Origin of the sequence: Streptomyces sp. Edi4 (assembly GCF_040253615.1) — a bacterium.
Taxonomy (GTDB): Bacteria; Actinomycetota; Actinomycetes; order Streptomycetales; family Streptomycetaceae; genus Streptomyces.
Genome location: NZ_JBEJGY010000004.1, coordinates 5,309,810 through 5,367,480, shown reverse-complemented (window position 1 = coordinate 5,367,480; position 57,671 = coordinate 5,309,810). Strand labels below are relative to the sequence as shown.

The following is a 57,671-nucleotide window of genomic DNA, read 5'->3' as shown; positions in this document are numbered from 1 at the left end:
GCCGGGAGGCTGGGCCGGCAGGCCGAGCGGCTTGAGGACCGCCTCTGCGATCTCCTTGCGGTTCAGGGCTCTGGCCACCGCGCGCCTGACCCGCTCATCGGCGAGCGGACCCGAGGCGCCGTTCAGGGCGAGCTGGGTGTAGGCGGGCTCCAGGGACTTGCGGACTGCGAGGCCGCGCAGGCCGGCCTGCTCGGCGGCGTACCTCTCCACGGCGGCCTCGGTCTCCTTGCGGGCCTGGCGCTCCGCCTCGGCCCTCTCCTCCTCGCCGCTGTGGGCGATGGCCCAGGAGCGCAGGGCGGAGGCCGGGGTGATGGCGGCGCCGGGGCCGTGGTTGAGGGCCTGGCCCTTGTCGCGTTCGGCGAGCGCGATGCGGTCGGCGTCGGCGCGGTCGATCTCGGCCACATCCACGGTGCCGCCCGCCAGCGCGGCGGCCCGCTTGTCGCGCGCCACAGCCGTCAGGACGAGGCTGTCGAGCTTGGCGGGCCGGCCCCACCAGCGCGGATTGCGCTCCAGGGTGATGGTGCCGCGCGCGCGGTCGGCCTCTTTCAGGCCGAAGGGACCCGCCGTCGCCTTGAGCTTGGTGCGGGCGCCGTCGTTGAAGGCGTCGGGGGTGCCGGTGACGTCCTTGGGGTAGAGCGGGCTGAACAGGGAGCGCCAGTCGGCGTAGGGCTTGGCGAAGGTGACCTTGACCTCCAGGTCGTTCGCGCCCTTCTCGATCTTCTCGATGCGCTCGTACCCGGCGTTGCGGGCGGTCCAGTACGCGGAGTCCTTGCCGCTGAGGGCGCGCCACTGGGCGACGAAGTCGGGCGCGCCGATCTCCCGGCCGTCGCTCCACACCGCCTTCTGGTTGAGCTTGTAGAGCACGACCTGCTTGGGCTCGCGCTTGACGACCTCCGCGGACTCCAGATAGTCGGGGTTGCGCTGCGGCCGGCCGTGCTCGTCCAGCGTGAACAGCGCGGGCAGCACCGCCTGCGCGACGCGCTGGGTGCCGGCGTCGGCGTCGGCCTGGAAGGTGTTGAGCGTCTCGGGCATCGCGTCGACGGCCCACTTCAGGGTGCCCCCGTCGGTGACGTTCGCCCGGGCCGCGGCCCCGATGTCCTGGGGCGCGGCGCCCGCCGCGGTCCCGCTGTCGGACGAGCCGCAGCCGGTCAGCACGGGGAGCGCGAGCACTCCACTGGTCAGGAGCGCGATGGAGCGCGACCGCCAAGAGGCCGCGGTCCGGATCGCCGCGACGATCCGGGGCGCTCCCCCGTTCGGGTCACCGACGTGGGACATGGCTTGTACCTCTTCGTCAGATGTATGGGATTTGATGCCATTTCGTGATGATCACACGTATCCCAGCCACTGAAGAGGACGCCCGCGCTCCTGGGGCGACGACACGGCGCGGCGGGCCCCGAAGCCCACCCGTGCGGCCGAACGCGCGCCGGGGCGCGGGCGCCCGGGCCACCCTTTTGGCCGACACCGGCCCCCAGACACCCCCCAGGGGGCGCCCACGCACCGCGCGACCCCACAACCCCGTGCACGCACCTTCACAATCGCGCGGGTGAGGCGCCACACTTCTCGGCGCATGAACATTGCCACCCGCTCCGGCGAAAGGCGGGCAAGTCATGTCCCTGCACGACGAGTTGACGGCCACTCAGCGCTGTCTCGAGGAACTTCTGCGGTCCGTGGGGCGCCTGGAGAAGGAGTGCGGGCCCGGCCTGGACATCCGGCGGGTGCGGACCGACGCGGGCCATCTGAGCGAGAGTCTCGCGCTGCTGCGCGAGGCGGCGCCCCCCGGCGGCGCCCCCGCCCGCCCCGACCTGGTCACCATCCCCGACGCCCCGTACGACACCTCGCTCTGGACCGACTCGGACGACGAAGGGCTCGGGAGCACCCGGTCCCGCGGCCGGCGCACCCCCTGACCTCCACGGGAGCCCCCCTTGGCCACAGGCACGGAACCCTCTCCCCTGACAGGGGACGGCACCGGCGTCCATGACGCCTCACGCGCCGCGATCACCCCCCGCCACCTGCGCACCGACCGCTGGTGGCTCGCGCCGGCCGTCACCGCCGCGGGGCTGCTCGCCTTCGTCGTCTACTCGACCTGGCGGGCGTTCGCGAACGCGGACTACTACCACGCGCCCTACGTCTCGCCCTTCTACTCGCCGTGCCTCGCGGACAACTGCGCCCCCATGCGGCACGGCCCGAACGCGGAGATCTTCGGCAACTGGTGGGGCCTGTCCCCGGCGCTCATCGTTCTGATCTTCCCGCTCGGCTTCCGCCTGACCTGCTACTACTACCGCAAGGCGTACTACCGGGGCTTCTGGGCCTCGCCGCCGGCCTGCGCGGTGGCCGAGCCGCACAAGAAGTACTCCGGCGAGACCCGCTTCCCGCTGATCCTGCAAAACGTCCACCGGTACTTCTTCTACTTCGCGGTCGTCGTCGCCGGCATCCTCACGTACGACACGGCGCTCGCCTTCCGCGACGAGCACTACCGGTGGGGCCACATGGGGCTCGGCAGCCTGCTGTTCCTGGTCAACATCGCGCTGATCTGGACGTACACCCTCTCCTGCCACTCCTGCCGGCACATCGTCGGCGGCCGCCTGCGGCACTTCTCCAAGCATCCGGTGCGCTACCGGCTGTGGGGCTTCGTCGGGAAGCTGAATGAGCGTCACATGATGCTGGCCTGGGCGTCGTTGATCAGCGTCGCGCTCGCCGACTTCTATGTGTATCTGCTCGCCACCGGGGCGTTCGACGATCCGAGGTTCTTCTGAATGAAGGCAGCGTAGATGACTCAGCTGGAACGGCAGCAGTGGGACGTCGTCGTGGTCGGCGCGGGCGGAGCGGGGCTGCGGGCCGCCATCGAGGCCAGGGAGCGCGGCCGGCGGACGGCGGTGATCTGCAAGTCCCTCTTCGGCAAGGCGCACACCGTGATGGCCGAGGGCGGCATCGCCGCCTCCATGGGCAATGTCAACGCCGGTGACAACTGGCAGGTCCACTTCCGCGACACCATGCGCGGCGGGAAGTTCCTCAACCAGTGGCGGATGGCCGAGCTGCACGCGCGCGAGGCCCCCGAGCGCGTGTGGGAGCTGGAGACGTGGGGGGCCCTGTTCGACCGCACCCCCGACGGCCGGATCTCGCAGCGCAACTTCGGCGGTCACGAGTACCCGCGTCTGGCCCACGTCGGTGACCGTACGGGCCTTGAGCTCATCCGCACCCTCCAGCAGAAGATCGTGAGCCTCCAGCAGCAGGACAAGCGGGAGTTCGGCGACTACGAGGCGCGCCTGAAAGTCTTTCAGGAGTGCACTGTCACACGGGTGTTGAAGGACGGCGAGCGCGTCAGCGGGGCGTTCTGCTACGAGCGCGAGAGCGGCCGCTTCTTCGTCCTTGAGGCCCCCGCCGTGGTGCTTGCCACCGGCGGCATCGGCAAGTCGTTCAAGGTGACCTCCAACTCGTGGGAGTACACCGGCGACGGCCACGCGCTCGCGCTGCTCGCGGGGGCGCCGCTGGTGAACATGGAGTTCGTGCAGTTCCACCCGACCGGCATGGTCTGGCCGCCCTCGGTCAAGGGCATCCTGGTCACCGAGTCGGTGCGCGGCGACGGCGGGGTGCTGCGCAACTCCGAGGGCAAGCGGTTCATGTTCGACTACGTGCCGGACGTCTTCAAGGAGAAGTACGCGCAGTCCGAGGACGAGGGCGACCGCTGGTACGAGGACCCCGACCACAACCGCCGCCCGCCCGAGCTGCTGCCCCGCGACGAGGTCGCCCGGGCCATCAACGCCGAGGTCAAGGCGGGCCGGGGCACCCCGCACGGCGGCGTCTTCCTCGATGTGTCGACCCGGATGCCGGCCGAGGTGATCCGGCGCCGGCTGCCGTCGATGTACCACCAGTTCAAGGAGCTGGCGGACGTGGACATCACGGCCGAGGCGATGGAGGTGGGGCCCACCTGCCATTACGTGATGGGCGGTGTGGCGGTCGACTCCGACAGCGCGGCGGCCCGGGGGGTGCCGGGCCTGTTCGCGGCCGGGGAGGTCGCGGGCGGCATGCACGGCTCCAACCGGCTCGGCGGCAACTCGCTCTCCGACCTCCTGGTCTTCGGCCGGCGCGCCGGTCTGCACGCCGCCCGGTACGCGGACTCGCTCGCCGTACGCCCCGCCGTGGACGAGGCCCAGATCGACGCCGCCGCGGCCGAGGCGCTGCGCCCCTTCAGCGCCGAGGGCCCCGCGGACGGCTCGCCCGCAGAGAACCCGTACACCCTGCACCAGGAACTCCAGCAGGCCATGAACGACCTGGTCGGCATCATCCGCCGGGAGGGCGAGATGCGCGAGGCGCTGCGCAGACTCGCCGAGCTGCGCACGCGGGCCCGGCGGGCCGGGGTGGAGGGGCACCGCCAGTTCAACCCGGGCTGGCACCTCGCGCTCGACCTGCGCAACATGCTGCTCGTGAGCGAGTGCGTGGCGCGGGCCGCCCTTGAGCGGACCGAGAGCCGTGGCGGCCACACCCGCGAGGACCGGCCCGCCATGGACCGCTCCTGGCGCCGGGTGAACCTGCTGTGCCGCCTGGCCGACCCCACCGTTGGCCTGGCGCCGTCCGAGTCCGAGGGCGGCCAGATCCGGCTGGTCCGCGAGGAGACCGACCCCATCCGTGCCGATCTGCTCTCCCTGTTCGAGAGGGAGGAGCTGGCCAAGTACCTCGCCGAAGAGGAGCTCAAGAGTTGAGTACGTACGATGCGAGCTTCCGGGTCTGGCGGGGCGACACCGGCGGCGGTGAGCTCACCGACTTCACGGTCCAGGTGAACGACGGCGAAGTGGTCCTCGACATCATCCACCGCCTCCAGGCGACCCAGGCGCCCGACCTCGCGGTGCGCTGGAACTGCAAGGCGGGCAAGTGCGGTTCGTGCAGCGCGGAGATCAACGGGCGGCCGCGTCTGATGTGCATGACGCGGATGTCGGTGTTCGCGCCGGGCGACGTGATCACGGTAACTCCCTTGCGAGCCTTCCCCGTTGTGCGGGATCTGGTCACGGACGTCACGTTCAACTACACCAAGGCGCGGGAGGTGCCGGCGTTCGTGCCGCCCAAGGGGGTGGCGCCCGGGGAGTACCGGATGGCGCAGATCGACGTGGAGCGCTCGCAGGAGTTCCGCAAGTGCATCGAGTGCTTCCTGTGCCAGGACACGTGCCACGTGGTGCGCGACCACGAGGAGAACAAGGGGGCCTTCGCGGGCCCGCGCTTCTTGATGCGGGTCGCCGAACTCGACATGCACCCGCTGGACGCGGCGCTCGAGGCGGGCCTGGACCGCAAGCGAGCCGCGCAGGACGAGCACGGTCTCGGTTACTGCAACATCACCAAGTGCTGTACGGAGGTGTGCCCCGAGCACATCAAGATCACCGACAACGCGCTGATCCCGTTGAAGGAGCGGGCGGTGGACCGCAAGTACGACCCGCTGGTGTGGCTGGGCAGCCGCATCCGGCGCCGCGAGGACTGAGCCGGGACCGCGTGGCCGCGCGGCGGGTGGCGGCGTGGCGTCAGCTCCATCCCCTGCGGTATGCGCCCCAGTCCTCGCCACGTTCGGCGAAGTCGACGTAGAGGGCGACGCCGAAGTGCTGACGGTGGCGGTCGGTGCGGGCGAGCCCCAGCCGGGCGCCGCGCACGGCCGCCTCCACGGTCTCGGCGGAGCCGTGGTGGGTCGCGCTCTCGTCGTCGTAGAACGGCAGCCCCATGAGCAGGTCCGTGTCCTTCGGGGTGACTTGGAGGGCCAGCGCGGTCTGGCGGGCCACGTATCCCCCGTACAGGCTCTGGAGAGGCATCGCGGTGTCGTACGACATCACGGCGATCTGGTCCACACGGCGGGCCACTTGGCCGAAGTACGCCTGTGACCACCACTTGCCGTGCCCGGTGAGGCCTTCGGCGGCGGCGTGCAGGGCGGGCAGCGGGTCTATCTGGTGCGCCGCGACCGAGAGCAGGGCGCCGCGCGGGCGGGTGAGGGCGCGCAGCGAGTCCAGCAGGGCGAGGTAGTCGCGGTCGCCCGAGGGCAGCGGCTCCAGGTCGAAGTGGACGCCGTCGACGTGGGCGGTGTCGAGCACCTGGCGGGTGGTCGCGACGACGGCGGCCCGCGTCGCGGCGTCCTCCAGCCGCAGGCCGACCGGGCCCTCGCTCGCCAGCTCGTCGCCGAGCCAGGCCTGGACGCGCACTCCGGGCAGCCTGCGGTGGACGCCGTCCACCAGCCAGCGGGCGCGGGGGTAGCGGGTGGTGGGGAGGGTGCCGTCGTGGTTGAGGGGGCCGGTGTGCACGAAAAGGTCTTTGATGCCGCTGCCGCGCACCTTGGCGGCGAACGCGTCGAGGTCCCTCTCGCTCTTGCGCCCGTCGACCCACGCGTGGCCGAGCCAGTACGCGTCCCGGTCCCGGGTCCGGGTGTCGGCGCCGGGGACGCCGGCGTACTGGGCGCGCAGGCCGACGCCTGCGGCGGCGACGGCGAGGCTGAGGGTGAGGGCGGTGGTGAGCAGGGCGCGGCGGGTCCAGCGGCCACCGCGACCGTGCCACCAGGTGCGTATCCCCGCCAATGTGCCCTCCCCCGTCATGCGCTCGGGCCACCCTAACGGCCCCGGCCGGGGCCCACGGGCCCGGGCATCCCGTGCGGGCCGCGCCCCTGGCGGGGTCGGTGCCGGCCCGCACCGGCAGCCTCAACCCGCCCGGACGGAGCCCCAGGGAGCTCGGCTGCGGACCGTGGTCGCTCCTCGCGCAGTTCCCCGCGCCCCTGGCAGGGTCCGTGCTGGCCCGTCCGGCATACCTCAGCCGGTCCGGCCGGAACCCCAGGGACCCCGGCCGCGCAGTTCCCCGCGCCCCTGGCGGGGTTGGTGCTGGCCCGCATCGGCATAGTCAGCCCGTCCGGCGCTTGAGGACGAGGCCGTTCAGGCCGAACGGGGTCTGGGGCGGAGCCCCAGGGACCTCGGCTGCGGACCGTGGTCGCTCCTCGCGCAGTTCCCCGCGCCCCTGGCAGGGTCCGTGCTGGCCCGTCCGGCATACCTCAGCCGGTCCGGCGATTGAGGACGAGGCCGTTCAGGCCGAACGGGGTCTGGGGCGGAGCCCCAGGGACCTCGGCTGCGGGCCCTGGTCGCTCCTCGCGCAGTTCCCCGCGCCCCTGGCGGGGTCCGTGCTGGCCCGCATGGGCATAGTCAGCCCGTCCGGCGATTGAGGACGAGGCCGTTCAGGCCGAACGGGGGCTGGGGCGGAGCCCCAGGGTCCGGGTGCGAGGGGGTGGATTCGGCCATACGCTCGGTGGTGTGACGCCGCCCGTCAAAAGAGCCCGGCACCGCGCCGCCGCCCAGCGCCTCACCGTGGCGATGGCGTACTGGAGCTCGGCGGTGTCCGGGACCGGAACCGCCCACGCGGCCGGCACACACGGCGTCCCGCACAACTCCGGCAGCGATTTCATCCTGCCCATCGGCGTCGTGGTCGTGGTCTGCGCACTCGCCGCCTACGCATACCTGAAGCGCAAGCGGCGTACACACTCCCGCACCACGCCCGGCGGTTCGGGCGCCCACCCCGAGCCCGTACCACCCGCCACCCCCTTCGACGTACTCGACGACGAGGCACGCGCCGCCCTGGTCGCCACGGACGAGGCGGTCCGCACCAGCGCGGAGGAGCTGGACTTCGCGCGGGCGGAGTCCGACGCCAAGGCCGTGGGTCCCTTCACCGGCGCCCTCACCCACGCGCGGAGCGAACTCGCCACCGCCTTCCGGCTGCGGCAGGAACTCGACGAGGGCCGGCCCGAGGACGAGAGCGCCCGCCGGGGCGTCCTGGCCGAGATGACCGCGCGCTGCGACGGCGCCGGCCGGTGTCTGGACGCCGAGGCCGACGCCTTCGACCGGCTGCGCGCCCTCGACCAGGACCCCGCGCGGGCGATCGCCGCCGCCGAGGCGGCCTTTCGCGAGCTGACCACCCGGACCGGCGCCGCCGAGCGGACCCTCACGGGGCTGCTGCGGCAGTACGCTCCCTCGGCGTCCGCCCCCGTGGCCGGTTTCATCGAGGAGGCCAAGGACCGCCTGGTGCTCGCCACCACCAGCCTCAACGCGGCCCGCCAGGCACTCGACGCGGGCGACCGCGCGAACGCGGCGGCTCAGGTGCGGGTCGCCGAGGGCGCCGTCCACCAGGCGGGCGTCCTGGCCGACGCGGTCGAGCGACGCGGCCGCGCACTCGCCGAAGCGGCCGAGCTGCTGCCCCCTCTGCTCACCGCGTGCGACGACCGACTCGCTGATCACCAAGCCGAGTTGGATGCCGACTCCGGCCGTCATGAACGTATCGCGCGGGCCCGGTCCGTTCTCGCCGGTGTCCGTGAGGAGTCCGGCGCCGGGCCGCACGACCCGCTCGACGCGTCGCGCCGCGTGCTCGAGACCGCCGGGGCCGACGCGGGCGACGCCGCCGCACCACGGGGCCGCGCGCTGTTGGACTCCGCAGTCCTGGCCGCCCGCGCCGCGATCGACGCGGCCGACGCGCACATCGCCACCCATGGCGGCGCGGTGGGCTGCCGGGCCCGTACCCGGCTCGCGGCGGCCCGGGCGCACCTGGCCCAGCTGCCCGACACCGGGAGCGACGCGCCGGGCGCCCTGTCCTCGGCCCGGGCGGCCGACGCCCTGGCCAGGGAGGCCCTGGACCACGCCGAGCAGGACGTGGCGGCGTACCGGACGCCGGGCCTCGCGGGCGGGGCCGGAGACGGCGGCCCGGTCACCGCGCTGGCCGGCGGGATCGTCCTGGAGAGCCCGGCAACCGACGGCTCGCGGCGCCCGGGCGGCCCGCCCGGTTTCGGCGGCCCCGCGACCCGGGCCCGCCGCCACCCCTCGAACGGGCCCCGCGCGAGGAGAGCGCCGTGAGCGACAAGCAGTCCGTGCTCGGCCGCGTCGTCCGGCTTGCCAACACCGATGTGGACGCCCTGATCGCGCGGGCCGACGACCCGGGCGCCGTGCTCGACCGGCTCGTACGGGACTACACCGACGCCATCGCGGACGCCGAGCGCGCCGTGTCCACCACGCTCGGCACCCTGCGCCTGCTCGAACAGGACCACGCGGACGACGTGAGGGCGGACGCCGAGTGGGGCGCGCGGGCCCGGGCGGTGAGCCGCAGGGCGGACGTCCTGCGGGCCGCCGGGTCGGGCGGCGCGGCCGACACCTTCGACCGGCTCGCCAAGGTGGCGCTCGCCCGGCAGCTCAGAGCGGAACGCGAGGCGACCGCCGCCGAGCCCGCGATCGCCTCCCAGCGCGACCTGGTGGCCCGGCTCGGCGCGGCACTCGACGGGATGCGGGCCAGGCTCGGCGCCCTGAAGTCCGGGCACGAGGGGGTACGGGCGCGGGCGGGAACTCGGGACGGGTCCGGGGGCGTCAACCCCCTTGACACCACGACCGAGTTGGGCCGCTTCGAGGAGAAGGTGGCCCGCGAGGAGGCTCGGCTCGCGGGCCGGGAGCTCACCGCGTCCTGCCTGGACGGCGAGTTCGAGCGGCTTGAGAGCCCCGGTGACACGGCGGAGGTGGAGGCGAGACTCGCCGCCCTGAAGGCGACCACGTGAGCGATCACGTGAGCGACCGCGCGGGCGATCACGCGAGCGACCGCGCGAGGACCACCCGCACCCACGTGGGCGACGCCCCCGTCAGAACATGCTCAGGATCTGCTCCTCGGTCAGCTCCACCGGGCCCGACTCCCCGTCCGGCAGGGCGAGTTCGAACCAGACCGTCTTGCCGCGCGGCGTACGCCTCGCCCCCCAGGCGGCGCTGAGCAGTCCGACCAGCTGGAGGCCCCGCCCGCCCTCGTCGGTGTCGCGGGCCCTGCGTCGCCTCGGCTGCACCAGACCCGCGTCCCACACCTCGCACACGAGCGTACGGTCGCGCAGGAGCCGGAGCCTGATCTCCCCGTCGCCGTAGCGCAGGGCGTTGGTGACCAGCTCGCTGACCAGGAGCTCGGTGGTGTCCACGAGGTCGTCGAGGTCCCAGGCGAGCAGCTGCGTGCGGGTGAGTTCGCGGGCGCGGCCCACCGAGCGGGGCTCGCGCGGCAGCCGCCAGTCGCCGACCGCGTCCACCGGCAGACCCTGGACGCGGGCGAGCAGCAGCGCGATGTCGTCCTCGCCGTGGCGGGTGTCGAGTGAGCCGAGCACCTGGTCGCAGACGTCCTCCAGGGGGCGGCCCGGGTCGGTGAGGGTCTTGCGGAAGGCGTGCAGGCCCTCGTCGAGAGGATGGTCGCGGGACTCGACGAGCCCGTCGGTGTAGAGCGCGAGCAGGGCGCCCTCGGGCAGATCGACCTCGACCTCCTCGAAGGGTTCGCCGCCGACGCCGAGCGGCAGCCCGGGCGGCACGTCCAGGAGCATCGCGGGCTCCCCGGGGTCGTCGCCCGGCTCGACCAGGACGGGCGGAAGGTGCCCGGCGTTGGCGAACGTGCAGCGGCGGGTGACCGGGTCGTAGACCGCGTACACACAGGTGGCCAGGTAGACCTCGGACAGGTCGGCTTCGCGTGACTTGTGCGAGACGCGCGAGGCCTGCTGGCTGCCGCCGGGGGCGCCGAGTCCGCGCGCGATCTCGTCGAGGTGGGAGAGCACTTCGGCGGGTTCGAGGTCGAGCAGCGCCAGCGTCCGTACCGCCGTGCGCAGTTCGCCCATGGCCACGGCGGCGCGCAGGCCGCGCCCCATCACGTCGCCGATGACGAGCGCGGTGCGGTGTCCTGGCAGCTCGATGACGTCGAACCAGTCGCCACCGACCTCGGACTCGGCGCTGCCGGGCAGGTAGCGGCAGGCGATGTCGAGTCCGGCGGCCTCGGGGGCGCCCGGCGGCAGCAGGGAACGTTGCAGAATGAGCGCGCGCTCGTGCTCCCTGCGGTAGAGGCGGGCGTTGTCGATGCAGACGGCGGCGCGCGAGGCCAGTTCGGTGGCGAGCGCGCGATCGCGTTCGCCGAACGGCTCGCTGCCCTTGGCGCGGGCGAACTGCACGAGGCCGACGACGGTGTCGTGGGCGACCATGGGGACCGCGAGCGTCGTCTGCACGAGACCGCCGTCCGAGGGCACGGTGTGGGTGCGCGCGGTTCGCAGGGCACCGGCGTAGGGCGAGTGGAAGCGGTAGCGGTGTATGTCTCCGACGGCCACCTCCGCCTCGCCGCCGGCCGGCAGCGCGTCCGAGACGGCGCTCGCGAAAGCGACGCGCCGCAGCTCGCCGCGCCCGTCGGAGCTGCCGGGCGCGGCGTCGCCGCCGGTGAGCAGGGACTGGTAGAGGTCGACGGAGGCCAGGTCGCAGAAGCCGGGGACGGTGATGTCGAGCAGTTCGCGAGCGGTGGTCTCCAGGTCGAGGGTGTTGCCCATCCGGGCGCCTGCCTCGTTGAGGAGGGCCAGGTTGCGGCGGGCGTCGGCGGCCTCGCGGGCCGCGTTGTGACGGCGGGTCACATCGATGCCGAGGCCCGCGACGCCGATGGGGCGCCCGGTGCCGCTGTGCACCCGGTAGAGGTTGATGGACCAGTGCCTGCGGTCGGCGCCGCCGGGCGCCGAGCCCATGATCTGGAGGTCGATGACGGATTCCCCGGTGTCCAGGACCCGCCGCAGGGCGGCCGCCATCCGGTCGGCCTCGGGGCGTGAGAGGTAGTCGTGCACGGTGTGGCCCCGGTGCTCCTCGGGGTCGCCGCCGAAGACGGTGGCGAAGCGCCGGTTGGCGCGCAGCACGGTGAGGTCCGTGCCGAACAGGAGGAAGCCGTAGGGAGATTGTCCAAAAATGGCCTGCGAGGCGGCCAGGTCGGTCTCGATTCCGCGCAGAGCGCGTACGTCCACGACGATACAGAGCGCGGCACGCTCGTCGGTGGCCGTCCGGCTCGGCATGACGTACAGCTCGGCGAGACCCTGGGCGCCCTCGCCCCCTTCGGGCGACGGCACCCGGAAGGGGACGACGCCCGTCCACTCCTTGCCGTCCAGGATCTCCGCGACCCGCCGGTGGCCGCTCGGGCGCAGTTCGGGGGGCATGAACGCCTCGATGGGATCGCGCCCGATCACGGCGGCCGCGGCCAGGCCGAACTGCTCCTCGGCCCGCAGGCTCCACTGCTCGATCAGTCCGTCCGGCCCGATCGAGAACGAGGCGACGCGGATGTAGTCATAGATCGAGCCAGGCGGACTGCTCTGCCACACGACGTCGCCCGCCGTCTCAGGTATCTCGCTCACGCGACCGTCCCCTCCAGCTCACCGCACCGGACCGGCCTTGACCGCAGTATTCAGCACTACGGCCCCAGCAGGCACGGCGTTCACGATCACATCCCGGTCTCGTTCTTTTCCAGCCGTTGTCGGCGGGCTCGCGGCGGGGCCGTGATCGTCTGTCCCTCCCTCCTTCTAACCATGCAGAGCCAGCTCGAACCACACGGTCTTGCCTGTTCTGCCGCGACGGGTTCCCCAGCGCCGGGCGGAACAGGCCACGAGCTGCATTCCCCGGCCGCCCTCGTCGTCGATTCCGGCGGTGCGTTCGACGGGCGGATCCGGCAGCGGATCGGAGACCTCCACCAGAAGAGTGGTGCCGTCGAGCCGGTCGAGCCGTACGCCGATGGGTCCCGATGCGTGGCGAAGGGAGTTGGTCACCAGTTCGCTGACCAGCAGGACCGCCACGTCCACCGCCCCGGCGTCCAGGTCCCAGCCGCGCAGCGCGTCGCGCACGGCATGCCGTGCGGTCCGTACGGCCCCCGGCTCAGCAGGGAAGGTCCACTCGGCGCACTCGCCCGAGGTGTCGATCACGCCGATCACCCGCATCCGATGGTTCGGGGGGTTTGAAAACGATTAATAGGCACATACCCGGTAATTGGGACGGCCTATCCCCAAGTGGGGCGGATGGCGGCACTAATGACTCAGTTTCCCCAGAATGCGCACGGCTTCGGCGACCGCCGGACGGTCCTGGGGAAGCCAGTCGACGCTGTCGGCCTCATCGGGCGCGAGCCAGCGCAGTTCGTCGTGGTCCTGGAGGGGGCGGGCCTCGCCGTCGAGCAGGCGGGCGGTCCAGGCGTGCAGGACGAGACCGGGCCTGAGCGGCCACTCCCCCGCGATCCGCTCCAGCGGCTCGGTCTCGATGCCGAGTTCTTCGCGCAGCTCGCGCACGAGGGCCTGTTGCGCGCTCTCGCCCGGTTCCACCTTGCCGCCGGGCAGTTCCCAGCGGCCGGCCAGCTCGGGCGGGGCGCTGCGGCGGGCGGCGAGCAGGCGCCCTTGGTCGTACACGGCTCCGGCCACCACGACGGTCTCGTTCATGCGCCGGAGCGTAACGCGCGCCCCGGACGACTTCGCGCGCTGCCCGGCGAGGCAGGCGCCGGGCTCACTGCTGGGCGGGCGCGCCGATCCGTTCGACCCAGTAGAGCTGCTTGTGCCCGCGGTCGTCGAGGCTGTCGGCGATGCGCTGTGCCTCCGCGCGCGTGGCGTATTTGCCGACGCGGTACTGGTTGCCGTTGTCGTCCTGACGTATCACCAGCCAGGAGAGCACCGCACCACTGTCGTTCATCGCACCTCCCCCGGTTCCGGCGTGCAGGTCACTAAGCATCCCCACGAAACCCCGATCCGCATATGCCCGAGCCTACGCCTGACCTTTACTCAGCGGATACGTGTTTATACGAAGAGATACGAATTCGGTCAACCGGCACACGTGAAAACGGGGGCGCACTCGTGAGTGCACCCCCATAAGGGGACTGCCGGGCTCGCCGCGAGGGGCCCCTGGCTACGCGCCCCGGCTCACTTCACCGGCAAGTGGTAGGCGATCCGGTAGCGGTCGGCGGGGACCACCACGTCCGCCGTCTCCACCGCGCGCCCCGAGGCGTAGTAGGTCCGCTCGATGACGAGGACGACATGGCCGGGGACGCCCCCGAGCGCCAACAGCTCCTCCGCGAGCCCCGGGCGCGCGCCGACCTCCTCCACCACGTTGTCCACCACCACGTCGATGGCGGCCATCCGCTCCACCACCCCGCATCCGCCGAGCGGCCCCTCCTCGGGCAGCATCACCGGGGTGCGCCCGGTGACGGCCAGTGGCTCCCACGACGTGGACAGCATCATCTGCTCGCCCGCGTCCCGGAAGCCGTACCGCGTACGCATCACGCGGTCGCCCGGGCTGATGCCGAGCCGCTTGGCGATCTCCGGGGTCGCCTCCTCCTGCTCGCTGTTCGACTCCCACGTCCCGCGCGCCGCCTCCTCCGCCTGCTCCTGGCGGAAGGGGTTGGCGCCCCTGGCGGTGCGGTAGCCGGAGCGGGCCACCCGGCGCGGCACCGGGCGCTCGCGCACATACGTACCCGAACCCGAGCGGCCCTCGACCAGGCCCTCGGCCATCAATACCTTGCGGGCCTCCAGGGCCACGGTGTCCGAAACCCCGTACTCCTCGCGGATCCTGGCCTGCGAGGGGAGCCGGGTGTGCGGCGGCAGCGAACCACTCACGATCTTCTCCCGCAGATCGCTGGCTACGCGCAGATAGGCCGGCTGCTCACCGAATGTCACTGGCCACTCCCATCAGGTTGACAGACTGCAACAGCGTGGCAACCGTGGGTTGACTCCCGCAAGCAAAGGCCAGACATTCACTCGAAGTGATGACTTGCCGCTGCCCAGCGCGTACCCGCGGTTCAGCGGGTACGTTCTGCCCCTCTCGCGCGCTTCTCAGACGCTCTTGGAACCACCGGTTCCGGAACCGCCGCCGCTGACACCCTCGCGACCGCCGTCGCCGTCGCCCTCCGAGCCCCCGCCGGTGGCGGGCGGGGTCGTGGCGAGGTGGAGCGAGGCGCGGGCGGTGATCTCGGTCGACTGCCTCTGTCCCTTGGCGGCCGCCGCGGAGTGCTGGTAGAAGGTGTCCGCGTCGGTGGCGCCCGACGCCTGCTGCCACTCCTTCTGGGCACTCTTCAGGCCGTCGATGTACGGCTGAACGGCGGCGGCCGATCCGGCAGGCCAGTGGTGCGCGCTCAACGCGCCCGTCTGCACGTCGAGTTCGACGGCCACCTTGGCCGCCCATGTCCTGAACCCGGGCACGTCGTCCTCGACCCGGTCCTCGTCGGGAGCCTTGTCCATGACGCTGTCGATGGCGTTGGCCGCCCGCAGGAAGGCGATCTGGTCCGCGTCGAGGCTGGTGGCGTCGTTGCGCACCGAGCCCTGGAGCTTGCTGCCCTGCGAGGCGAACGCGCAGGTCACCGTGTGGTCGCCGAAGCCCCAGCTCTCCCGGCTCGGTGTGTAGTAGTACGGATCCGCCGCCGTCGGCACCTTCCAGCGGTCCATGGCGTACTCCTGCCCAAGGGTGAGGCAGCGCGTGTCGGCCTGCGCGGAGATCACGCTCGTGCCCGGGTAGGTGTCGCCGCCGGACAGCCGGAAGGAGCCCGACACCTCGCCGTCGTGCCGGTCCGAGCACGGCACGACCTGGACCGAGACGACCTCGCGCTCCAGCTTGCCGCCCGGCACGTTGAAACAGTCCCCCTTGCGCAGGTCCAGGGTGCTGCGCGTGCCGACGGAGCTGTTCCAGCCCTCCTTGAAGCCCGCCCAGCTGTCGGCGAGTCCGCCCGTGACGATCGAGACGACGACAAGGACCACGCTGATCGTCGAGAGCACCATGCCGGCGACGGCCATGCCCTTGCCGCGCTGCCCCTCCCTCTTGATCTTCCCGAGGGCGAAGGCGCCCAGGATCAGGCCGAGCGGGGGCACACAGCTCACGATGCCGGTGACCAGGGAGGCGATGGCCAGGCCGCTCATCGGCGGGGCCTGCGGGGCCATCGGGTAGGGGTACCAGGGACCGCCGTGCGTCGGCTGCCCCGGAAAGGGACCCGGGTGCGCCCCCGGCGCCCGGCCCGGCGTCGGCCATCCGGACCCCGGCCCCGGCTGCGGTTCCTGGGGCTGCCCGGGTGCGGGCGGCGGCGGTATCTCCACGGGAAAGGTGCTCCTCATCGGCGGTGCGAACGGTTGCGCGAATGCGCATGGTACGCGGACCGCGACGGGGCGCAGCCGGCCGGGCCGCCCCCCGCACGCACCTCGGGCGGCGCAAACCACCGGAGGCGCCGCGCGGCGGCGTCCGCGCCGGGTCCGGTCCCGCGAAGTCCTCAACTACCGGTGGAAGCGGACGTGTTGGAGCTCACGCGGGTGACGGTCCGGGCCGGGGGCGCCGTGTGCAGCAGGGCGCGGGGCGCCGAAGCCGTGTCATGCAGGTCACGCAGCATCGGCTCCGCCTCCCGTGCCGCGCGCAGCTGTTCGGGGAGCAGGTCGGCGACGACCAGTTGCTCCTCCGTGCGGCTCCCCTCGGCCACGACGCGTCCGTCGGGCCCCCACACCGCGCTGCTCCCGCAGGTGCGCCAGCCGCCGGTCACGCCGATGTGGTTGGCGAGAACGGCGTAGACGGTGTTGTCGAAGGCCCGCGCCGGGAACCAGATCCGGGACTCGTGATAGCCGTTGCCCTCGCTGAACAGCGCGCCCACGACATAGGCGTGGCAGCCGTCGAGCGCCGCCGCGCGGGCGTGCTCGGGGAAGCCGGAGTCGTAACAGATGCCCAGGCCGAGCCGCCAGCCGTCCACTTCGAGGGTGGCGCCCGCCGGGCCGTGTGCGTAGAGCGCCCGCTCGCTCTTGAACAGCGTCTGCTTGTCGTAGCGCCCCACGACCCCGCTTCCGTCGATGACGAAGGCGGACACCCGCAGCTCACCGCCGACCCGCACGGCGGCCCCGACGACCGCGGTGACCCCGGCCCGCAGGCACGCCTCGGCGACCGGCTCCAGACGGGGATCCGCCGGGTGCGCCGCGCAGCGCTCGGGGTCGGCGCGGATCAGGTCCGGCTCGTACCCGCTGAGGAACTTCTCGGGGAACACCACGACCCGTACGCCCTCGTCCCCGGCGGCCCGCACCATCCGCGCCACGGTGGCCGCGTTGGTCTCGATCTCGCCCGGGGCCGCCTGGGCCTGCGCGGCGGCGATGCGAAGGGGTGTCGGGGGAAGCTGCGATCCGATCATGGACCTCGACCCTACCGCCGACCGGCCCGGCCCGGCCCCCGGGTCCGAACGTGGATACGATCCCTCACGGCACGGTAACGAGCACGGAACGCACCAAGGGGGGCCCGCATGACCGGCGCTGTCATCGCCATCGCCATCGTTTTGATCGTCATCGGCGGCATCACGGCGAGCGTGGTCGCGTACTTCGGACTGCAACGTCACCGCGCCGACGCCGTCGCCATGGCCGAGTACCGCAGGCTCGCCGAGGAGGCGGTCGCCAACCAGGCGGCGCTGCAAGGGGAGTTCAGCGCGCTGCACGACCGCGTCAAGTCGGTCGAGACCCTGCTGCGCAGCGTGGACTGACCCGCGCGAGGGGGCCCGGCCCGGCGAGGACCGCCCTGGCCCGCGCCAGCGGATCGCGCGGCGGCCTCAACAGTGCGCGGGCCACGCGCAGATGCAGCCGCGCCGCCGCCACCACGCCGTAGCAGGCGTACAGGAGCAGGGCGAGACAGCAGGCGGCGGTGACGAGCGTGGCGGGCCAGCCGGCGATCCAGAACCCGGGGGCACCCTCGTCGGGCCCTCCGATCCACACCCCGGTGATCCAACTGCCGTCGCTCTGACGCCAGTTGAGGCTCCAGAACCACAGCGGCAGCGAGACGCCGGCCAGGAGCACCAGCCACACCACGAGCGTGACGAGGTCGAGCAGCAGCAGGAACGGGAAGAGCAGCACCAGACAGGCGAGGTCGCGGAAGGTCACCGGGTCGCCGCAGCGCGCCGTGAACTGCCCGACGAGGCCCGGCTTCACGGGGGCTCGATAGGCGTACGGAACCGGCTCGTCGACCAGCACCGCGCGTCCCCGCTCGACCTGCGCGCAGCAGCGCACGACCCACGCCGAGCCGACCGTCAGCGCCACGGTGAGGGTGAACTGGGCGAACACCACACCTAGCACCAGGGCGGTGGCGGCCACGGCGAACAGGGCCGGCCCCGCGACCAGATAGCTGAGCAGATAGCCCGTCGCGCACCAGGGCGCGGGCGAGAGCAGCATCCGTACGGGATGGCGGTGGACGCGCAGCCGCCGGGCGGAGCAAGGGCCGCCCCGGTACCGGCTCGGCGAAGGCGCGCTCATCCGACGCTTCGCAGCAGGTTCTCGATGGACTTCATCCGCTCCTCCAAAGCGCCCAGCTGTCTGCCGAGCGCCTGCTGCACGAGCGGCAACTCCTCGGCCAGCTTGCGGAATTCGGCCATGGCGACCGCGTCGGCGCGGTGGCGCAGCAGCCGGAAATAGGCGACCACGCTCGCCGTGATGCCGCCCACGACGAGCAGCGTGATGGAGATGGTGATGACGGCGCCGGTCATGCCGCGCCCCCCTTCTTCCTGGTGGCGGGCCCTTCCCTGACGGCGCCCCCGAGCCTGTAAGCCGAGACTTACATATGGCCGCCCGTGCGGTCAAGGCTGGATCCCACCGGTCCGGCGCGCACGCGCCTTCGAGGCCCCCGGCCCTCAACTCCCCCAGCGCACAAGGGGAGAACGGGCACGCGCGCGCCCGCACGAAGCCCGCATGAGACCCGACCAAGCGCCCGCGCGGGGGCCGCTTCACGGCAGTTGACGGCCCACCAGGTCACATGTAACTCTCGACTTACACCCGTCGGAGAGCAGTGACTTCTGTAAGGAGCTGGGTCAGTGAAGAGACAGCCAATCACCGTGAGGGTGGCGAGCTGGAGCGCCCGGCATCCGGGACGGGCCATCGCCGGGTGGTTCGTGTTCGTCGCCCTGTGCCTCGCCATCGGCGGCGCGGTCGGCACGGTCAACGCAGGCGACAAGGACTACTGGGTCGGCGAGGCCGGCCGGGCCGAGGCCATCGCCACGGAGGGCAACCTCCAGCACAGGCCCGCCGAACGGATCATGATCACCGAGAAGTCCGGCGCGGAACCCGGGGCGAACGCGATGAACGCCGCGCGGGACGTGGTCGAGCGGATGCGGCGGCTGCCCGAGGTCGACCACGTCGCGGCCCCGGTGCGCTCGGCCAACGGCACGATGCTCATGGTCGAAGTGACCATGAAAGCCAAGCGGCTTGAGGCCCAGCGGCACATCCAGCCGCTGCTCGACCAGAGCGCCGAGGTCCAGCGGAAGAACCCGGATCTGAAGGTCGAGGAGGCCGGCGAGGCCTCGGTCTCCAAGGGGCTCGACACCTCGCGCGACGACGACCTCGCGGCGTCGGAGAAGATCACCTTCCCCATCACCCTGATCACCCTGCTGGTCGTGTTCGGCTCGCTGATCATGGTCGGGGTGCCGCTGCTGCTCGCGGTCTCCTCGATCGCCGCCGCCATGGGCCTGTCCGAGCTGATCTCGCACCTGGTGCCCGACGCGGGGGTCGGCAAGAGCGTCATCCTGCTGATCGGCATGGCAGTCGGCGTCGACTACACGCTCTTCTACCTCAAGCGGGAGCGCGACGAACGCGCCACGGCGCAGGGCCGGCTGAGTCCTGAGGCCCTGGTGGGGATCGCCGCCGCGACCTCGGGCCGGGCGATCGCCGTCTCCGGCCTCGCGGTCGCCCTGTCCACCGCCACCCTCTTCCTGGCCACCGACATCGTCTTCACCTCGCTGGCCGTCTCGACCATCGTGGTCGTCCTGGTCGCCGTCCTCAGTTCCATGACCGCGCTGCCCGCCCTGCTCGTCCTGATCGGCCGGCGCCTGGACCGCAAGGCGTCCCGGGCGGCGCGGCGCGGCCGGCCTGCCGGGCGGCGGGCGCCCGGCGGAACGGGCCGGGTGTGGACCGCGCTGCTCCGGCCGGCCAAGAACCGTCCGGTGGCCACCCTGCTCATCTCGGTGCTGGTCATGGCGGGCCTCACGGTCCCCGCGCTCGGCATGCACCTGCGGGTCCTGAACCTGGCCACCCACTCCCGGGCCATCCCGGAGCTGAAGACCTACGACCGTCTCAACGCGGCCTTCCCCGACCTGCTGGCCGAGCACTGGGTGATGGTGCGCGACAACAACCCCGGTGAGCGGAGCGAGGTGCGGACGGCCCTGAACGAGCTGGCCGCCAAGGCGCAGGCCGACCCGATGTTCGCCAAGAAGCCGCCCCGCCTGGCGACCACCCCCGACGGCCGGATCAGCGTCATGACCCTGTCCGTGCCGTTCAGCCTGAACTCGTCCCAGGCGCACGACTCACTGACGGAACTGCGCCACAGCTATCTGCCCCAGACGCTCGGGAAGGTGCCGGGTGCCGAGTTCGCGGTCAGCGGTCCGGTCGCCCAGGATGCCGACTATCTCGCCCATCAGAACGACAAGCTGCCCGTCGTCGTCGGGTTCCTGCTCCTGCTGACCTTCGTTCTGACCCTGTTCGTCTTCGGCTCGGCCACCATCGCGGCGCTCGGCGTGCTGCTCAACCTGCTGTCCGTCGGCGCCTCGTTCGGTTTGGTCGTCGTCTTCTTCCAATGGGGTCTGGCGTCCACGGTGTTCGGCTTCGAGGACGGCGCCACGCACGCGATCGGATCCCGGGTCCCGCTGTTCCTCTTCGTGATCCTCTTCGGGCTTTCGATGGACTACCAGGTCTTCGTCGTCAGCCGCATCAAGGAGGCGGCGCTGCGCGGGGTGCCCACCCGGCAGGCGGTGATCGACGGCATCGGGCACTCGGCCAAGGTGGTCACCAGCGCGGCGGTCGTCATGGTGACGGTGTTCGCAAGCTTCATGTTCCTGCACCTGGCCGAGATGAAGCAGATCGGCTTCAGCCTCGCGGTGGCGGTGCTCCTGGACGCCTTCGTCATCCGCGTCATGATCCTGCCCGCCGCCCTGATGCTGCTCGGCGACGCCAGCTGGTGGCCCTCGCGCGCGGTGCGCCGTGCCCAGCGGGACGCCCGGTCCGCGCCGGCCGGCCCCGCACCGGCCCACCAGCCGCCGGCCCCGACCTACCACTGACCGCCCCCCGCCCCGGGTGCCCGCCCGCACGGACGCCGGACCGGACACCCCCGGCCCGGCGTCTGTCTTTTCCCGCACCTCTTCCCGCACCTTTTCCCGCACTGCGCCTGTAGGTCATGACGTACGTTTGACAGCCGTTCATGCCATGGGAAAGTCTCGGCCTACAGGTTTCCAGGACGCTAGAGGTGGGCCATGACCAGCGAGGAGCTACTGGCCGTACTGGCCGCGGTCGGCCACGCCCAGCGCCTGCGGGTCATCGCCGAGCTCTCCGAGGGCCGCATGTACGTCAGCGAACTGGCCCGCCGCCTCGGCATGTCACGCCCCCTGCTCTACATGCACCTGGAGCGCCTGGAGAAGGCCGGCCTCGTGCTCGGCAGCCTGGAGCTCTCCGAGGACGGCAAGGCGCTGAAGTACTTCGAACTGACCCCGTTCGACCTGCGCGTGAACGTAGCCACGATCCTGGCGGCCGTGGCCGAGGACACCGAGCGAACCCCGCCGCCCGAGCCGGCCCCGGCCCCGGACCCCGCCCCTGCGCCCGCGCCCGCGCCCGCGCCGAAGAAGAAGCGCACCTGAGGGTCATCCGTCGGATGCGGCCCGGGCGGACGACCTGGTGGTGGTCACATGTATGCCGCCCTGTCCCGTCCTGTGCCTCGTGCAGCCGCAGCTCGAAGTCCGCGAGCCGCATGCCATGTTCGTGGAGCTCGCCCCGGCCCATCTCGCCGTTCTCGCGCATGCGCCGAATGCCCGCCCTGAACTGGTCGGGGAACACAGCTGCGCAGGCGGCCCGTTGGACCGACGTTCCGGCTCGTCGTCCGGCTCGGCGAAGGCCTCGGCCAGCGAGGGCGCGCCCCAGGCGGCCAGCGGCAGCAGCGGACGGTGTCCGGCCAGCACGATGTCGGCAGACAGCGCCAAAAGTCCCACGCCGACCGCCTCGCGCCAGCAGGAGAACGCCCGTAGGACGGTCGTCACCGACGCCACGCGGTGGGCGGGCTCGTGCCCGGCAAGAGCGTCGGACAGGCTGCGTCCCGCGCCGGTCTCGTAGCTGACCCCCTGGAACCCACGGCCGCACAACTACCGCTAGTACACGGTCACCTCGCGCACCACGGGCACCAGGTTGGGGCGGCGGGACCGAGTGTGCCAGGCGACCGGATCGGCCCGCTGCTCTCTCCCCCCCGACCAAGATCAGCCGGTACCAGCATCTGTGCCGGGGCTCGCGGTGGAGCGCGCCCCATCAGCCGACACCGGCCCACTGGGCGCCCCGCACAACTCCCCACCGTCGCCGACGCCGAACTCCACCATCCCCCAGCACCCGGTCTCCGCCGCCCTCCCGCACGCGGGGGCCCGGCATGCGCCGGCGCCGGGATGTGCGGTCGATTGCTGTACTGCTGGCGTCAACCCACTGTGGAGCGTTGGTAGTTGGGCCGGACGGCCACGCGTGGCCGAATCTGATGCGGTCCCGAAGCCACTGGGGACCAACTGGGTGGGGAGCAACGGCCAGGATAAGTTAGCGTTGTTCCGCACCACGCCTCCCCCGGAGGGTGTACGCGACATGGCCCGCTGAGAAGCAGGCCCTTCGGTTACGGTGACGCAGCCTCATGGCGTGCTCCCGGCGGGAGCCACCTGGCGTCCGTCACCGGTCACAACCGAAGGGGACGCATTCTTATGGCTGCCGTCGAGCACACGCCCAAGCGCCGCATCTGGGTCCGCGATGTCCTGGTGGGCATCGTGGTGAGCCTCGGCTCAAACTTGATCTGCGCGTTGACGCAGGCTGTGGTGCACCGCCTCGGCTGAGCCAGGCGGCGGGCGGGCCTCCGGGGGCCCCGCCCCCACTGCCCCCCGCACGGGTTAATCTACGAAGCGTCATTGCGGCCCGCCGGGCTTCCGCTCCGCTTCGTGGAGTCATGAAGGACACGCCCCCACCCGCACGAGTCCTCTCGTGCCTGGGGATCCTTCGTGCTCCTGCAACTGTCCGCGTCCGAACTCGGTCAACTCATCGTTGGTTCACCCGGATCCGCGAACACTCCGCTCGCTGAGCGCCTGATCGACGAGTACTCCCAGCGCCGGGGAACCCCGCCGAGCCAGGGCGAAGTCACGTCCTGGAACAACAGCATCCCCGTCGTGGTCAGGTCCCTCCTGGACTGTGGGCTCGACGAAGTGGAAGTCCAGATCGAGGTCGGCCTGCCTCATACGAACTGCGCCGTCGATCTCGTGCTGTGCGGCCAGCACCCGGGCACGGGAGCCGACTCGTACCTCGCGATCGAACTCAAACAAGTACGGCACGCCACAGTCGACCCCGCATGTCCGATCGCCGTCGATCTCGGGTTCGGCGACGGGAAGAACAAGTTGCACCCGGTGCGGCAGGTTCAGCGCTACTGCGAGTACATGGTGCGTTATCTATCCCATCTTCACGGGCAGGACCGGCTGACGGGCGTGGCATTGCTCCACAACGCGAGGGACGCCGACGTGGAGGCCCTGTTCGAACTACCCGAGACCGAACACGGCTTCCTCTATACGCTCGACGACCTGGCCCGGTTCCGGCGAGTCCTCACGTCGAAGTTCGCCGCCGCATCCGGGAGGCGGGCCGCACGCGCTCTGGAGAAGTGCCGGCGCAAGCCTCTGCTCAAGGTGATCGACGTGGCGCGGGAGCGATCCGTCGTGGGAGGAGGCCTCACGCTCCTCGACGAGCAGTACGTCGCCGTCGACCGGATCACCCGGCACCTCGAGAAGACCGCGCGGTTCAGCAGCTTTGACGTGGGACTGTTCTACGATCCCGACCGCGCCCACAGCCCTGCTCCGGACCCGTCGCCGAAGCGCGTCTACATCCTGCGCGGCGGTCCCGGCAGCGGGAAGAGCGCCGTCGCGCTGGAATTGCAGCGCGCGCTCGGACTCAAGGGTCGGGAAACCGTCCTGGCGAGCGGATCCCACGCGTACACGGAGACCCTGCGCCAGATCATGCTGAGCACCGCACGCCAGGGGCAAGTAGCACACAAACGCCGCGCGGCGAACAGGCTCTACCAGTACTTCAACAGCTTCACCGACACCCCGCCGGACAGCATTGATGTCCTGATTTGCGATGAAGCGCACCGCATGCGACGCAGTTCGACGCACCAGTGGATGCCGAAGGAACTCCGGGACGACGACCGCCCCCAAGCCACCGAGGTGATCAGGGCCGCCAAAGTGCCTATCTTCCTGCTCGACGATCATCAGTCGATCCGCCCGGATGAAGTGGGCACGGCCGACTACCTCAAGAAGCTGGCTGAAGAAAACGGCTGCCGAGTGGAGGTGACAGATCTGGAGGGCACGTTCCGGGCCGGCGGCAGCAAACGGTACCAACGCTGGGTACAACAGCTGTTGGGGCTGGACACGTCCGACCCGGTGGGTTGGCGCCCGGACGGACGGATGGCGCTCACGGTCGCCGACTCCCCCAAGGAGATGGAGGAGTTCATCCGGGCACAGGGACTGGCGGGAGCCACGGCTCGCATCACCGCGGGCTTCTGCTGGCCATGGAGCAACCCGACCGGTACGCAGCTGGTCGATGACGTCGTCATCGGGGACTGGCGCATGCCTTGGAATGTGAAGCCGAGACACAAGGTCCCGCACGCACCCGTGGCGGACCTTTGGTCGACCGATGCCCGCGGCATTGATCAAGTCGGGTGCGTCTACACGGCACAGACCTTCGAGTACGACTGGAATGGCGTCATCATCGGCCCCGACCTCTTGTTCCGTGACGGGAAATTCACGGTGAACGGGGCTGCCTCCCGCGACCCCGCTTTCCGTGGTCTGGTAGACGTCGACGACGCGATCGTCACCCGATGTGTCCGAAACGCGTACCACGTGCTCCTCACCCGCGGCGTGATCGGCACAGTCGTCTACGCGGTTGACCCGGAAACCCACAACGCGTTGCGCAGGCTCATCCCGGGTGCCATCGGCATGCAGCACTACGACGGCGCCCAGCCGCGGCTCACCACCGAGGGATCACAGCTGCCCCCTGCTCACCGCAGACGTCACGGGTACCCTTGATCGTGTTGTAGCTGCGGCCCGCCGGGCTTCCACTCCGCCTGCCGGAGCACCCAGGACATGCCCCCACCCGCACGAGTTCCTTCGTGCTGCCTGGGGGCAATCCTTGCTGTTCCGTGACTCCGCCGCCTCGGTCGCCGCCGAGTGCCACTCCAAGGCTCTCTTCTTCCGCCTGACGGAGCAATTCGCGCACGTCCACGGTCACAAGCCCAGCTCGTCCGAGGTCCGGTCGTGGGAGCGCAGCATTCCGGTTCTGGCCAACGCGCTCAACGAAGCGGGCCTCGGACAGGTGGAGATCCTCCTGGAGTACGGGCTGCCCCTGACCAGCAAGAGGGCCGATGCCGTCCTGGCCGGGACTCACCCCAAGACCGGTATGCCCTCGTACGTGATCGTGGAGCTGAAGCAGTGGAGCAGCGCCGAACCGGACGACGACGATCCGTCGCTGTGCCGCGTAGACGCTTATGCGCGCGCGGTATTGAACCCCGCTGAGCAGGTGCGCGGGTACTGCGAATACCTCATCTCCTTCAACGGCGCGTTGGCCGAGCACCCCGAGCGCGTCAGCGGTGCCGCATACCTGCACAATGCCACCCAGCTCGGAGTCGGCGGCCTCTTCGAGGCGGAACAGAACCAGTACGGCCAGCTCTTCATCGGCGAGCGGCGTGGCGAATTCATCGCATTCCTGCGTTCGAAACTCGGTCCGGCGCCTGGAGCTTGGGCTGCGGACGATCTCCTCAACGGGAAGATCGGCCCTTCCAAGCAGCTCATGGCCCTGGCCGCACGAGAGGTGCGGGAACGCGAGCAGTTCGTACTGCTCGACGAACAACGGCTCGCGTACCGGACAGTGCTCAATACCGTCCGGCGTGCCAAACAATCCGATCACAAAGAAGTCGTGATTGTCACCGGCGGTCCCGGCACCGGAAAGAGCGTCATCGCCCTCTCCCTCCTCGGCGAGCTGTACCGGCATGGCACCACCGCACTTCACGCCACGGGCTCCAGCTCATTCACGACGACGATGAGGAAGATCGCGGGCTCCCGAAAGCGAGAGGTGCAGGAACTCTTCAAGTACTTCAATGGCTTCATGACCGTTGAGCGCAATAGCCTCGACGTCCTGATCTGCGATGAAGCGCACCGCATGAGGGAGACCTCCGCCAACCGTTACACCCGGGCCGCCAACCGGACGGGGAAGGCCCAGGTGGAGGAACTCATCGACGCGGCGCGCGTTCCGGTCTTCCTGCTGGACGAGCATCAGGTCGTTCGGCCCGGCGAAATGGGAACGGTCGCGGAGATCGAGGCGGCCGCCGCGAAGAAGGGGCTCCACTGTCAGGTGGTCGCACTGGACAGCCAGTTCCGATGCGGTGGCAGCGAGGCGTATCTCCAATGGATCCTGCGGCTGTTGGGGCTCGAGCCGGGCGGCCCCGCCGCGTGGGAACCCGACGGAAAGATGCAACTCGTACTCGCGGACAGTCCACAGGAGATGGAGACGATTCTCGACGCCCGCCGTGCCCGCGGATACAGCGCGCGGATGACTGCCGGCTACTGCTGGAAGTGGTCCAAAAAGGTGCCTCCCGGCCAAGCACTGCCGGCGGACGTGGTCATTGGGGAGTGGGAGCGCCCTTGGAACGTCTTCGGTGATCGCGCCGTCGGCGGCGCTCCGCCGGCTGCCCTCTGGGCAACTGACCCGGCCGGCTTTGGACAGGTCGGGTGCGTGTATACGGCGCAGGGATTCGAGTACGACTGGAGCGGCGTGATCATCGGTCCCGACCTGGTCTGGCGCGGTGACCGTTGGGTCACCGACCGGACGGCGTCCAAGGACCCGGTCTTCAAGAAGTCCACTCCGGAAGCGGATGTACACCGTTTGATCCGCCACACGTACAAGGTGCTGCTGACGCGGGGGATGATGGGCACCGTGGTGTACTCGACCGATTCCGAGACACGCGAGAAGCTGCGGGAACTGGCCGGCGATTCGGAACGACGCACTTCCCCTACTGCGGGTGAGCTGCTTCTTGGCGGTACCTCGCAGCAGGGGTAAACGGTCCCCGGATGCCTGAGTCCCCCTGCGTCCCAGCGGCCGCCGCTGGGGCCTCAGCGGCGCGGCAAACGCGAACCGCGCGGCGCGACAGACGTGTTGGCTGCCACGGACCCGACTTGGCCCACGTCTCGCCGGGATGGTGGTCAGAACGCCGGGAACGCCCACCCCGAGGGGTGGAACGGCGCGCGGTCGCCGTGGAAGGCGCGTGAGGTGGTCGTGACCGCGCCCGGGCGCAGTTCCTCCACCCGGCCCGCCGCGGCCAACGACGCCAGCGTGGTGCCGCCCAGATAGGCCGCGCCGAGTTCGGCGGCGGTCACGCGCAGGTCGGCCCGGGCCCGGGTGCGTTCACACGTGACGGTGTCGCCGTCGGCCGTCAGCCGGTGGCGGCCGGCGTTCCAGGGGCAGAACGTGTCCCGCACCTCCACAACGACGTCCAGCCCGGTCGCGTAGCGGCGTGCGCTCAACGCCCGGTCGACGTCCACCAGCCGGACCCAGAGGTTGTCCATCAGCGTGGTGCGGGCCGTGCGCGGATCGGCCAGCAGGTGCGTGAGCGGTTCGTCGACCGCGCCGTCGTAGGCCAGCTCGGCGTGGCCGTCGAGTTCGATGAGGAAGCGCCAGAGAGCGGCGTACGACTGCCGGGAGGTGGCCGCGACCTCGATGACCCGCACCAGGTCCGGCATGGAGCGGTAGAGGGCGTATCCGGTGGCCTCACCGCCGGGCTCCCGATGGACGGCGTACCGCAGAGCCGTACCTCCTTCGCGTGCGCCCTCACCGTCCGCGAGCCGCGCCTGCCAGTACTTCTCGGCGCGATCGACCCAGCCGACCGCGCCTTCGCGCGCCCGCTCGTAGACCTTCTCCAGGAGCGGACGGGCGTCCTCGCGGCCGAGCAGACGGATGGTCCCCTCGCCCGGATCGGTGCCGGGGCGCAGCGCCATGAACCGCTTGTCACCGCGGATCTGGGCCACGTGGCTGGCCACGCCGTACCCGAACCGGCCGTAGATCGTGGCCTGGGCGGCGTTGAGCGCGGCGATCGGCTCGCCGCCCGCCGCGTGCAGGCCGGTGAGCTGTTCGCGCATCATCGCGGTGAGGATGCCGCGCCGCCGGTGGGTGGGCAGCACCGCGACCAGCGTGATGCCCGCGACGGGCGCGGCCCCGCCGGGGACCGTCAGGAGGCGTCCGTAGATCGAGGCGCCCCCGACGATCTCCGGGCCGTCGAAGGCGGCGATCGTACGGTCGGGTTCGAGGGAGCGGGCGGCGCCTCGCAGCCCGCCCTCCCGCCAGTCCTGGCCGTAGGTCGTGGTGACCATGCGGGCCCACGCGTCGATCTCGTGGGCGGTGATGGTGCGCAGCGGGTAGGTCGTCGTCATGTGTCGAGCGTCGCGGGATGAACAGGCACGGCGCATCGGTCGATCTCTCTATTTATATGTGGGATTTATATGCTGGCGCGGTGGTGACGTGGCGTGTGGTCAGTCCTGTGTTCGTCGGCAGGGACGAGGAGTTGTCGGCGCTGAGGGCGGCCCTGGACACGGCCGTCGGGCGGGGCCCGGGGGTGGCGCTTGTGACCGGGGACGCCGGGATCGGCAAGTCCCGGCTGCTCGCCGAGTTCGCGCTCTCGCTCGGCCCGGGCGTGCGGGTGGTCGGCGGCGCGTGCGCGGAGCTGGGCCGCGACGGCCTGCCGTACGCGCCGTTCGTGACGATCCTGCGGACCCTGATCCGGATCGAGGGCGTGACGCCGAGACCGTGCCGCAGGCTGGCCCGCTGGTTCCCCGAGCTCGGCGAGGCGGCCGAGGACACCGAGGGCGGCAAGCACCAGCTGTACGAGGAGGTGCTGACGCTGGTCGAACGAGCCGCCGCCCACCAGCCGCTCGTCCTCACGATCGAGGACCTGCACTGGGCGGACGCCGCCACCAGCGAGCTCCTCGGATTCCTCGTACGGAACCTGAGTGCGGCCGGGGTGCTCCTCGTGATCACCTGCCGCCCGCCGGAGACCGGAGCACTGCTCTCGGAACTCATCCGCCGCCCGGGCACCACCAGGCTGCGCCTGGACCGTCTCGACCCACGGGACGTGGGCCGCCAACTGACCGCCATCCTCGGCACCGAACCGGACCCGGCCACCGTCGGCCGCGTCCATGAACGCAGTGACGGCAACCCGCTGTTCGTCGAGGCGCTGGCCCGGTCAGGTGAGCGGACCCCGGACAGCGCCCGCGACCTGCTTTTGAACGGCCCGCGCTCCCTGCCGGGCCCCGCTCGCGAACTGCTGCGCGTCGCCTCGGTGTCGGGCGGACACCTCCCGCACCGTCTGCTGACCGAGGTGACCGGACACGACGGCGCGGAACTGGACGCCGTGCTGCGGGAGTTGATCGACAAGGGCCTGCTGGTCATGTCCGGCGACGGCTACGCGTTCCGCCACGCCCTGATCCGGGACGCGGTGTACGAGGACCTGCTGCCCGGCGAGCGGGCCCGGCTGCACGCGCGCTATGCCCAGGCGCTGCGCGCGCACGGCGCCCCGGCGGAACTGGCCGCCCACGCCCGGGCCGCCGGTGACCGCGTCCTGGCCCTGTCGGCCACCCTCCTGGCCGCCGGCCAGGCCCACCGGACCTACGCCTACGCCGAACAAGCACGCCTGCTCGGCGTGGTCCTGGACCTGTGGGACCCGGTAGTCCAGCTGGGCGCGGACCGGATCGACGTACTGACGGACGCCGCCGAGGCGTGCATGCTCAGCGGAGACTACGCCCTCGGCATCGAGTACGCCGACGCCGCACTCGCCGCCGTGGACGAGCGGCGCGAGCCCGAGCGGACCGCCCTGCTTCTCGAACACCGGGGCAGGCTGCGGCACCGGCTGGGCGGCACCGGGACAGCCGACTGGGAGCGCGCCCTGGACCTGCTGCCTCCCGGCGGCCTCCAGCGGGGCCGGCTGCTCGGCGTCCTGGCGATGGGCCTGCTGCCCGACATCGAGCGGGCCCGCGCCCCGTTCGACGAGGCCCTTGCCATCGGCCGGGCCACCGGTGACGCCACGGTCACCATCCGCGGCCTCCTCGGCGTCGCATCCATGACCGGCCACCTGGCGGCGCTGACCGAAGCCCGCGTCCTCGCCGAACGGCTCGACAGCAGCGACCTGTTGATGACGGTACCGATGTACGAGGCCACGCTGCACACCAAGGCGGGCGACCACCCACGCGCCATCGAGGCGGCCCGCGACGGGATCCATCTCGCCCGCCGGTACGGGCTCGGCCGCAGCCGGGGCGCGGAACTCGCCCGTTACGCGGCCCGCGGCCTCATCCTGGCCGGACGCTGGGACGAGGCGGCCACCGTGCTGGCGCAGGCCCTGCGGGAGGACGCGCCCCCGCAGTCGAAGCGGGGACTGCGCACCCTCACCGGCCATCTGGCGCTGTTGCGCGGCGACTTGACGTCGGCGGCCGAAGTCGCCGCCGAAGTGCGGGACTTGGACGGCGAAGACCAGTCCCGGAGCGGAAGCCTGGCCCCCCGCCACCAGCTGCTGTGTCTGCTCGCGGCCGCCCAGGGCGACATGGAGCGCGCCGACCGGTATGTGGAGCGCGCCCTGTCCGACCCGGCGCTCACCCGGGACTTCAGCAGCGACGCCCGGCCGGTCCTGGTGGCGGGCGCCCTGGTGCAGCGGGCACGGCTGTCACCCCGCGCCGACCGCGAACTGCGGCAGCGGATCGCCACCCGGCAGGCCCAACTGGCCGCCGTGGACGCGGCGCTCGGTGTGGACGGAACACTGGACTCGGCCTGGCGGACCATGCTCCGGGCACTGCTCGCCGACGACGGCTGGGATCACGCGGTGGCCCGCTGGCGTGAGCTGCGACAGCCCTACGAACTGGCGCTGTGCCTCTTCCACGGCGCGCGCGTCGCCCTGGCCGGCGGCGACCGGCCCGGCGCGACGACACGCCTCCACGAAGCCGCCCGGCTGTCCCAGGACCTGGGGGCCGCGCCCCTGTCCCGCCAGATCGCCCGGCTCCTGCGCCCCCGGCCCGCCCAGGACGGCCTCACGGAACGCGAGCGCGAAGTGCTCCAGCTGCTCGCCGACGGCCTGACCAACCGTCAGATCGCTGCCTGCCTGCACATCTCCCCCAGCACGGCGGGCGTCCACGTCTCCCACATCCTGACCAAGCTGAACGCGACCACCCGCACGGAGGCGGCATCCATAGCCTTCCAACAGGGCCTGGCCGCCCCGCCACCCCGACCACGGCACGCCGACGGCACGGACCGTCCTGTGCATCCCTAGCACGACGGGGCTCGGTGGCTCGGTGGCTCGGTGGCCGGTGCCGCTGTCGGGCCGCGACCGGGGTGACCGGCGTGGCCGGGGTGACCGGCGTGACCGGGGCGACCGGGGCGACCGGGGTGACCGGCGTGACCGGCGTGACCGGCGTGACCGGCGGAGCGAACACTTCCCGATCGAGGTCCAGCAAAACCACCAGGGCCGCTTCGGCGCCTGCGACCAGCGCGGCCCGCGACCGCGACACCCCGCTCGCCGGTGTCGGCCGGCGAGGGCCAGCGGTCGAGGCCGGCGGGGACGGCCCAGGCCGGATGGCCCAGGCCGGCGGGGATCAGTGGCCGAGCCGGGACATGGCCTGCTCCGGATAGCGGCCGCCGGCCACCGCCCCGTCCGGCACCGCGCCGCGCAGCAGCGCGCACTGCTCCTCGGTCAGGGTCACGTCGGCGGCCGCCGCGTTCTCCTCCAGGTAGCGCCGTTTCTTCGTACCGGGGATGGGAACGATGTCGTCGCCCTGCGCCAGCAGCCAAGCGAGGGCGGCCTGCGCGGGCGTGCAGCCGATCTCGTCGGCGGCCCGGTGCACGGCCTCGACCAGAGTCAGGTTGTGTGGCAGGTTCTCGTCGGCGAACCGGGGCCAGCGCCTGCGGTTGTCCCCGCTGCCCAGGTCGCCCACCGCCGTGATGCTCCCGGTCAGCATGGCGCGCCCGAGCGGGGAGTACGCCACCACCGATATGCCGAGCTCCCGGCAGGTGTCCAGCATCTCGCCCTCCACCACGTCCCTGGTGAAGAGCGAGTACTCCAACTGGACCGCGCTGATGGGGTGCACGGCGTGGGCCCGGCGCAGCGTGTCGGCGCCGACCTCGCTCAGCGCGAGGTACCGGATGTCTCCCGCTTCCACCAGCTCGGCCATCGCGCCGACCGTTTCCTCGATGGGGGTCGCGGGGTCGCGGCGGTGCACACAGTAGAGGTCGATGTAGTCGACGCCCAAGCGGCGCAGCGACGCGTGGCAGGCGTCCCGCACGTACCCGGCCGACGTGTCCACGCCGTCCACCCGGCCGGACTCCGGGTCGTGGCGCAGCCCGAACTTCGTCGCCAGCACCACGCGGCTCCGCTCGGCGGCCCGGCGGCGCAACCAGGTGCCCAGAAGCTCCTCGTTGGCGCCGCGTCCGTACGCGTCCGCCGTGTCGAGGAAGTCGACCCCGAGGTCGAGAGCGCGGTCCAGCGTGCGCTCGGACTCGGCGGCGTCCGGCACCCCGTAGGCGACGGACATGCCCATACAGCCGAGCCCCACGGCAGACACCCGTGGCCCGTGGGTGCCGAGTGTGCGGTGTTTCACGGAGAACTCCTTCTGAACGCCGAACAGTTCCAGGGATCCGGCCCACGCAGAGCGCCCGGCCCACGTCCGCACCGTAGCCGCCTCCCCCACCCAGCCAGGCCTCGACGACGGAACCCCCACGACACCACCGCGACCTGCGAAACCGCGCCTTCCCACGTCGCTGAGTGAGTACCGAACCGTCCTCCACCCCCGAGGCACAGGCCGAGCTTCGGAAGATCCCTCACAACACGCACTGCGCATCCTGGCCAAGCTGACCGAACTGGAGACCGACCTCTCGGGCTTCAACACCACCGCACTCGTGTCCCAGCCCGGAGGAGTGATGAGGTGTGCTTCCAGGTCAGCATCAAGTCAGCATGGGAAAAACCAGGGATCCACCCCAAGGGAAGAGGACCCTTTCTGACCTGCGTGTTTACAGAATCGGCAACGTGGTGCAACGGCACCCACTACACGTTGAACCGGAACGTTCAGCGCAGCGCCCCGACCCGCGAAAACTCGGTTCTGAAGGTGGTCATCCAGCACCGATCCAGCACGGTGCGAGTTCATCCAGCACATCCAGCACGCCCAAACGCGACGAGGGAGCCCGTCCACCGTCACGGCACCCATTGTGTACACACGAGACACTCGGTACTCTTGAGCCCATGACGCAGCCCCTGCCTATAGAGTCCATCCGCGACGTGCGCGCTCACCTGGCGGAGGTCGTGGAGCGCGCGGACCGCGACGACGTACCCACGGTGATCACGCGCCGGGGCAAGGAAGTCGCCGCCGTGGTGTCCATTGAGGTGCTGCGCAAGTACCAGGAGTGGGAAGAGCGCGAGATCAACCGGATCATCGACGAGCGCATGGCCAACTCGACACCCGGTATCCCGATCGAGGACATCATGAGGGAGACGCTGGCGCGCAGTGAGTGAGTACCGAACCATCTTCCGACCCGAGGCCCAGGCCGAGCTCCGGAAGATCCCTCGCGACATGGCGCTGCGCATCCTGGCCAAGCTGGCCGAGTTGGAAACCGACCCTCTCGGCTTCAACACCACCGCACTCGTCTCCCGGCCCGAACGTCGCCGCCTCCGCGTCGGCGACTACCGCGTCGTCTACGCGATCGACAACGGGGAACTTGTGATCTGGGTCGTGCACGTCGGGCACCGGTCCACCGTTTACGAGACCTGAGTGCCACTGACTCCACGTCAGAATATCCAGCACCCATCCAGCACGGTGACGACGAAGGGGTCGAACTCGACAGAGTCCGACCCCTTCCGACCTCCACGCTTGATCAATCAAGTCACTTGCAGTAAGTGCACGACCACACGTTGAAGCGGAACGTTCAACGCAGAGCTCCGACCTGCGGAAACAGGCTTCGAGAGGGCCGCATCCAGCACCGATCCAGCACGGTAGCTGCTCACCCAGCACATCCAGCACCCACGACCGCGATGAGAGGCCCTCCCACCGTCACCCGATCGAGGACATCGCCAGGGAGACGCTGGCGCGCGGTGCGCAAATACCGACCGACTTGCGACGGGAAGCGCAGGCCCGGCTGCGGAAGATCCATGGCGACACGGCGCTGCGCATCCTAGGCAAGCTGTCCGCGCTGGAGACCGATCCCCTCGGTTCACCGCGCTCGTTCCGCAGCCGGAACGTCGTCAGATCAGTCAAGCTTCTCGAACGACGGCCTCGGCGCGATGATGGGCGTACGCTTCTCATTGATATGGAGCCACGTAGGCGCTTCCACTGACATGAGCTTTCGGTCGACAGTAATTAGATTCTGCTGCGCTGCTTCGTTCAGGGCGTCAAGTATTTCGACTACCTTCACCTTCCCGTACTTCTCCAGTTGCGCCTGGATCTTCTGCGCCTTCGCACTCGGCTTGTAGTAATAGGGCGCACGATCGTGCCTGCCAACCGTCAGAATCGCTTCAGCAATCGCCTCATACGCATCGTTGAACAAGCCCATAAAGCCGTCCGGGTCTGGTAGGGCGATCAGGTGGAGACTCTCCCATCTCTGATATCCTGCCGGGAGGTCTACAGCCTGGGGAACAATCGCCACTCGGAGCCCGTTACCATCTTCGAGTTGATGCCAATTACTCTTGATAGGCGCGGCAGCAAATCGCGCCTTCTCCGTACTACTCAGGAACAGGTCGGTCTTCCATACCTTCTTGATCCGTTCCCGAAGTTGAGGCTCGGCGGCAACACCGCCAGCAGCAATCGGCACCCAGGATCCGAATGCGAATGGTCGGCCTGATCCGTCAGGCAGCAACACCGCATCACCACTCGCGTTATTGACAACGGCCTCAGTGAATCCGAGATGGCGTGCACGCTCGTGCCCGAACATCAGGGATGTCGGTCTGTCACAAATCAGCAAATGACCTAGGGCGCACCTTCCTGAGTGCTTCGCCGACCAGATCTACAACGCGTGGTTCGCCGCCGACAATCGCCTCGTGAACAGCCCACTCGAACCCATCTCCGCGTGATCCCTTGTCGCGATGGAGACGAGCGAGCTTAGCGAGCTGCCGAAACGTGACGTCCACCCGATCGCAATTGAGGTCTTCAAGGTCCGCTTGCGACAATTCATCGAAATGAGCCCTCAGAATTGATCGCGATACCGCATAAAGAGCACGCCCGTACTCATCGACCGGTTCAGCCTGGCTCAAAAGGTGACATCGGCCATTCAAAAATCCCCCTATTTCTTCGGATCGAAGGTTAGACCGGAACTCGGCCAGGGTGAAGCGGAACATCGGCCGCAGAGATTCCAACTGCGAAAACGGAGATTTCGAGGAGGTCATCTCAGCCCGGGAGGGCATCCCAGCCCACACCGACGACTCAGCGATCAGTAGTGGTACCTGGCGGCGAGGATGACGATCTCCTTGGCCGTTACCAGGTAGACGAGGCGGTGCTCGTCGTCGATCCGTCGCGACCAAGCCCCCGGCAAGTGGTACTTCAGCGGCTCAGGCTTGCCGATTCCCGAGAAGGGGTCGCGCCTGACGTCCTCGATGAGCTTGTTGATCCGAGCGAGCATCTTGCGGTCGTTCTTGAGCCAGGACGTGTAGTCCTCCCAGCCCTGATCCTCAAAGACGAGCCTCACGCGGCACCCGCACCAGCGTCCGACGAGCCCGGATCGATCAGCTCACGCTCCGACACGTTGATGTGGGACAGGGCGTTCTCGTACGCCTTGAGCAGACGCCGGGCGTTCGCCGGCGAGCGCAGCAGGTACGACCCCTCACGCAACGCCGCATAGTCATCGGCCGAGATAAGCACGGCGTTGCCGTGCTTCGAGACGATCTCAATGACCTCGTGGTTCTCGTTGACCTTCTTGATCAGCGGGAACAGTTCCTTGCGGGCTTCACTCGCGGTTATGGACATGCCCTGCCCCTTCCATTAACTGGTACGTAATAACGTACCACTCTTGGTGCCGTTCAGGAGAGAAAAACGACTGACGGACGATCAGCCGCCCCAGCACCGATCCAGCACGGGGAAAGCGAAGGGGCCCGACTCCGAAGAGCCGGGCCCCTCCTGACCTGCATGTTTGCCAGATCAGCGACGTGGTGATGGGTCAGCCGCTACACGTTGAAGCGGAACTCCACCACATCCCCGTCCTGCATCACATACTCCTTGCCCTCCATCCGCGCCTTGCCGCGCGAGCGGGCCTCTGCCACTGAGCCTGCGGCGATCAGGTCGTCGAAGGAGATGACTTCCGCCTTGATGAAGCCCTTCTGGAAGTCGGTGTGGATGACACCGGCCGCCTCGGGGGCCGTGGCGCCCTGGGGGATGGTCCAGGCGCGGGTTTCCTTCGGGCCGGCCGTCAGGTAGGTCTGGAGGCCCAGGGTGGCGAAGCCGACGCGGCCCAGGGTGGCGAGGCCGGGCTCTTCCTGGCCCATGGACTGGAGGAGCTCAAGGGCCTCGTCGTCGTCCAGCTCGATCAGCTCGGACTCGATCTTCGCGTTGAGGAAGATCGCCTCCGCCGGGGCGACCAGTGCGCGCTGCTCGTTCTTGAAGTCCTCGTCGACCAGTTCGTCCTCGTCGACGTTGAAGACGTACAGGAACGGCTTCGTGGTCAGCAGGTGCAGCTCGTGCAGCAGATCGCCCTGCTCCGTGCCCTTGGTGATGCCCGCCGAGAACAGCGTCTCGCCGGACTCCAGGATCTTCTGGGCCTTCTCGACCGCCGCCAGGACCGCGATCTTCTCCTTCTGGAGGCGGGACTCCTTCGTGAGGCGCGGCACCGCCTTCTCCACGGACTGGAGGTCCGCGAGGATCAGCTCCGTGTTGATCGTCTCGATGTCGTCCTTGGGGGACACCTTGCCGTCGACGTGGACGACGTTCTCGTCCTTGAAGGCACGGATGACCTGGCAGATCGCGTCCGACTCGCGGATGTTCGCCAGGAACTTGTTGCCCAGGCCCTCGCCCTCGCTCGCGCCGCGCACGATGCCGGCGATGTCGACGAAGTCGACCGTGGCGGGCAGGATCCGCTGGGAGTTGAAGACCTCGGCCAGCTTGGCCAGGCGGGCGTCCGGGACGCCGACGACGCCGACGTTCGGCTCGATGGTGGCGAACGGGTAGTTGGCCGCCAGTACGTCGTTCTTGGTCAGGGCGTTGAACAGGGTCGACTTGCCGACATTCGGCAGACCGACGATTCCGATCGTGAGCGACACGTGGCGACTTCCCGGTACGAGGGCGGTGGACGGTCCGAGAGTGGACCGCCCACCAGTTTACGGGCGCGCCGTCCCACCCGTGACGGCCCGGGCCACCGCCCCCGATGCGGCCGGGGCGCCCAGCTGCCCCCCGTTCCGGCCATGGCGCACCCCCCGCCCCCGCCCGGCCCCCGACGGCCGCCCCCGCGTCGAACGTGTGGGCAAGGTCGGCCAAAGGGCGTGTCCAATGGGTGGTTCCTCCCCCGGGGAGACCTACGTTGGTGCGGTGGAGCAATACAGGACACGCACCCCGCAGCGCGCACAGCGACCCCGGACATCGGCACCGGCCGCCCCCCGGGCGCCACTCGCCGGCGCCGCCGGGCGCACCCGGCCGGTGCCGCCCGTCGTCCTCGCCCTGCGCAGACTGCCGTCCCCCCGGCTCACCGGACTCGGCGGCGGGCTCTTCGCCGCGGCCCTGATGTTCGCCTTCGCCGGGCTCGACTGGCTGCTCCTCGACGCCTCACCCGTGGTGTACGGCGTGCTGTTCCTGCTGGTCAGCGCCGTCACCGCGCTCTGGGTGCGGCCCGCCGACGTGGTGACCGCGCCCATTTGCGTCCCCATCGCCTTCGCCGTCGGGATCATCCCGATCGCCGGCGGCACTGGCGGCTTCGGCGGCCAGACGCTGGCCGTGGTCACCGCGCTCGCCCTCCACGCGGGCTGGCTCTACGCCGGAACGCTCGTGGCCGGCGTCATCGCCACCGTACGCAAGCTCCGGCTGATGGGGCGCCGACGAGGCCTCAGGAATGCCGCCGCCCCCAAAAAACCCGGCCGGCGGTAGTAGGAGTAGGCAGTGGGCCAGTAGGCAGTGGGCCAGTAGGCAGCGGGAAAGCGGGCCGGGCCCGCTTTCGCGGCGTCACCCCTGCGCCCTCACCCGTACGCCCTCACCCCTGCGCACTCACCCGTACGCCCTCACCCCTGCGCCCTCCCCCGTACGCCCTCACCCCTGCGCCCTCCCCCGTGCGCCCTCCCCCCTGCGCCCTCACCTCTCCGCCGCCACCATCGCCGCCCCCACGATCCCCGCGTTGTTCTCCAGCTGCGCCGGCACGATCTCGGCCGTGATGCCCTCGATCAGCGGCAGGAACTTCTCGGCCTTGCGGCTCACACCCCCGCCGATGATGAACAGCTCGGGCGAGAACAGCATCTCCACATGCGCCAGGTACTTCTGGACCCGGCGCGCCCAGTGCGACCAGCTCAGGTCCTCGTCCTCCTTGACCTTGGTCGAGGCGTGCTTCTCCGCCTCGTGGCCGTGGAGTTCCAGATGGCCGAGCTCGGTGTTGGGGACCAGGCGGCCGTCCACGAACAGCGCGCTGCCGATGCCCGTACCGAAGGTCAGCAGTATCACCGTGCCCTGGCGGCCGCGCCCCGCGCCGAAGTTCATCTCGGCCACGCCCGCAGCGTCCGCGTCGTTCACGACGGTGACCGGCATGCCCCCGAGCCGGTCGGCCACGAGGCGAGCGGCGTCCACGCCCACCCACTCCTCGGCCACGTTCGCGGCGGTCCGTACGGTGTTCGCGGCGATCACCCCCGGAAACGTCATCCCGACCGGGCCGGACCAGCCGAAGTGGCCGACCACCTCCGCGATGCCGTCCGCGACGGCATCGGGCGTCGCGGGATGCGGGGTCAGCACCTTGTGGCGTTCCTTGGCCACATCACCGCGCGCCAGGTCGACCGGGGCACCCTTGATGCCGGTTCCGCCGACGTCCACTCCGAACACGTTCCTCATGGCGTTCATGAGTCCCACCGTACGGGCGGGCGGGCCTTACGCGTGGAAGGGGCGGACCGGTGGTGTCACTCGCCCGCGAGCTCGGCCGCTTCGGCGCGCAGGTCGCGGCGGAGCTCCTTGGGGAGCGAGAAGGTGATCGACTCGTCGGCCGTCTTCACGGTCTCCACGTCGCCGTAGCCGCGCTGGGCCAGCCATTCCAGGACGCCGTCGACCAGGACGTCCGGCACGGAGGCGCCCGAGGTCAGGCCGACCGTGGTGACGCCTTCCAGCCACGCCTCGTCGATCTCGTCCGCGAAGTCCACCAGGTGGGCGGCGGGTGCGCCCGCGTCGAGGGCGACCTCGACCATGCGGATCGAGTTCGAGGAGTTCTTGGAGCCGACGACGATGACCAGCTCCGCGTCCTCGGCGAGCTTCTTCACCGCTACCTGGCGGTTCTGCGTGGCGTAGCAGATGTCGTCGCTGGGCGGCGAGAGCAGGTTGGGGAACTTGTTCTTGAGGGCGCCGACCGTCTCCATCGTCTCGTCGACGGAGAGCGTGGTCTGCGAGAGCCACACGACCTTCGACTCGTCGCGCACCTCGACGTTCGCCACGTCGTCCGGGCCGTCGACCAGGGTGATGTGGTCGGGGGCCTCGCCGGAGGTGCCGATGACCTCCTCGTGGCCCTCGTGGCCGATCAGGAGGATGTCGTAGTCCTCCTTCGCGTACCGCACGGCTTCCTTGTGGACCTTGGTCACCAGCGGGCACGTGGCGTCGATGGTCGCCAGCTTGCGCTCGGCGGCCTCCGCGTGGACGGTCGGGGCGACGCCGTGGGCGGAGAACATCACGATGGAGCCCTCCGGCACCTCCGCCGTCCGCTCGACGAAGATCGCACCCTTCTTCTCCAGCGTCTGCACCACGTACTTGTTGTGGACGATCTCGTGCCGGACGTAGATGGGCGCCCCGTACTGCTCCAGAGCCTTCTCCACGGCGATCACGGCACGGTCCACGCCCGCGCAGTAGCCACGGGGAGCGGCGAGCAGGACCCGCTTGTCACTGTGGCGCGCGGCGCCTCCACTGGCGGCGGTGGCGGGCGACGGGTGGGCGGTAGCAGTCATGCCGTCCATGGTAGGGGCTCACACCGACAGCCCGGCCGGACCCGCCGCCCGCCCGCTCGACCGGCACGCCCGCTCGACCGGCCCGCCCGGCGGGCCGAAGGCCGCGGGTCCGGTGAGACTGGCCGCATGAGCGGCGTACACGAGGAGCGCGAGCGGCACGGAGGGCACGGGGAAGAAGGCCGGCCGGGCGCGCCGGGCCGCGCGGGGTACGGGGCCGACCCCGGTCCCGGGGCGGAGGGGGCCGGGCGGCTGCGGCGGAGTCTGGGCTTCCGGGACCTGGTGGTCTACGGGCTCCTCTTCATCGCGCCGATGGCTCCCGTCGGCATCTTCGGCACCCTGGACGCCAAGTCGCACGGCGCGGTCGCGCTGGTTTATCTGGTGGCCACGATCGCCATGGGCTTCACCGCGTTCAGCTACGCCCAGATGGTGCGGGTCGTGCCGCTGGCCGGGTCGGTGTTCGCGTACGCGCGCAAGGCGCTCGGCGAGGGGCCGGGTTTCATCGCCGGGTGGATGGCGATGCTCGACTACCTGCTCATCCCGGCCGTCGCCTACCTCTTCTCCGGCATCGCGATGAACTCCCTGGTCCCGTCCGTGTCGCGGTGGGTGTGGACGGCGGTCGCGGTGGTGATCACCACCCTGCTCAACCTGTGGGGCGTACGGGCCGCCGCCCGCGTCGGCTTCGCGGTGCTCGCCCTGGAGATCGTGGTGCTGCTCGTCTTCGTGGTGTCGGCCGTGGTGGTGCTCGTACGGGACGGGGCGCACCGGGGCTGGCTCTCGCCGCTGAGCGGGGACGCCGGGTTCTCCCTGGGCGCGGTCCTCGGCGCGGTGTCCGTCGCGGTCCTGTCCTACCTCGGCTTCGACGCGATCGCGACCTTCGCCGAGGAGGTGACGGGGGGGTCGGCCAAGGTGGCGCGCGCGGTGCTGTTCTGCCTGGTGCTCGCCGGGTCCCTGTTCATCGTGCAGTCCTACCTGGCGGCGCTGCTCGAACCCCTGTCGTCGGCGCGGCTCGCGGCCGACCCGGTCAAGCAGGGCTCGGCGTTCTACGACACGGTGGAGACGTCGGTGGGCGGCTGGCTGCACACCCTGGTGGCGGTCAGCAAGGCGATCGGGGCGGCGTTCGCGGCGCTCGCCGGGCAGGCCGCGGCCGGCCGGCTCGTCTTCGCGATGGCCCGCGACCGCCGGCTGCCGCGCGCCCTGTCGCGCACAGGCGCCGGGGTGCCGCGCCCCGCGCTGCTGCTCGCCGCGGTGGTCACGCTGGTCGCCGCGGTGTGGGCGGCCCGGCGCGACGACGGCATGGACCACCTCGTCTCGGTCGTGGACATGGGCGCGCTGACCGCGTTCTTCCTGCTGCACGTCTCCGTCGTCGCCTGGTACGCGGTACGCCGCATGGAGGGCGCGCCCAACTGGCTGAGCCACGTGGTGGTCCCGGCGCTCGGCGCGGCCGTGATCGTCGCGGTGATCTGGGAGGCGACGGCGACCGCGCAGCTGGTCGGGCTCGGCTGGCTCGCGGTGGGTCTTGTGGTGCTCGCCATGCAGGGGGGCCGGCGTCCGGGCCCCGACGCGGAGCCGCCGGGGTCCGACGCGGAGCCGCCGGGGCCCGGCGGGACTGTCGGTGGCGGGGGCTAGCCTGCGTACATGGCTCTGAATACGAGTGCGGACGCGCCGCTCCCCGTCGGCGAGGTGTCGCGCCTCATCGGGGGGTGGATCAACCGTCTCGGGGCGGTCTGGGTGGAGGGGCAGATCACCCAGCTCTCGCGGCGGCCCGGCGCGGGTGTGGTCTTCATGACGCTGCGCGATCCCTCACACGACATCTCCGTGGGCGTCACGTGCTACCGCCAGGTCTTCGACGCGGTGGCCGACGTGGTGTCCGAGGGCGCGCGCGTCGTGGTGCACGCCAAGCCCGAGTGGTACGCGCCGCGCGGCCAGCTCTCGCTGCGCGCGGTGGAGATAAAACCGGTCGGCATCGGTGAACTGCTCGCCAGACTCGAGCAGTTGAAGCGGAGCCTGGCGTCGGAGGGCCTTTTCGCCCTGGACCGCAAGCGTCCGCTGCCCTTCCTGCCACAGCTCGTCGGGCTCGTCGTGGGGCGCGCCTCGGCAGCCGAGCGTGACGTCCTGGAGAACGCGCGGCGGCGCTGGCCCGCGGTGCGCTTCGAGGTACGCAATGTGGCGGTGCAGGGCGTGCACGCGGTGCCGCAGGTAGTCCAGGCGGTGCGGGAGCTCGACGAGCTGGACGACGTGGACGTGATCATCGTGGCGCGGGGCGGCGGCAGCGTGGAGGACCTGCTGCCGTTCTCGGACGAGGAGCTGGTCCGGGCGGTCGGCCGGTGCCGTACGCCGGTCGTCTCCGCGATCGGGCACGAGCCGGACGCTCCGCTGCTCGACCTGGTCGCCGATCTGCGGGCCTCCACGCCGACGGACGCCGCGAAGAAGGTCGTGCCGGACGTCGGCGAGGAGCTGGAGCGGGTACGGATGCTGCGCGACCGCGCGCGCCGCCACGTCACCGGCGTCGTCGACCGCGAGGAGCGGGGTCTTGCGGGGGTGCTCGGGCGGCCCTGGATGGAGCGGCCGCAGCGCATGGTGGACGACCGCGCCGACGACGTGGACGCGCTCTTGCACCGCGCACGCCGGGTGCTCGGCCACCACCTGGACCGGGCAGACTCCGAGCTCTCGCACACCCACGCGCGCGTGGTGGCGCTCTCGCCCGCGGCCACGCTGGAGCGGGGGTACGCGGTGCTCCAGCGGGCCGGCGGCGAGGTGGTCCGCGCCCCCGGGGACGTCGCGTCCGGGGAGGAGCTGCGGGCCCGGGTCGCCGAGGGCGAACTGCACGTCACTGTCGTAGCGCGGACATAGGGTGGAGCGCATGGCCAAGACGACGGACGAGGCCGTGTCGGGTGACGCGGCGCTGGGGTATGAGCAGGCGCGGGACGAGCTGATCGATGTCGTGCGGCGGCTTGAGGCGGGGGGTACGACGTTGGAGGAGTCCCTGGCGCTCTGGGAGCGGGGGGAGGAGCTGGCCAAGGTGTGCCGGCGGTGGCTCGAGGGGGCTCGGGCCCGCCTCGACGCGGCCCTGGCCGACTCGCCCGAGGCCGGCTGAGGTCACCCTTGGGGTTCTGGCCCCTCCCCGCCCCTTACCCAAACCCTCCGGGGGTGAGGAACCCTGGGGCTCCGTCCCAGACCCCGATCGCGCCTGAAGGGCGCTCGTCCTCAAACTCCCCCAAGGCCTCAAGGACCAGGGGGGACCCCCTGACAGGGTGAAGATGCCGGTGTGGGCCGGCACCTCAAGCTCAGCAGCACGGGGCAGGCTGAGGTTCCCCATGCGGGCCGGCACCACCCCCGTCAGGGGCACGGGGAACTGCGCGAGCGCCCCAGCACGGTCCGCGCCCGAACACCAAGCCCTCAAGGGGCGCGGGGAACCTGCGCACAGGCGCACGCGCCGGTGGCCACTCCGGCACCCGGCGGCCGGCACGCCGCCGCACCATCCACCCCGGCCCCGGCCCCGTGTGAGCATCGTCACCCATCCCCAGATTTAGTTGAAAGTTAACCTAACCCTGCCGTACCGTCGGAGACACCGCTTGATCAACATTCCGGAAGGTATGACGCAGATGTCGCTCGTTCTTGACCCCGCCGCCCAGGACCTCCTCTTCCGCGAGGCCCGCACCGCCAATACGTTCACCGACGAGCCGGTGACCGATGAGCAGGTCCAGGCGATCTACGACCTGGTCAAGTACGGCCCGACCGCCTTCAACCAGTCGCCCCTGCGCATCACCCTGGTCCGCTCCCCCGAGGCTCGCGAGCGCCTTGTCCAGCACATGGCCGAGGGCAACCGCCCCAAGACCTCCTCCGCGCCGCTCGTCGCGATCCTCTCCGCCGACAACGAGTTCCACGAGGAGCTGCCGGCCCTCTTCCCGCACTTCCCGGCCGCCAAGGACGCCTTCTTCTCCGAGCGCCCGGTCCGCGAGAGCGCCGCGCTGCTGAACACCGCGCTCCAGGCCGCCTACTTCATCGTCGGCGTCCGCGCCGCCGGCCTGGCCGCGGGCCCGATGACCGGCTTCGACCCCGCCGGCGTGCAGAAGGAGTTCCTGGACGACGACCACACCCCGCTGATGGTCGTCAACATCGGCAAGCCCGGCGACGACGCCTGGTACCCGCGCAGCCCGCGCCTGGCGTACGACGACGTCGTCACCACCGTCTGAGCCGCACGCGAAAAGGCAGCCGCACACGAAAGGCCGCCGCACCCACCCGGTGCGGCGGCCTTTTCGTGTCCGCTCCCCGGGCCCGGCCGGCGCGCCCCCGAGGCCTCAGGCCGTCTTCTTCGACTCCAGCGCCCCCGCCATCGCCACCAGCTGCTCGTACGGCGCCGTGCCCGTGACCACCGTGGTGGAACCCTGGTCCTGGCGGACCAGCGCGTCGTACTTGGGGCCGTCCCAGAACGTCCAGGTCGCGCCCGCGATCTGCTGCGACTTCTCGGTCTTCGTCGCCCGCCTGCTGACCTCGGTGACGAACTTCTCCGTGGGCGCGGTCGACTGCTCGACGGCGACGTACTGGTTCTGCGGGTCGAGGAAGCCCAGGTGCCAGGCGTTGTCCTTGGTGCCGTCGTACGACACCGAGGTCGCGCGCCACTTGTCCTGGTCGGGCAGGCCGACGGGGGCCGCCACCGGGTACGGGGCCGCCCTGCGCACGGTCGTGAGCTCGACCGAGTAGTTCACGGTCTTGAGCGGAGGTGCGTCCGATTCGTCGTGCGGGATGAACACATAGATCACAGCCGCCGCGATGCCGATCACCGCCAGCGACTGCAGCATGTTCCGGACTGTCTGCTTACTGCTGCGCGTTCCTGCCACGACCCCATGTTCTCAGGTCATCCCGCCGCTCATACGTGGGCCCCTCTGCTCAATTTGTCGACGTGCCGATAGAGTCCTAGCACCCTCTTACCTTGCGGCCGTCGCCGTACAGAAAGGTGCGCTCCGATGACCGAGCATCATCTGCCGTCCGAACTCGAGGTCTCTCCCGAGGCCCCCGACCGCAACCTGGCCCTTGAGCTCGTGCGGGTCACCGAGGCCGCCGCCATGGCCGCGGGCCGCTGGGTCGGCCGCGGGGACAAGATCGGCGCGGACGGCGCCGCGGTCAACGCCATGCGGACCCTCGTCTCCACCGTCTCGATGAACGGCATCGTCGTCATCGGCGAGGGCGAGAAGGACGAGGCGCCCATGCTCTACAACGGGGAGCGCATCGGCGACGGCACCGGCGCCGAGGTCGACATCGCCGTCGACCCCATCGACGGCACCACCCTGAACGCCAAGGGCATGCCGAACGCGATCGCCGTGCTCGCCGCCGCCGACCGCGGCGCCATGTTCGACCCGTCCGCGGTCTTCTACATGGACAAGCTGGTGACGGGCCCCGAGGCGGCCGACTTCGTCGACATCAACGCCCCGGTCTCGGTCAACATCCGCCGGGTCGCCAAGGCCAAGAACTCCTCGCCCGAGGACGTCACCGTGGTCATCCTGGACCGCCCCCGCCACGAGGGCATCGTCAAGGAGATCCGGGAGACCGGCGCGCGCATCAAGTTCATCTCGGACGGCGACGTCGCCGGTTCGATCATGGCCGTGCGCGAGGGCACCGGCGTCGACCTGCTCATGGGCATCGGCGGCACCCCCGAGGGGATCATCTCGGCCTGCGCGATCAAGTGCCTGGGCGGTGTCATCCAGGGCAAGCTGTGGCCCAAGGACGAGGCCGAGCGTCAGCGCGCACTCGACGCGGGGCACGACCTGGACCGTACGCTCTCCACGGACGACCTGGTCAGCGGCGACAACGTGTTCTTCGTCGCCACCGGCATCACCGACGGCGAGCTGCTGCGCGGGGTGCGCTACCGCGCGGAGACGGCGACCACGCAGTCGCTCGTGATGCGCTCGAAGTCGGGCACCATCCGCCAGATCGACTCCACGCACCGGCTCTCCAAGCTGCGCGCGTACAGCCAGATCGACTTCGACCGGGCCAAGTAGAACCGGTAGAGCAAGCCGCTTCGGGCCCAAGTGACCCTGGACGCATGGCAGTTCGCACGTAGATGAAGGGGCGTCCCCGTGGTGCGGCGGGGGCGCCCCTTCACGCACGCGGACGCGGACGCGCGGAGCCGTGCCGAGCGGCGGCGAAGGACGCTAGGCGGCGGACGCGGACTTCTTCAGTTCGACCTCGCGCCGGCGGCGGCGGGCGATGACCACCCGGCGCTCGGCCGCGGTCAGGCCGCCCCAGACACCGTACGGCTCGGGCATGAGCAGGGCGTGCTCGCGGCACTCCACCATGACCGGACAGCGGGCGCAGACGCGCTTGGCGGCCTCCTCGCGGGAGAGTCTGGCGGCCGTCGGCTCCTTGGACGGGGCGAAGAACAGACCCGCCTCGTCCCGGCGGCAGACCGCCTCCGCGTGCCACGGGCCCGCCTGATCCTCCCTGGCTGGACCACGCTGCGGCGGAACGGCGGCGACCTGCAGGGAATGATGCGGCGGATGCAGCACGGTCTACTCCTGACGACGGCTTCGCGAGCGAGCGACGATGGAAAAGTCCCTACCCGCTGTACGCGGGCCTATGCACTGCGTTCCGACCGGCGCGGCTCCGCTCGGTCGGCCCATGGCCTGAACTCGCCCTCGCCACAATCGCGTTGGCCGTCAGGGGTCCAGCCGCTTGCGCAGCCTCTGGTGGAGGTCGGCGATGAGCTTGCCCCGCTTCGGCTTGGCCTCGATGCTGCCGAAGACCGAGTATCCATTGATGACGACCACCGGAGCCTCCGGATCGTCGGCCTCGAGCGTGTGCACCTCGAAGTTGCCGAAGATTCCGGTGCCGCTCCCGCGCAGGCTCAGGTTTTCCGGGACCCGGACTTCCACATTGCCGAAAATCGCGGTCGCGTTGATGACGGTCAGGCGCTGCTCGAACAGCGCCTCTGTGAGGTCGATGTCGACGCTGCCGAACAGCGAGAAGACATTGGTGCGCCGGCCGACCCGCCAGCGGCCCTTGCGGGTGGAGGCGGAGAAGATCGCGACCAGGTTCTCCGCCTCGACGGGCCCGACGCTCTCCGCCACCTCGCGCGGTGCGGGCGCGGCCACCGGCCGGGGGCGGGCGCCGCTCGCGGGCAAGTCCTTGACCAGGGGCTCCAGTTCACCGACCGTCTTGGCGCGGTAGACCGCGTCGATGCGCTCGGAGTGCTCGGCCGCGTCGAGGCGCCCCTCGGCCAGCGCGTCGCGCAGGATGTCGGCGATCTTGTCCCGGTCGGCGTCCGACGCCCGCAGCGCCGGGGGCTCGGCGTGCTGGGTGGGGTCGGCCTTCGCGGGCCGCGCGGGATCCGCCTTGGCGTGCTTTTCGAGGTCCACGGAGGCAGCGTACCCAAACGCGATAGATCGCGACTAGTCGCGGGGCGCCACGGGCTCGGCAACTGAGCCCTACCTCACAGAAACGGCGCTCCGGACGCGGCATACGCTGGAGGGTGCTGTGCCAATGGAGGCCCAGCAGCTGTCTGCCGAGTGAGGAATGGCCGCCCCATGCCAGAGTTTCAGTACTCCGATCTGCTCCCCCTGGGAGAGGACACCACGCCGTATCGCCTGGTGACCGCCGAGGGTGTCGCCACCTTCGAGGCCGACGGCCGTACGTTCCTCAAGGTCGCCCCGGAGGCGCTGCGCACGCTCGCCGCCGAGGCGATCCACGACATCCAGCACTACCTCCGCCCGGCCCACCTCGCCCAGCTGCGCAAGATCATCGACGACCCGGAGGCCTCGGGCAACGACAAGTTCGTCGCGCTCGACCTCCTGAAGAACGCCAACATCGCCGCGGCGGGCGTCCTCCCGATGTGCCAGGACACCGGCACCGCGATCGTCATGGGCAAGCGCGGCCAGAACGTCCTGACCGAGGGCGGCGACGAGGAAGCGCTCTCACGCGGCATCTACGATGCGTACACCAAGCTGAACCTGCGGTACTCGCAGATGGCGCCGCTGACCATGTGGGACGAGAAGAACACCGGCTCGAACCTGCCCGCGCAGATCGAGCTCTACGCGACCGACGGCGGCGCCTACAAGTTCCTCTTCATGGCCAAGGGCGGCGGCTCCGCCAACAAGTCGTTCCTCTACCAGGAGACGAAGGCCGTCCTGAACGAGGCCTCCATGATGAAGTTCCTGGAGGAGAAGATCCGCTCGCTGGGCACCGCCGCGTGCCCGCCGTACCACCTGGCGATCGTGGTGGGCGGCACCAGCGCCGAGTTCGCCCTGAAGACCGCGAAGTACGCCTCCGCTCACTACCTGGACGAGCTGCCCTCCGAGGGCTCGGAGCTCGGCCACGGCTTCCGCGACGAGGAGCTGGAGAAGAAGGTCTTCGAGCTCACCCAGAAGATCGGCATCGGCGCGCAGTTCGGCGGCAAGTACTTCTGCCACGACGTGCGCGTGGTGCGGCTGCCCCGCCACGGTGCCTCGCTGCCCGTCGCGATCGCCGTCTCCTGCTCGGCCGACCGCCAGGCCGTCGCGAAGATCACCGCCGAGGGCGTCTTCCTTGAGCAGCTGGAGACCGACCCGGCGCGCTTCCTGCCGGACACCACCGACGAGCACCTGGACGCGGGCGACGACAACGTCGTCCGCGTCGACCTCAACCAGCCGATGGACGCGATCCTGGCCGAGCTCACCAAGCACCCGGTCAAGACCCGCCTCTCGCTGACCGGCCCCCTGGTCGTGGCCCGTGACATCGCGCACGCCAAGATCAAGGAGCGCCTTGACGCGGGCGAGGAGATGCCGCAGTACCTCAAGGACCACCCGGTGTACTACGCGGGTCCCGCGAAGACGCCCGAGGGGTACGCCTCTGGCTCGTTCGGCCCGACCACGGCCGGCCGGATGGACTCCTACGTCGAGCAGTTCCAGGCGGCCGGCGGCTCCAAGGTGATGCTGGCCAAGGGCAACCGGTCCCAGCAGGTCACCGACGCGTGCGCTGCGCACGGCGGTTTCTACCTCGGCTCGATCGGCGGCCCGGCGGCGCGCCTGGCGCAGGACTGCATCAAGAAGGTCGAGGTTGTCGAGTACGAAGAGCTCGGCATGGAAGCGGTGTGGAAGATCGAGGTCGAGGACTTCCCGGCGTTCGTCGTCGTGGACGACAAGGGCAACGACTTCTTCCAGGCGCCGGCCGAGCCGCCGACGTTCCTGAACATCCCCGTGCGGGGCGCAGGACAGGTCTGACCGTCCCGGCTCCATCGGGAGGTGGAGCCCGAAGGCCTCCCCCCTGGAATCCTGTGCGCGAATAGGGTCCAAAGCCCCTAAGGGCCCGGTGAATTGGCCGCCTATCCTGGCATGTGTCCGCAATCGCCCCGGTCGCCGCATCGGCCGGGGCGCTTCAATCACCGGGAGGGGTGGCGCAGTTGGGGTGGTTCAGCGGGCCCGGCGGGTTACTGGCGGGGCTGGACCGGACGTGGCCGCGGCGGCGCGCGAAGGCGTCACCGACGGCCGCCGCGATGGTCGGCGCCGCGGGCCATGTGGTCACGCCGATCCCGCGCGGCGGGTACGGCGAGGTGCTGTTCTGCGTGCGTGGACGGCCCTTGAAGTACGCGGCGCGGGCCCGCACTCCGCTGGGCTTCGGCGCGCGTGTGCGGGTGGCGGCCGCCCTTTCGCCCTCCGCCATCGAGGTGGCACACCTCGGCCCCGCCGCGGACGGCTGTCCATGACGGGGCCGAGCGCCGGGCGGCCCGGGTGGGACGCGTCCGGGCCGCGTCCGGGTCAGGCGAAGCGCTGGCTCGCGGTGCCGTCACAGGGGCGCAGGGTGAGCGGGTCCTTGGCGGCGCCGAGGGTGGCGCACAGGCTGGTGGCCGCGGCCGGGCGCAGGGTGCCCGAGGCGCGCACCCACTCCTGGTTGGCCGCGCCCGAGCAGTTCCAGATGATCAGCTGGGCACCGGCGGTGTAGTTCGCCCCCGGCACGTCCAGGCAGCGGTCCTGGGTGAGCTGGGTGTGCACCGACTTGCGGCCGTCGTCGTACCACCAGCCCTGGTTGCGTCCGCCGTGGCAGTCCCAGCCGATGACGGCCGTGCCGTTGGCGCTGCTGGAGGCGGTGACGTCGGCGCAGCTCCCGGTGGCCTCGTTCTTCAGCGGCCGGTAGGCGTCGTCCCAGGCGAGCGGGTAGAGGGTGGGGCTGCCCGTGGAGGCGGGGTCGGCGCAACTGCCTTCCTTGGCGCCGGAGTTGTAGAGCTGGGTGAGACAGGAGGCGAAGGCGCCGTGACCCCGGTAGTTGGGGTGGAAGGACTGGCGCACGGAGTTGGCGTCCGGCAGGCCCGGCTTGGAGACGTCGATGTAGAGGCCCCTGGCCCAGGTGTCCTCCATGCAGACCTCGTGGCCGTTGAAGAGCCGCGAGTCGTCCAGGTAGGTCGCGCCGGTGGCCTCGGCGGCCTTGCGCATGCCGACCTCGAAGGCGGGCACCGCCGTGTCGCGGCCCCACACGGTGTCGGAGTCGTAGCCGAGGCCGCCGCAGACGAGCTTGCCGGGGAAGGACGGGTTGTCGTGGAAGTCGGGGCCGATGGGGCTCGGGTAGCCCATCACGACGAGCTTGTAGGAGCCGTCGGCGTACCCCGCGTCGCGCATCACGGTCTTGAGGTCACTCACGGTCGCCTCGACCTTGGGCACCAGCGCGTCGACCCGGGCCTGCCAGCCGGGCTGGTATTTGGACTGGCACGGGCCCTGGAGCAGCAGATAGCGCTCGACGCAGTCGGTCATGACCGGGCCGAACTGGAGATCGTCGTTGGCGCCCGCGACCAGGAGCACCATTTTGATCCGGGTGTTGCGGGCCTTGATGGCGAGGCTGTCGCTCTGCACGAGTTCGTCGGCGTACTGCTTGGTCCCGCCGATCCTGATGTTGCCGGTGTACGCGCCCGAGCAGGCCACGTTGTACGTCTCGTCGGCCGGGATGCCGGTGCGGTGGATCGCGGAGTCGGGCGAGCGGTGGCACCAGTTGTCGGGCCCGTTGGTGCCGGCCTCGTAGGTGCCGACGCCCTCGCCGGAGATCTCGCTGTCGCCGAGCGAGATCAGGCCCGTCCTGCGGTCGGCCATGGGCCGCTCGGCGGGATCGCCGTAGAGCTGGGTGGCCTCCGCCGCCCGGATCTTCTCCAGGTCGGGCGGGAGCGGGGTGGACTGGACGGCCGGCGCGGCGGCGGCCTGCGCGGTGGCCGCGCCCGCCGCCATGCCCCCGAACGCGGCCGCCACGGCCGCGGCGGCCGCGAGCGTGCGGCGAAGTCTGTGCCTGGTGCGCGTCATGACGCCTCCTGGTGGGCCTGCGGGGTACGAGGGTCGTCTCCCGGGAGAATGCGGCCCACCGGTATTTACTGGCCGGTAGGGCGTGTTGGGAATAGGTAGAACAAGACAAGTGCTCAACTTTTTCGGGAGGTTCATCACCATGAACGACAGCGAGTACCGGACCGAGCACGACTCGATGGGCGAGGTGCGGGTGCCCGCGCACGCCAAATGGCGGGCGCAGACACAGCGGGCGGTGGAGAACTTCCCCGTCTCGGGGCAACGTCTGGAGCGCGCCCACATCGAGGCGCTGGCCCGCGTCAAGGCGGCCGCCGCCAAGGTCAACGCCGAGCTCGGGGTGCTCGAGAAGGACATCGCGGGCGCCATCGAGGAGGCGGCGGGCGAGGTCGCCGAAGGCCGCTGGGACGAGCACTTCCCGGTCGACGTCTTCCAGACCGGATCCGGCACCTCGTCGAACATGAACATGAACGAGGTGGTGGCGACGCTCGCCACCGAGAAGCTGGGCCGCGACGTCCACCCCAACGACCATGTGAACGCCTCGCAGTCCTCCAACGACGTCTTCCCCTCCTCCATCCACATCGCCGCGACGGCCGCCGTCACCGCCGATCTGATCCCGGCCCTCGACCACTTGGCGGCCGCTCTCGAGCGCAAGTCGGCCGAGTTCGCGGACGTGGTCAAGTCGGGGCGTACGCATCTGATGGACGCCACCCCCGTCACCCTCGGCCAGGAGTTCGGCGGCTACGCGGCGCAGCTGCGGCACGGCGTGGAGCGGCTGCGCTCCGCCCTGCCCCGGCTGGCCGAACTGCCCCTGGGCGGCACGGCCGTGGGCACCGGCATCAACACCCCGCACGGCTTCTCGGCGGCCGTGATCGCCGAGGTCGCGCGCACCACCGGGCTCCCGCTCACCGAGGCGCGGGACCACTTCGAGGCGCAGGGCGCGCGCGACGGCCTGGTGGAGACCAGCGGGCAGCTGCGGACCGTCGCGGTGTCGCTCACGAAGATCTCCAACGACCTTCGCTGGATGGCGTCGGGCCCGCGCACAGGATTGGCCGAGATCAGTCTTCCCGACCTCCAGCCGGGCTCCTCGATCATGCCCGGAAAGGTCAATCCGGTCATTCCGGAGGCCGTCCTCATGGTCGCCGCCCAGGTGATCGGCAACGACGCGACAGTGGCGACGGCGGGCGCGGCCGGCAACTTCGAGCTCAACGTGATGCTGCCGGTGATGGCCAAGAACCTCCTGGAGTCGGTCCGGCTGCTCGCCAACGTCGCGCGGCTGCTCGCCGACCGCACGGTCGACGGGATCACCGCGCACGTGGAGCGGGCCCGCGAGTACGCCGAGTCCTCGCCGTCGGTCGTCACGCCGCTCAACAAGTACATCGGGTACGAGGAGGCCGCGAAGGTCGCCAAGAAGTCCCTGGCCGAGCGGAAGACCATCCGCGAGGTCGTCCTCGAATCCGGCTACGTCGAGCGCGGCGACCTGACGGTCCAGCAGCTCGACGAAGCCCTCGACGTGCTGCGCATGACCCGCCCCTGACGTGCCCTGACCCGCCTCTGACACATCCCTGACACGTCAGCGGCCACCCCGGCTCCCCGGCCGCCCCGTCGTGATCCCCCTCGCGGCGCGGTCTTGACCGCACTCCGTAATATCTGCACATGGCAGGCACAGGAGACGGCACCCCGCACTGGGCGCCGGGGGACCACATCCTCTGGCGCTATCTCGACCACGCTCCCGCGACGAAGGGGCGGGTCCACATCTGCCGCCCGGTCACGGTCGTCCAGGACACCGACGACCTGCTCGCGGTGTGGATGGCGCCGGGCACCCACTGCGTACGCCCGGTCCTCACCGACGGCCGCCCCATTCACCAGGAGCCGCTGGCCACCCGCTACACCGCCCCGCGCACCACCGAGCGCGCGCGGTGGTCGGGCAGCGGGGTGCTCAAGCTGGCGCGGCCGGGCGAGCCCTGGTCGGTGTGGCTGTTCTGGGAGCGGGGCTGGCGTTTCAAGAACTGGTACGTGAACCTGGAGGAGCCGCGTGCGCGGTGGTCGCGGGGCATCGACTCCACCGACCACTTCCTCGACATCGCCGTCCACCCGGACCGCAGTTGGCAGTGGCTGGACGAGGACGAGTTCGCGCAGGCCCAGCAGGCGGGGCTGATGGACGGCGGCCAGGCGCGGCGGGTCAGGGCGGCCGGGCGGTCCGCGGTCGAGGTGATCACCGCGTGGGGCAGCCCGTTCGCGGACGGCTGGGAGGCCTGGCGGCCGGATCCGCGCTGGCCCGTTCCCGCGCTCCCGGCGGACTGGGATCGCACTCCGGCGCACATGACGTCGTGAGACCCTTGATGCGCCCCCGGGGTTCAAACGTAGGATCGTCCTCCGCGGGTCGCGCGGGAGCCGGCAGCGCCAATCGGCCGTACCGGTGCAAGAATTGACCGTATGTCACCACAGGGGGGTGGAGCGTGCCCGGTGCCGACGCCGCCCGGACGAGGCCTCCCCCCCACCTCGAGGACTTGGGGGAGGGTATTTAGCGTGGTGCGACCGCAGCACGCATCCTTACCCTGTCGCTGCCACTGCCGCCGCTCGCGGCAGGGCGGATGTCTCATCCCGGACGGACGGAACCCGACGCGTGACGGAGCCCCAGCCCACCTCGCACGAGAGCCGGCACAAGGAACTCGGCCGGCCCACCGAGCAGCCCCTCCCTCACGCCCTTGAGGAGCAGGGGAGGCCTCATGCCGACGACACACCGCCCGCCGCGCGGGCGGGCGCGGAGCCGTCCGGCGGCCACGCCCACGCCGGCAACGGGCAGGACCCCGCGCGCGGCCCGGCCCGAAGCCCCTCCCGGCACACCTCGCCGGGCGCCCGCGCGGCCGGCCGGAGCGCCGGCGTGACCGCCTCCGTGCCGGGCCAGCCCGGGCGCGGCGGCCGGGACGCGGCGGCCGCGGCGGCCGTGCCCGGCGTGGGCGTGGCGCCCGAGGGCGACGGCCCCGGGACGCCGGCCGGCGACGACGGCGCCGAGGCGGTGGCCCGCCGCGAGGGCGACCGGCTGCGTTTCGTGGGCGCCGCCACCCGCAGGATCGCCCGCGGCATAGACCTCGACGAGATCGTGCTCGGCCTGTGCCGCGCCACCGTGCCGACGTTCTCCGACGCCATCCTGGTCCATCTGCGCGACCCGCTCCCGGTCGGCGACGAGCGCCCGGCCACCCCGTTCGTGCTGCGTCTTCGCCGCACCGACCGGTTGCGTTTAGTCGACGAGGCGCTGAGCGAGAGCGCGGAGGCCGAGGGCCTGACCGTGCTCGGCGGCCCCGGGCCCGACCTCACCCCCGCGTCCGAGCTGTGCGAGGTGCGCACCGGCGGCGAGCTGAACGAGGTCCTGCGCGGGGTGCGCCCGGTCTTCGCGGAGTCTCCCGCCGCCCGCGCGGCCCTGGCCGAACTGCTCGGCCCCGACCGCACCGTGCCCGGAGGGCGCCGGGCGATCCTCGCGCCGCTGCGCGGCCGGCGCCGGGTGATCGGCGCCGCCGTCTTCGTACGCGGCCCCGAGCGGCCCGCCTTCGAGGCCAACGACCTGCTCGTGGCGGCCCAGTTGGCCACGCACACCGCGCTCGGCATCGACAAGGCGGTGCTCTACGGGCGCGAGGCATACATCGCCGACGAGCTCCAGCGCACCATGCTGCCCGACAGCCTGCCCCAGCCGACCGGGGTGCGGCTCGCCTCGCGCTACCTCCCGGCGGCCGAGACGGCCCGGGTCGGCGGCGACTGGTACGACGCGATCCCGCTGCCCGGCAGCAGGGTCGCGCTCGTCGTCGGCGACGTCATGGGCCACTCGATGACGTCCGCCGCGATCATGGGCCAACTGCGCACCACCGCACAGACGTTGGCCGGTCTCGACCTGCCGCCCGCCGAGGTCCTGCACCACCTGGACGAGCAGGCCCAGCGGCTCGGCACCGACCGCATGGCGACCTGCCTGTACGCGGTGTACGACCCGGTCGCCCACCGCATCACCATCGCCAACGCCGGACACCCGCCGCCGGTGCTGCTCCACCTCGGGGGCCGTGCCGAGGTGCTGCGGGTGCCCTCGGGCGCCCCGATCGGGGTCGGCGGCGTCGACTTCGAGGCGGTCGAGCTGGACGCTCCGGCGGGCGCCACGCTGCTCCTGTACACCGACGGCCTGGTCGAGTCGCGCCTGCGCGACGTGTGGACCGGCATCGAGCAGCTGCGTGAACGGCTCGCCGCCACCGCCCAGTTGACCGGGCCCGACCACTCGCCGCCGCTCGAAGCGCTCTGCGACGACGTGCTCGACATGCTCGGCCCGGGCGATCGCGACGACGACATCGCGCTGCTCGCCGCCCGCTTCGACGGGATCGCGCCGAGCGATGTGGCGTACTGGTTCCTCGACCCCGAGGAGACCGCTCCCGGCCGTGCCAGGCGCCTGGCGCGCAGGGCGCTGGAGCGGTGGGGCCTGGAGGAGCTGACCGACTCCGTGGAGCTGCTGGTCAGCGAGGTCGTCACCAACGCGGTGCGCTACGCCGAGCGGCCGGTCACGCTGCGGCTGCTCAAGACCGACGTCCTGCGCTGCGAGGTCGGCGACGACTCGCCCCAGCTGCCCCGCCAGCGCCGGGCCCGCGAGACCGACGAGGGCGGGCGCGGCCTGTTCCTGGTCAACCGCCTGGCCCGGCGCTGGGGCGCCACCCGCCTCTCCGGCGGCAAGGTGGTCTGGTTCGAACTGCCCACCCGCCCCTGAGGGAAGGCCCCGGCCAGGACGGCACACACGACGACGGCCCCCGTCCCGGGATCCCGGGACGGGGGCCGTCGGCCGTCACAGCGGCTCAGTTGGGGTTGAACGGATCGTCCGGCAGGCTCGGTCCACCCGAGTTCGACGGCGTAGGCGGCGCCGACTTCGAGGGATGGTGCGAGGGCGACCCGCTCGGCGGGCTGCTCACCGACTTGGACGGGGTGGGACTCGTCGTCATCGACGGCGGGGCGCTCGGCGACTTGGAAGCCGGGGCGCTCGGCGTCTTCGAGGGAGTCGAGCTCGGCGACTTCGGCGGCGTGTAGGCGGGCTCGACGGCCGCGCCCTGATCGGTGTCCAGGTCGAACTTGGCGGTGCCGCCCTTGACCGCGTCGAAGGTGTACGCGGCCCATATGCGGGCCGGGATGGAGCCACCGTTGACACGGCCCGGCTCACCGGCGCCGTTGATCATCGTGACCTGACCGCCCTTGGGGACCGTCACGTTCTTGCCGTCGTCGTCCTTCACCACGCGCGGGTCCGCGGCCTCGCCCCACAGGCCGACCGAGGTGACCAGATCCGGGGTGTAGCCCGTGAACCAGGCCGACTTGTTGTTGTCGGACGTACCGGTCTTGCCCGCGACCTGCTTGTTGCCGCGGTTGTCGGCCTCGGCCACCGACTTCTGGGCCGTACCGTCGTCGACCACGCCGGTGAGCACCGAGGTGACGGCGTCGGCCGCCCCCCTGCTGATGATCTGGCTGCCGATGGGGTCGGGCTTGTTGTACTTGTGGTCCTTGTGCTCGGCCGACTTCACGATCGACGGCGTGACCTTCTTGCCGTGGTTGTCGAGCGTGGCGTAGACCGCGGCCATCTGGAGCGGGCTCGATCCGTAGGAGCCGAGCGTCATGGAGGGCACCGGGTTCTTGCCCTTCAGGGACTCCATCCCCATCTCCACAGCGGTGTCGCGGACCTTGGAGAGGTCGGCGTCGACGCCCATCTGCGCGAAGACGGAGTTGATCGACTTGTTCATCGCCACCTGGACGCTGACGGGTCCGTAGCTGACGTCGTCCTCGTTCGGCGGGTCGAAGGCGATCTTGCTGCCCTTGACGGGCCGCTTGCTGTCACCGTTGTAGACCGTGTTCGCCTTGATCGGCTTGCCGTCCTGCGTCTCGGCGCCCTCGTTGAGGGCCGCTGCGAGGATGACCGGCTTGAAGGTCGAGGCGGGCTGGTACGTGGTGTTCCGCGCGTTGTTGAGCATGTGGTGCATGTAGTCCTGGCCGCCGTAGAGGGCGACCACGGAACCGGTCTTCGGGTCGACCGACGCCGCGCCGGCCTGGAGGTCGGCGTCAACCTTGCGCTTCTTCGGGTCGAGCTTGCTGGTCAGCTTCTCCTTGACCGCGTTCTCCAGAAGCTTCTGCTTGGCGGGGTCGATGTTGAGCGTGATCGTCCAGCCGCCCCGCGCCAGCAGGTCCTCACCGATCCCGTTGGCGGCCATCTCGCTCTTGGCGGCGTCGACCAGGTAACCGGTCTGCCCCTCCATGCCGGGTGCGACCTTGGCGTCCATGGGCGGCTCGAACTTCAGGTTCTTGCGCTCGTCCGGCGTCAGCCACTTCTTCTCGACCATGTTGTCGAGCGCCTTGTTCCAGCGGCCCTCCACCAGCTGCTTGCCGACGGGCCCGGCCGTCTGCCAGTCGTACTGGCTGGGGGCCTGGAGCAGCGCCGCGAGGTAGGTGCCCTCCTCAAGCGTCAGCTTGGAGACGTCCTTGCCGTAGTACGCCTGCGCCGCCG

At 70.9% G+C, this 57,671-nt stretch carries 51 protein-coding genes and 1 pseudogene (2 of these 52 running past the window's edge); 27 read left to right on the top strand and 25 right to left on the bottom strand.

Annotation, left to right across the window (positions count from 1 at the left end; genetic code table 11):
- Positions 1-1,275, bottom strand: partial view of an ABC transporter family substrate-binding protein gene (locus ABR738_RS26520; RefSeq protein WP_350232459.1) — the 5' portion only. 1,011 nt of this gene lie to the left of the window's left edge; the window shows 1,275 of its 2,286 coding nt (coding positions 1-1,275); the start codon lies at positions 1,273-1,275; the stop codon falls past the left edge of the window.
- 332 nt (positions 1,276-1,607) lie between these two features.
- Between ABR738_RS26520 and ABR738_RS26515 the strand changes: the two genes are divergently transcribed.
- From ABR738_RS26515 to ABR738_RS26500, 4 genes are read left to right on the top strand one after another with little or no spacing between them, the layout of a single operon-like run.
- Positions 1,608-1,904, top strand: a complete 297-nt coding sequence (locus ABR738_RS26515; RefSeq protein WP_350232458.1) for an Rv0250c family protein — start codon at positions 1,608-1,610, stop codon at positions 1,902-1,904.
- An 18-nt stretch (positions 1,905-1,922) separates the two neighbouring features.
- On the top strand, positions 1,923-2,753 hold the full coding sequence (sdhC, locus tag ABR738_RS26510; protein ID WP_350232457.1) for a succinate dehydrogenase subunit SdhC: 831 nt from the start codon (positions 1,923-1,925) through the stop codon (positions 2,751-2,753).
- A 15-nt stretch (positions 2,754-2,768) separates the two neighbouring features.
- A complete protein-coding gene (locus ABR738_RS26505) occupies positions 2,769-4,697 on the top strand; it encodes a fumarate reductase/succinate dehydrogenase flavoprotein subunit (protein ID WP_350232456.1) in 1,929 nt (642 codons plus the stop codon).
- Entirely contained in the window at positions 4,694-5,464 is a 771-nt protein-coding gene (locus tag ABR738_RS26500; RefSeq protein ID WP_350232455.1) for a succinate dehydrogenase/fumarate reductase iron-sulfur subunit, read from the top strand. Before ABR738_RS26505 ends, ABR738_RS26500 begins: the two co-directional genes overlap by 4 nt.
- 40 nt (positions 5,465-5,504) lie before the next feature.
- Here ABR738_RS26500 and ABR738_RS26495 read toward each other — a convergent pair whose 3' ends face one another.
- Positions 5,505-6,557: a glycosyl hydrolase family 18 protein gene (locus tag ABR738_RS26495; protein WP_350232454.1), complete on the bottom strand. Its 1,053-nt coding sequence runs from the start codon at positions 6,555-6,557 to the stop codon at positions 5,505-5,507.
- 702 nt (positions 6,558-7,259) lie between these two features.
- Between ABR738_RS26495 and ABR738_RS26490 the strand changes: the two genes are divergently transcribed.
- Entirely contained in the window at positions 7,260-8,846 is a 1,587-nt protein-coding gene (locus tag ABR738_RS26490) for a TPM domain-containing protein (protein WP_350232453.1), read from the top strand.
- A complete protein-coding gene (locus ABR738_RS26485) occupies positions 8,843-9,535 on the top strand; it encodes a PspA/IM30 family protein (RefSeq protein ID WP_350232452.1) in 693 nt (230 codons plus the stop codon). Before ABR738_RS26490 ends, ABR738_RS26485 begins: the two co-directional genes overlap by 4 nt.
- A gap of 81 nt (positions 9,536-9,616) precedes the next feature.
- Here ABR738_RS26485 and ABR738_RS26480 read toward each other — a convergent pair whose 3' ends face one another.
- The 7 genes from ABR738_RS26480 to ABR738_RS26450 form a co-directional block, all read right to left on the bottom strand.
- Positions 9,617-12,151 (bottom strand): SpoIIE family protein phosphatase, encoded by a 2,535-nt coding sequence (locus ABR738_RS26480; RefSeq protein WP_350232451.1) that lies wholly within the window; start codon positions 12,149-12,151, stop codon positions 9,617-9,619.
- Positions 12,152-12,316: 165 nt separating this feature from the next.
- Positions 12,317-12,721, bottom strand: coding sequence for an ATP-binding protein (locus ABR738_RS26475; protein ID WP_350232450.1), 405 nt, complete (start codon positions 12,719-12,721; stop codon positions 12,317-12,319).
- 93 nt (positions 12,722-12,814) lie between these two features.
- The gene (locus ABR738_RS26470; protein ID WP_350232449.1) at positions 12,815-13,216 is read right to left on the bottom strand and encodes a (deoxy)nucleoside triphosphate pyrophosphohydrolase; all 402 of its coding nucleotides are present in this window, start codon (positions 13,214-13,216) and stop codon (positions 12,815-12,817) included.
- Positions 13,217-13,280: 64 nt separating this feature from the next.
- A complete protein-coding gene (locus ABR738_RS26465; RefSeq protein WP_350232448.1) occupies positions 13,281-13,463 on the bottom strand; it encodes an SPOR domain-containing protein in 183 nt (60 codons plus the stop codon).
- A gap of 227 nt (positions 13,464-13,690) precedes the next feature.
- A complete protein-coding gene (locus ABR738_RS26460; protein ID WP_350232447.1) occupies positions 13,691-14,443 on the bottom strand; it encodes a GntR family transcriptional regulator in 753 nt (250 codons plus the stop codon).
- Positions 14,444-14,599: 156 nt separating this feature from the next.
- On the bottom strand, positions 14,600-15,697 hold the full coding sequence (locus tag ABR738_RS26455; protein ID WP_350232446.1) for a DUF4190 domain-containing protein: 1,098 nt from the start codon (positions 15,695-15,697) through the stop codon (positions 14,600-14,602).
- A gap of 323 nt (positions 15,698-16,020) precedes the next feature.
- Complete coding sequence (locus tag ABR738_RS26450) at positions 16,021-16,917, bottom strand: carbon-nitrogen hydrolase family protein (protein ID WP_350232445.1); 897 nt, start codon at positions 16,915-16,917, stop codon at positions 16,021-16,023.
- Between the two features lie 108 nt (positions 16,918-17,025).
- Between ABR738_RS26450 and ABR738_RS26445 the strand changes: the two genes are divergently transcribed.
- Entirely contained in the window at positions 17,026-17,259 is a 234-nt protein-coding gene (locus ABR738_RS26445) for a hypothetical protein (RefSeq protein ID WP_350232444.1), read from the top strand.
- On the opposite strand, the gene ABR738_RS26440 is transcribed toward ABR738_RS26445, so the two are convergent.
- Both ABR738_RS26440 and ABR738_RS26435 read right to left on the bottom strand, forming a co-directional pair.
- Positions 17,222-18,022, bottom strand: a complete 801-nt coding sequence (locus ABR738_RS26440; protein WP_350232443.1) for a sensor domain-containing protein — start codon at positions 18,020-18,022, stop codon at positions 17,222-17,224. The two genes, ABR738_RS26445 and ABR738_RS26440, sit on opposite strands and share 38 nt — an antisense overlap.
- Positions 18,019-18,252: a hypothetical protein gene (locus ABR738_RS26435; protein WP_350232442.1), complete on the bottom strand. Its 234-nt coding sequence runs from the start codon at positions 18,250-18,252 to the stop codon at positions 18,019-18,021. The genes ABR738_RS26440 and ABR738_RS26435 overlap by 4 nt, the downstream gene beginning before the upstream one ends.
- 324 nt (positions 18,253-18,576) lie before the next feature.
- On the opposite strand from ABR738_RS26435, the gene ABR738_RS26430 reads away from it, so the two are divergent.
- The 5 genes from ABR738_RS26430 to ABR738_RS26410 all read left to right on the top strand — a co-directional run bounded on the left by ABR738_RS26430 (position 18,577) and on the right by ABR738_RS26410 (position 26,857).
- A complete protein-coding gene (locus ABR738_RS26430) occupies positions 18,577-20,811 on the top strand; it encodes an MMPL family transporter (RefSeq protein ID WP_350232441.1) in 2,235 nt (744 codons plus the stop codon).
- Positions 20,812-21,003: 192 nt separating this feature from the next.
- Entirely contained in the window at positions 21,004-21,384 is a 381-nt protein-coding gene (locus ABR738_RS26425; protein ID WP_350232440.1) for an ArsR/SmtB family transcription factor, read from the top strand.
- A 1,089-nt stretch (positions 21,385-22,473) separates the two neighbouring features.
- Complete coding sequence (locus tag ABR738_RS26420) at positions 22,474-22,602, top strand: DUF6408 family protein (RefSeq protein WP_350232439.1); 129 nt, start codon at positions 22,474-22,476, stop codon at positions 22,600-22,602.
- Between the two features lie 162 nt (positions 22,603-22,764).
- Positions 22,765-24,831 (top strand): DUF2075 domain-containing protein, encoded by a 2,067-nt coding sequence (locus tag ABR738_RS26415; RefSeq protein ID WP_350232438.1) that lies wholly within the window; start codon positions 22,765-22,767, stop codon positions 24,829-24,831.
- 103 nt (positions 24,832-24,934) lie between these two features.
- Positions 24,935-26,857, top strand: a complete 1,923-nt coding sequence (locus ABR738_RS26410; protein ID WP_350232437.1) for a DNA/RNA helicase domain-containing protein — start codon at positions 24,935-24,937, stop codon at positions 26,855-26,857.
- A 143-nt stretch (positions 26,858-27,000) separates the two neighbouring features.
- Here the strand turns inward: ABR738_RS26410 and ABR738_RS26405 are convergent, their stop codons facing one another.
- A complete protein-coding gene (locus tag ABR738_RS26405; protein ID WP_350232436.1) occupies positions 27,001-28,224 on the bottom strand; it encodes a GNAT family N-acetyltransferase in 1,224 nt (407 codons plus the stop codon).
- An 80-nt stretch (positions 28,225-28,304) separates the two neighbouring features.
- Between ABR738_RS26405 and ABR738_RS26400 the strand changes: the two genes are divergently transcribed.
- Positions 28,305-31,103 (top strand): helix-turn-helix transcriptional regulator, encoded by a 2,799-nt coding sequence (locus ABR738_RS26400; RefSeq protein ID WP_350232435.1) that lies wholly within the window; start codon positions 28,305-28,307, stop codon positions 31,101-31,103.
- Positions 31,104-31,425: 322 nt separating this feature from the next.
- Here ABR738_RS26400 and ABR738_RS26395 read toward each other — a convergent pair whose 3' ends face one another.
- On the bottom strand, positions 31,426-32,427 hold the full coding sequence (locus ABR738_RS26395; RefSeq protein WP_350232434.1) for an aldo/keto reductase: 1,002 nt from the start codon (positions 32,425-32,427) through the stop codon (positions 31,426-31,428).
- Positions 32,428-32,587: 160 nt separating this feature from the next.
- Here ABR738_RS26395 and ABR738_RS26390 point away from each other — a divergent pair.
- The 3 genes and pseudogenes from ABR738_RS26390 to ABR738_RS26380 form a co-directional block, all read left to right on the top strand.
- A pseudogene (locus tag ABR738_RS26390) lies at positions 32,588-32,737 on the top strand (type II toxin-antitoxin system RelE family toxin); the annotation flags it as partial.
- A 328-nt stretch (positions 32,738-33,065) separates the two neighbouring features.
- Positions 33,066-33,335, top strand: coding sequence for a type II toxin-antitoxin system Phd/YefM family antitoxin (locus tag ABR738_RS26385; RefSeq protein ID WP_350232433.1), 270 nt, complete (start codon positions 33,066-33,068; stop codon positions 33,333-33,335).
- The gene (locus ABR738_RS26380) at positions 33,328-33,591 is read left to right on the top strand and encodes a type II toxin-antitoxin system RelE family toxin (protein WP_350232432.1); all 264 of its coding nucleotides are present in this window, start codon (positions 33,328-33,330) and stop codon (positions 33,589-33,591) included. Before ABR738_RS26385 ends, ABR738_RS26380 begins: the two co-directional genes overlap by 8 nt.
- A 475-nt stretch (positions 33,592-34,066) precedes the next feature.
- Here the strand turns inward: ABR738_RS26380 and ABR738_RS26370 are convergent, their stop codons facing one another.
- From ABR738_RS26370 to ychF, 5 genes are all read right to left on the bottom strand, one after another.
- A complete protein-coding gene (locus tag ABR738_RS26370) occupies positions 34,067-34,675 on the bottom strand; it encodes a hypothetical protein (protein ID WP_350232431.1) in 609 nt (202 codons plus the stop codon).
- A gap of 88 nt (positions 34,676-34,763) precedes the next feature.
- A complete protein-coding gene (locus ABR738_RS26365) occupies positions 34,764-35,150 on the bottom strand; it encodes a hypothetical protein (protein WP_350232430.1) in 387 nt (128 codons plus the stop codon).
- Between the two features lie 92 nt (positions 35,151-35,242).
- A complete protein-coding gene (locus ABR738_RS26360; RefSeq protein WP_350232429.1) occupies positions 35,243-35,497 on the bottom strand; it encodes a Txe/YoeB family addiction module toxin in 255 nt (84 codons plus the stop codon).
- Positions 35,494-35,775, bottom strand: a complete 282-nt coding sequence (locus ABR738_RS26355) for a type II toxin-antitoxin system Phd/YefM family antitoxin (protein ID WP_350232428.1) — start codon at positions 35,773-35,775, stop codon at positions 35,494-35,496. The genes ABR738_RS26360 and ABR738_RS26355 overlap by 4 nt, the downstream gene beginning before the upstream one ends.
- A gap of 197 nt (positions 35,776-35,972) precedes the next feature.
- Entirely contained in the window at positions 35,973-37,061 is a 1,089-nt protein-coding gene (gene ychF, locus ABR738_RS26350) for a redox-regulated ATPase YchF (RefSeq protein ID WP_350232427.1), read from the bottom strand.
- A 265-nt stretch (positions 37,062-37,326) separates the two neighbouring features.
- Here ychF and ABR738_RS26345 point away from each other — a divergent pair, with 265 nt between their 5' ends.
- Positions 37,327-37,878, top strand: coding sequence for a DUF6542 domain-containing protein (locus tag ABR738_RS26345; RefSeq protein WP_350232426.1), 552 nt, complete (start codon positions 37,327-37,329; stop codon positions 37,876-37,878).
- Positions 37,879-38,079: 201 nt separating this feature from the next.
- Here ABR738_RS26345 and ppgK read toward each other — a convergent pair whose 3' ends face one another.
- A complete protein-coding gene (ppgK, locus tag ABR738_RS26340; protein ID WP_350232425.1) occupies positions 38,080-38,832 on the bottom strand; it encodes a polyphosphate--glucose phosphotransferase in 753 nt (250 codons plus the stop codon).
- Between the two features lie 56 nt (positions 38,833-38,888).
- Complete coding sequence (locus ABR738_RS26335) at positions 38,889-39,917, bottom strand: 4-hydroxy-3-methylbut-2-enyl diphosphate reductase (RefSeq protein WP_502964146.1); 1,029 nt, start codon at positions 39,915-39,917, stop codon at positions 38,889-38,891.
- A 126-nt stretch (positions 39,918-40,043) separates the two neighbouring features.
- Between ABR738_RS26335 and ABR738_RS26330 the strand changes: the two genes are divergently transcribed.
- The 4 genes from ABR738_RS26330 (at position 40,044) to ABR738_RS26315 (ending at position 44,110) form a co-directional block, all read left to right on the top strand.
- Complete coding sequence (locus ABR738_RS26330; protein ID WP_350232423.1) at positions 40,044-41,543, top strand: APC family permease; 1,500 nt, start codon at positions 40,044-40,046, stop codon at positions 41,541-41,543.
- A 9-nt stretch (positions 41,544-41,552) separates the two neighbouring features.
- Positions 41,553-42,767, top strand: coding sequence for an exodeoxyribonuclease VII large subunit (gene xseA, locus ABR738_RS26325; RefSeq protein WP_350232422.1), 1,215 nt, complete (start codon positions 41,553-41,555; stop codon positions 42,765-42,767).
- Positions 42,768-42,777: 10 nt separating this feature from the next.
- Entirely contained in the window at positions 42,778-43,011 is a 234-nt protein-coding gene (locus ABR738_RS26320) for an exodeoxyribonuclease VII small subunit (RefSeq protein ID WP_350232421.1), read from the top strand.
- Between the two features lie 508 nt (positions 43,012-43,519).
- Positions 43,520-44,110, top strand: a complete 591-nt coding sequence (locus ABR738_RS26315; RefSeq protein WP_350232420.1) for a malonic semialdehyde reductase — start codon at positions 43,520-43,522, stop codon at positions 44,108-44,110.
- A 105-nt stretch (positions 44,111-44,215) separates the two neighbouring features.
- Here the strand turns inward: ABR738_RS26315 and ABR738_RS26310 are convergent, their stop codons facing one another.
- On the bottom strand, positions 44,216-44,755 hold the full coding sequence (locus tag ABR738_RS26310) for a DUF4245 domain-containing protein (RefSeq protein ID WP_350232419.1): 540 nt from the start codon (positions 44,753-44,755) through the stop codon (positions 44,216-44,218).
- 126 nt (positions 44,756-44,881) lie between these two features.
- On the opposite strand from ABR738_RS26310, the gene glpX reads away from it, so the two are divergent.
- Positions 44,882-45,913 (top strand): class II fructose-bisphosphatase, encoded by a 1,032-nt coding sequence (gene glpX / locus ABR738_RS26305; protein WP_350232418.1) that lies wholly within the window; start codon positions 44,882-44,884, stop codon positions 45,911-45,913.
- 153 nt (positions 45,914-46,066) lie between these two features.
- On the opposite strand, the gene ABR738_RS26300 is transcribed toward glpX, so the two are convergent.
- Both ABR738_RS26300 and ABR738_RS26295 read right to left on the bottom strand, forming a co-directional pair.
- Positions 46,067-46,420 (bottom strand): WhiB family transcriptional regulator, encoded by a 354-nt coding sequence (locus ABR738_RS26300; protein WP_350232417.1) that lies wholly within the window; start codon positions 46,418-46,420, stop codon positions 46,067-46,069.
- A gap of 150 nt (positions 46,421-46,570) precedes the next feature.
- The gene (locus ABR738_RS26295; protein WP_502964145.1) at positions 46,571-47,269 is read right to left on the bottom strand and encodes a DUF1707 SHOCT-like domain-containing protein; all 699 of its coding nucleotides are present in this window, start codon (positions 47,267-47,269) and stop codon (positions 46,571-46,573) included.
- Positions 47,270-47,437: 168 nt separating this feature from the next.
- Here ABR738_RS26295 and ABR738_RS26290 point away from each other — a divergent pair, with 168 nt between their 5' ends.
- The gene (locus ABR738_RS26290; RefSeq protein WP_350232416.1) at positions 47,438-49,108 is read left to right on the top strand and encodes a fumarate hydratase; all 1,671 of its coding nucleotides are present in this window, start codon (positions 47,438-47,440) and stop codon (positions 49,106-49,108) included.
- 272 nt (positions 49,109-49,380) lie between these two features.
- On the top strand, positions 49,381-49,590 hold the full coding sequence (locus ABR738_RS26285) for an NfeD C-terminal domain-containing protein (RefSeq protein ID WP_350232415.1): 210 nt from the start codon (positions 49,381-49,383) through the stop codon (positions 49,588-49,590).
- Between the two features lie 52 nt (positions 49,591-49,642).
- Here the strand turns inward: ABR738_RS26285 and ABR738_RS26280 are convergent, their stop codons facing one another.
- Entirely contained in the window at positions 49,643-51,166 is a 1,524-nt protein-coding gene (locus ABR738_RS26280) for a ricin-type beta-trefoil lectin domain protein (RefSeq protein WP_350232414.1), read from the bottom strand.
- Positions 51,167-51,305: 139 nt separating this feature from the next.
- Between ABR738_RS26280 and ABR738_RS26275 the strand changes: the two genes are divergently transcribed.
- The 3 genes from ABR738_RS26275 (at position 51,306) to ABR738_RS26265 (ending at position 55,898) form a co-directional block, all read left to right on the top strand.
- Positions 51,306-52,697: a class II fumarate hydratase gene (locus ABR738_RS26275; RefSeq protein ID WP_350232413.1), complete on the top strand. Its 1,392-nt coding sequence runs from the start codon at positions 51,306-51,308 to the stop codon at positions 52,695-52,697.
- A gap of 119 nt (positions 52,698-52,816) precedes the next feature.
- Positions 52,817-53,494, top strand: coding sequence for a cytidylyl-2-hydroxypropylphosphonate hydrolase (gene fomD / locus ABR738_RS26270; RefSeq protein ID WP_350232412.1), 678 nt, complete (start codon positions 52,817-52,819; stop codon positions 53,492-53,494).
- A 292-nt stretch (positions 53,495-53,786) separates the two neighbouring features.
- A complete protein-coding gene (locus ABR738_RS26265) occupies positions 53,787-55,898 on the top strand; it encodes a SpoIIE family protein phosphatase (RefSeq protein WP_502964144.1) in 2,112 nt (703 codons plus the stop codon).
- An 85-nt stretch (positions 55,899-55,983) separates the two neighbouring features.
- Here the strand turns inward: ABR738_RS26265 and ABR738_RS26260 are convergent, their stop codons facing one another.
- Positions 55,984-57,671 carry the 3' portion of a transglycosylase domain-containing protein gene (locus ABR738_RS26260; protein ID WP_350232411.1) on the bottom strand. The gene runs 598 nt beyond the window's last position, so 1,688 of the gene's 2,286 nt are visible here — the last part of the coding sequence; its start codon lies beyond the right edge, outside the window; the stop codon is at positions 55,984-55,986.

Coding starts and splice junctions, on each gene's coding strand:
- ABR738_RS26515 (WP_350232458.1), top strand. CDS start 1,608: ATGTCCCTGCACGACGAGTTGACGGCCACTCAGCGCTGTCTCGAGGAA.
- ABR738_RS26505 (WP_350232456.1), top strand. CDS start 2,769: ATGACTCAGCTGGAACGGCAGCAGTGGGACGTCGTCGTGGTCGGCGCG.
- ABR738_RS26495 (WP_350232454.1), bottom strand. CDS start 6,557: ATGACGGGGGAGGGCACATTGGCGGGGATACGCACCTGGTGGCACGGT.
- ABR738_RS26470 (WP_350232449.1), bottom strand. CDS start 13,216: ATGAACGAGACCGTCGTGGTGGCCGGAGCCGTGTACGACCAAGGGCGC.
- ABR738_RS26465 (WP_350232448.1), bottom strand. CDS start 13,463: ATGAACGACAGTGGTGCGGTGCTCTCCTGGCTGGTGATACGTCAGGAC.
- ABR738_RS26455 (WP_350232446.1), bottom strand. CDS start 15,697: ATGGCCCCGCAGGCCCCGCCGATGAGCGGCCTGGCCATCGCCTCCCTG.
- ABR738_RS26450 (WP_350232445.1), bottom strand. CDS start 16,917: ATGATCGGATCGCAGCTTCCCCCGACACCCCTTCGCATCGCCGCCGCG.
- ABR738_RS26445 (WP_350232444.1), top strand. CDS start 17,026: ATGACCGGCGCTGTCATCGCCATCGCCATCGTTTTGATCGTCATCGGC.
- ABR738_RS26440 (WP_350232443.1), bottom strand. CDS start 18,022: ATGAGCGCGCCTTCGCCGAGCCGGTACCGGGGCGGCCCTTGCTCCGCC.
- ABR738_RS26435 (WP_350232442.1), bottom strand. CDS start 18,252: ATGACCGGCGCCGTCATCACCATCTCCATCACGCTGCTCGTCGTGGGC.
- ABR738_RS26425 (WP_350232440.1), top strand. CDS start 21,004: ATGACCAGCGAGGAGCTACTGGCCGTACTGGCCGCGGTCGGCCACGCC.
- ABR738_RS26420 (WP_350232439.1), top strand. CDS start 22,474: ATGGCTGCCGTCGAGCACACGCCCAAGCGCCGCATCTGGGTCCGCGAT.
- ABR738_RS26405 (WP_350232436.1), bottom strand. CDS start 28,224: ATGACGACGACCTACCCGCTGCGCACCATCACCGCCCACGAGATCGAC.
- ABR738_RS26385 (WP_350232433.1), top strand. CDS start 33,066: ATGACGCAGCCCCTGCCTATAGAGTCCATCCGCGACGTGCGCGCTCAC.
- ABR738_RS26365 (WP_350232430.1), bottom strand. CDS start 35,150: ATGTTCCGCTTCACCCTGGCCGAGTTCCGGTCTAACCTTCGATCCGAA.
- ABR738_RS26355 (WP_350232428.1), bottom strand. CDS start 35,775: ATGTCCATAACCGCGAGTGAAGCCCGCAAGGAACTGTTCCCGCTGATC.
- ppgK (WP_350232425.1), bottom strand. CDS start 38,832: ATGAACGCCATGAGGAACGTGTTCGGAGTGGACGTCGGCGGAACCGGC.
- ABR738_RS26335 (WP_502964146.1), bottom strand. CDS start 39,917: ATGACTGCTACCGCCCACCCGTCGCCCGCCACCGCCGCCAGTGGAGGC.
- ABR738_RS26330 (WP_350232423.1), top strand. CDS start 40,044: ATGAGCGGCGTACACGAGGAGCGCGAGCGGCACGGAGGGCACGGGGAA.
- xseA (WP_350232422.1), top strand. CDS start 41,553: ATGGCTCTGAATACGAGTGCGGACGCGCCGCTCCCCGTCGGCGAGGTG.
- ABR738_RS26320 (WP_350232421.1), top strand. CDS start 42,778: ATGGCCAAGACGACGGACGAGGCCGTGTCGGGTGACGCGGCGCTGGGG.
- ABR738_RS26315 (WP_350232420.1), top strand. CDS start 43,520: ATGTCGCTCGTTCTTGACCCCGCCGCCCAGGACCTCCTCTTCCGCGAG.
- glpX (WP_350232418.1), top strand. CDS start 44,882: ATGACCGAGCATCATCTGCCGTCCGAACTCGAGGTCTCTCCCGAGGCC.
- ABR738_RS26290 (WP_350232416.1), top strand. CDS start 47,438: ATGCCAGAGTTTCAGTACTCCGATCTGCTCCCCCTGGGAGAGGACACC.
- ABR738_RS26285 (WP_350232415.1), top strand. CDS start 49,381: ATGGTCGGCGCCGCGGGCCATGTGGTCACGCCGATCCCGCGCGGCGGG.
- ABR738_RS26280 (WP_350232414.1), bottom strand. CDS start 51,166: ATGACGCGCACCAGGCACAGACTTCGCCGCACGCTCGCGGCCGCCGCG.
- ABR738_RS26275 (WP_350232413.1), top strand. CDS start 51,306: ATGAACGACAGCGAGTACCGGACCGAGCACGACTCGATGGGCGAGGTG.
- fomD (WP_350232412.1), top strand. CDS start 52,817: ATGGCAGGCACAGGAGACGGCACCCCGCACTGGGCGCCGGGGGACCAC.